Source organism: Streptomyces sp. NPDC048523, from assembly GCF_043199815.1.
GTDB lineage: Bacteria > Actinomycetota > Actinomycetes > Streptomycetales > Streptomycetaceae > Streptomyces.
In genome coordinates, this window is sequence record NZ_JBICWQ010000007.1 from 344464 (window position 1) to 402134 (window position 57671).

Annotated in this window: 48 protein-coding genes (2 of these 48 only partly in view); 19 read left to right on the forward strand and 29 right to left on the reverse strand. The window is 70.3% G+C overall.

Annotated elements, in window-relative coordinates:
- A protein-coding gene (locus tag ACGFWE_RS33645; protein WP_393603832.1) for a DUF4192 family protein crosses the window boundary here: on the reverse strand, positions 1 to 843 show its beginning. Its footprint begins 1005 nt before the window's first position; only the first 843 of its 1848 coding nucleotides appear in the window; the start codon lies at positions 841 to 843; its stop codon lies off the left edge, out of view.
- Between the two features lie 141 nt (positions 844 to 984).
- On the opposite strand from ACGFWE_RS33645, the gene ACGFWE_RS33650 reads away from it, so the two are divergent.
- Both ACGFWE_RS33650 and ACGFWE_RS33655 read left to right on the forward strand, forming a co-directional pair.
- On the forward strand, positions 985 to 3156 hold the full coding sequence (locus tag ACGFWE_RS33650) for a RecQ family ATP-dependent DNA helicase (RefSeq protein ID WP_352382338.1): 2172 nt from the start codon (positions 985 to 987) through the stop codon (positions 3154 to 3156).
- 295 nt (positions 3157 to 3451) lie between these two features.
- Positions 3452 to 4084, forward strand: a complete 633-nt coding sequence (locus tag ACGFWE_RS33655) for a hypothetical protein (RefSeq protein WP_330324930.1) — start codon at positions 3452 to 3454, stop codon at positions 4082 to 4084.
- Between the two features lie 221 nt (positions 4085 to 4305).
- On the opposite strand, the gene ACGFWE_RS33660 is transcribed toward ACGFWE_RS33655, so the two are convergent.
- The 3 genes from ACGFWE_RS33660 to ACGFWE_RS33670 form a co-directional block, all read right to left on the reverse strand.
- Positions 4306 to 4971 (reverse strand): hypothetical protein, encoded by a 666-nt coding sequence (locus ACGFWE_RS33660; RefSeq protein ID WP_352382341.1) that lies wholly within the window; start codon positions 4969 to 4971, stop codon positions 4306 to 4308.
- Positions 4972 to 5039: 68 nt separating this feature from the next.
- A complete protein-coding gene (locus ACGFWE_RS33665; protein ID WP_352382342.1) occupies positions 5040 to 5741 on the reverse strand; it encodes a ribonuclease HII in 702 nt (233 codons plus the stop codon).
- An 81-nt stretch (positions 5742 to 5822) separates the two neighbouring features.
- A complete protein-coding gene (locus tag ACGFWE_RS33670; protein ID WP_352382344.1) occupies positions 5823 to 6446 on the reverse strand; it encodes a TetR/AcrR family transcriptional regulator in 624 nt (207 codons plus the stop codon).
- A 187-nt stretch (positions 6447 to 6633) separates the two neighbouring features.
- Between ACGFWE_RS33670 and ACGFWE_RS33675 the strand changes: the two genes are divergently transcribed.
- Positions 6634 to 8181 (forward strand): MFS transporter, encoded by a 1548-nt coding sequence (locus ACGFWE_RS33675; RefSeq protein WP_393603835.1) that lies wholly within the window; start codon positions 6634 to 6636, stop codon positions 8179 to 8181.
- A 274-nt stretch (positions 8182 to 8455) separates the two neighbouring features.
- On the opposite strand, the gene ACGFWE_RS33680 is transcribed toward ACGFWE_RS33675, so the two are convergent.
- The 4 genes from ACGFWE_RS33680 to ACGFWE_RS33695 form a co-directional block, all read right to left on the reverse strand.
- On the reverse strand, positions 8456 to 9361 hold the full coding sequence (locus ACGFWE_RS33680) for an ADP-ribosylglycohydrolase family protein (protein WP_393603837.1): 906 nt from the start codon (positions 9359 to 9361) through the stop codon (positions 8456 to 8458).
- A gap of 12 nt (positions 9362 to 9373) precedes the next feature.
- Positions 9374 to 10033 (reverse strand): histidine phosphatase family protein, encoded by a 660-nt coding sequence (locus ACGFWE_RS33685; RefSeq protein WP_352382350.1) that lies wholly within the window; start codon positions 10031 to 10033, stop codon positions 9374 to 9376.
- Between the two features lie 124 nt (positions 10034 to 10157).
- Positions 10158 to 10547: a hypothetical protein gene (locus ACGFWE_RS33690; RefSeq protein ID WP_352382352.1), complete on the reverse strand. Its 390-nt coding sequence runs from the start codon at positions 10545 to 10547 to the stop codon at positions 10158 to 10160.
- A 40-nt stretch (positions 10548 to 10587) separates the two neighbouring features.
- The gene (locus tag ACGFWE_RS33695; protein ID WP_352382354.1) at positions 10588 to 11193 is read right to left on the reverse strand and encodes a YdbC family protein; all 606 of its coding nucleotides are present in this window, start codon (positions 11191 to 11193) and stop codon (positions 10588 to 10590) included.
- Between the two features lie 148 nt (positions 11194 to 11341).
- Between ACGFWE_RS33695 and ACGFWE_RS33700 the strand changes: the two genes are divergently transcribed.
- Positions 11342 to 11866: a TerD family protein gene (locus tag ACGFWE_RS33700; RefSeq protein WP_393603840.1), complete on the forward strand. Its 525-nt coding sequence runs from the start codon at positions 11342 to 11344 to the stop codon at positions 11864 to 11866.
- Positions 11867 to 11870: 4 nt separating this feature from the next.
- On the opposite strand, the gene ACGFWE_RS33705 is transcribed toward ACGFWE_RS33700, so the two are convergent.
- The 3 genes from ACGFWE_RS33705 to nrdR all read right to left on the reverse strand — a co-directional run bounded on the left by ACGFWE_RS33705 (position 11871) and on the right by nrdR (position 16357).
- Positions 11871 to 12578, reverse strand: a complete 708-nt coding sequence (locus ACGFWE_RS33705; RefSeq protein ID WP_393603842.1) for a DUF6215 domain-containing protein — start codon at positions 12576 to 12578, stop codon at positions 11871 to 11873.
- Between the two features lie 142 nt (positions 12579 to 12720).
- Positions 12721 to 15621, reverse strand: coding sequence for a vitamin B12-dependent ribonucleotide reductase (locus tag ACGFWE_RS33710; RefSeq protein ID WP_393603844.1), 2901 nt, complete (start codon positions 15619 to 15621; stop codon positions 12721 to 12723).
- Positions 15622 to 15778: 157 nt separating this feature from the next.
- Positions 15779 to 16357, reverse strand: a complete 579-nt coding sequence (gene nrdR, locus ACGFWE_RS33715; RefSeq protein ID WP_352382361.1) for a transcriptional regulator NrdR — start codon at positions 16355 to 16357, stop codon at positions 15779 to 15781.
- A 562-nt stretch (positions 16358 to 16919) separates the two neighbouring features.
- On the opposite strand from nrdR, the gene lexA reads away from it, so the two are divergent.
- On the forward strand, positions 16920 to 17699 hold the full coding sequence (gene lexA / locus ACGFWE_RS33720) for a transcriptional repressor LexA (RefSeq protein WP_352382363.1): 780 nt from the start codon (positions 16920 to 16922) through the stop codon (positions 17697 to 17699).
- 141 nt (positions 17700 to 17840) lie between these two features.
- Here lexA and ACGFWE_RS33725 read toward each other — a convergent pair whose 3' ends face one another.
- The 4 genes from ACGFWE_RS33725 to ACGFWE_RS33740 form a co-directional block, all read right to left on the reverse strand.
- Positions 17841 to 19859 (reverse strand): ATP-dependent DNA helicase, encoded by a 2019-nt coding sequence (locus tag ACGFWE_RS33725; protein WP_393603846.1) that lies wholly within the window; start codon positions 19857 to 19859, stop codon positions 17841 to 17843.
- 253 nt (positions 19860 to 20112) lie between these two features.
- Positions 20113 to 20922 carry a GNAT family N-acetyltransferase gene (locus tag ACGFWE_RS33730; protein WP_393603848.1) on the reverse strand — a complete coding sequence of 270 codons (810 nt, stop codon included), beginning with the start codon at positions 20920 to 20922 and terminating at the stop codon, positions 20113 to 20115.
- Positions 20923 to 20960: 38 nt separating this feature from the next.
- Positions 20961 to 23129 (reverse strand): IucA/IucC family protein, encoded by a 2169-nt coding sequence (locus ACGFWE_RS33735; protein ID WP_393603850.1) that lies wholly within the window; start codon positions 23127 to 23129, stop codon positions 20961 to 20963.
- A gap of 343 nt (positions 23130 to 23472) precedes the next feature.
- Positions 23473 to 25059 (reverse strand): diaminobutyrate--2-oxoglutarate transaminase family protein, encoded by a 1587-nt coding sequence (locus ACGFWE_RS33740; protein WP_393603852.1) that lies wholly within the window; start codon positions 25057 to 25059, stop codon positions 23473 to 23475.
- A 401-nt stretch (positions 25060 to 25460) separates the two neighbouring features.
- On the opposite strand from ACGFWE_RS33740, the gene ACGFWE_RS33745 reads away from it, so the two are divergent.
- Positions 25461 to 26690 carry a trypsin-like serine peptidase gene (locus ACGFWE_RS33745; RefSeq protein WP_393603854.1) on the forward strand — a complete coding sequence of 410 codons (1230 nt, stop codon included), beginning with the start codon at positions 25461 to 25463 and terminating at the stop codon, positions 26688 to 26690.
- A 135-nt stretch (positions 26691 to 26825) separates the two neighbouring features.
- On the opposite strand, the gene hflX is transcribed toward ACGFWE_RS33745, so the two are convergent.
- The 6 genes from hflX to miaA form a co-directional block, all read right to left on the reverse strand.
- Positions 26826 to 28322, reverse strand: coding sequence for a GTPase HflX (hflX, locus tag ACGFWE_RS33750; RefSeq protein ID WP_352382373.1), 1497 nt, complete (start codon positions 28320 to 28322; stop codon positions 26826 to 26828).
- Between the two features lie 139 nt (positions 28323 to 28461).
- The gene (locus tag ACGFWE_RS33755; protein WP_352382375.1) at positions 28462 to 29988 is read right to left on the reverse strand and encodes a M1 family metallopeptidase; all 1527 of its coding nucleotides are present in this window, start codon (positions 29986 to 29988) and stop codon (positions 28462 to 28464) included.
- A 588-nt stretch (positions 29989 to 30576) separates the two neighbouring features.
- Positions 30577 to 32817 (reverse strand): RelA/SpoT family protein, encoded by a 2241-nt coding sequence (locus ACGFWE_RS33760; protein ID WP_393603856.1) that lies wholly within the window; start codon positions 32815 to 32817, stop codon positions 30577 to 30579.
- 287 nt (positions 32818 to 33104) lie between these two features.
- Positions 33105 to 33974: a diaminopimelate epimerase gene (gene dapF, locus ACGFWE_RS33765; RefSeq protein WP_352382379.1), complete on the reverse strand. Its 870-nt coding sequence runs from the start codon at positions 33972 to 33974 to the stop codon at positions 33105 to 33107.
- Positions 33975 to 34048: 74 nt separating this feature from the next.
- Complete coding sequence (locus tag ACGFWE_RS33770; RefSeq protein ID WP_352382577.1) at positions 34049 to 34552, reverse strand: hypothetical protein; 504 nt, start codon at positions 34550 to 34552, stop codon at positions 34049 to 34051.
- 107 nt (positions 34553 to 34659) lie between these two features.
- Entirely contained in the window at positions 34660 to 35598 is a 939-nt protein-coding gene (gene miaA, locus ACGFWE_RS33775) for a tRNA (adenosine(37)-N6)-dimethylallyltransferase MiaA (RefSeq protein WP_352382381.1), read from the reverse strand.
- A gap of 184 nt (positions 35599 to 35782) precedes the next feature.
- Here miaA and ACGFWE_RS33780 point away from each other — a divergent pair, with 184 nt between their 5' ends.
- Entirely contained in the window at positions 35783 to 36130 is a 348-nt protein-coding gene (locus tag ACGFWE_RS33780; protein WP_352382383.1) for a hypothetical protein, read from the forward strand.
- 24 nt (positions 36131 to 36154) lie between these two features.
- A complete protein-coding gene (locus ACGFWE_RS33785; protein ID WP_352382385.1) occupies positions 36155 to 36424 on the forward strand; it encodes an antitoxin in 270 nt (89 codons plus the stop codon).
- 141 nt (positions 36425 to 36565) lie between these two features.
- On the opposite strand, the gene ACGFWE_RS33790 is transcribed toward ACGFWE_RS33785, so the two are convergent.
- From ACGFWE_RS33790 to miaB, 3 genes are all read right to left on the reverse strand, one after another.
- The gene (locus ACGFWE_RS33790) at positions 36566 to 37285 is read right to left on the reverse strand and encodes a class III extradiol dioxygenase subunit B-like domain-containing protein (RefSeq protein ID WP_393603859.1); all 720 of its coding nucleotides are present in this window, start codon (positions 37283 to 37285) and stop codon (positions 36566 to 36568) included.
- 16 nt (positions 37286 to 37301) lie between these two features.
- Positions 37302 to 37529: a hypothetical protein gene (locus ACGFWE_RS33795; RefSeq protein WP_352382388.1), complete on the reverse strand. Its 228-nt coding sequence runs from the start codon at positions 37527 to 37529 to the stop codon at positions 37302 to 37304.
- An 80-nt stretch (positions 37530 to 37609) separates the two neighbouring features.
- A complete protein-coding gene (miaB, locus tag ACGFWE_RS33800; protein WP_390000099.1) occupies positions 37610 to 39136 on the reverse strand; it encodes a tRNA (N6-isopentenyl adenosine(37)-C2)-methylthiotransferase MiaB in 1527 nt (508 codons plus the stop codon).
- Between the two features lie 145 nt (positions 39137 to 39281).
- On the opposite strand from miaB, the gene argG reads away from it, so the two are divergent.
- A complete protein-coding gene (argG, locus tag ACGFWE_RS33805) occupies positions 39282 to 40736 on the forward strand; it encodes an argininosuccinate synthase (protein ID WP_352382392.1) in 1455 nt (484 codons plus the stop codon).
- Between the two features lie 46 nt (positions 40737 to 40782).
- Here the strand turns inward: argG and rutA are convergent, their stop codons facing one another.
- The gene (gene rutA, locus ACGFWE_RS33810) at positions 40783 to 41856 is read right to left on the reverse strand and encodes a pyrimidine utilization protein A (RefSeq protein WP_352382394.1); all 1074 of its coding nucleotides are present in this window, start codon (positions 41854 to 41856) and stop codon (positions 40783 to 40785) included.
- 169 nt (positions 41857 to 42025) lie between these two features.
- Here rutA and ACGFWE_RS33815 point away from each other — a divergent pair, with 169 nt between their 5' ends.
- Together ACGFWE_RS33815 and ACGFWE_RS33820 are read left to right on the forward strand one after the other, a co-directional pair.
- Positions 42026 to 44914: a SpoIIE family protein phosphatase gene (locus ACGFWE_RS33815; protein ID WP_352382396.1), complete on the forward strand. Its 2889-nt coding sequence runs from the start codon at positions 42026 to 42028 to the stop codon at positions 44912 to 44914.
- A 99-nt stretch (positions 44915 to 45013) separates the two neighbouring features.
- Positions 45014 to 45433 (forward strand): hypothetical protein, encoded by a 420-nt coding sequence (locus ACGFWE_RS33820; protein WP_393603863.1) that lies wholly within the window; start codon positions 45014 to 45016, stop codon positions 45431 to 45433.
- Here the strand turns inward: ACGFWE_RS33820 and ACGFWE_RS33825 are convergent.
- Both ACGFWE_RS33825 and ACGFWE_RS33830 read right to left on the reverse strand, forming a co-directional pair.
- A complete protein-coding gene (locus ACGFWE_RS33825) occupies positions 45420 to 46073 on the reverse strand; it encodes a response regulator transcription factor (RefSeq protein ID WP_352382400.1) in 654 nt (217 codons plus the stop codon). The two genes, ACGFWE_RS33820 and ACGFWE_RS33825, sit on opposite strands and share 14 nt — an antisense overlap.
- Positions 46073 to 47020, reverse strand: coding sequence for a HAMP domain-containing sensor histidine kinase (locus tag ACGFWE_RS33830; protein WP_393603865.1), 948 nt, complete (start codon positions 47018 to 47020; stop codon positions 46073 to 46075). The genes ACGFWE_RS33825 and ACGFWE_RS33830 overlap by 1 nt, the downstream gene beginning before the upstream one ends.
- A 161-nt stretch (positions 47021 to 47181) precedes the next feature.
- On the opposite strand from ACGFWE_RS33830, the gene ACGFWE_RS33835 reads away from it, so the two are divergent.
- The 3 genes from ACGFWE_RS33835 (at position 47182) to ACGFWE_RS33845 (ending at position 50329) form a co-directional block, all read left to right on the forward strand.
- Positions 47182 to 47667 (forward strand): cation:proton antiporter regulatory subunit, encoded by a 486-nt coding sequence (locus ACGFWE_RS33835; RefSeq protein WP_280862222.1) that lies wholly within the window; start codon positions 47182 to 47184, stop codon positions 47665 to 47667.
- Between the two features lie 4 nt (positions 47668 to 47671).
- Positions 47672 to 48895: a cation:proton antiporter gene (locus ACGFWE_RS33840; RefSeq protein ID WP_352382404.1), complete on the forward strand. Its 1224-nt coding sequence runs from the start codon at positions 47672 to 47674 to the stop codon at positions 48893 to 48895.
- A gap of 438 nt (positions 48896 to 49333) precedes the next feature.
- Positions 49334 to 50329, forward strand: coding sequence for a TAXI family TRAP transporter solute-binding subunit (locus ACGFWE_RS33845; RefSeq protein WP_352382406.1), 996 nt, complete (start codon positions 49334 to 49336; stop codon positions 50327 to 50329).
- Here the strand turns inward: ACGFWE_RS33845 and ACGFWE_RS33850 are convergent.
- A complete protein-coding gene (locus ACGFWE_RS33850; protein WP_352382408.1) occupies positions 50319 to 51701 on the reverse strand; it encodes a HAMP domain-containing sensor histidine kinase in 1383 nt (460 codons plus the stop codon). The two genes, ACGFWE_RS33845 and ACGFWE_RS33850, sit on opposite strands and share 11 nt — an antisense overlap.
- Positions 51702 to 51961: 260 nt before the next feature.
- Positions 51962 to 52648, reverse strand: a complete 687-nt coding sequence (locus ACGFWE_RS33855; protein ID WP_352382410.1) for a response regulator transcription factor — start codon at positions 52646 to 52648, stop codon at positions 51962 to 51964.
- 301 nt (positions 52649 to 52949) lie between these two features.
- Here ACGFWE_RS33855 and ACGFWE_RS33860 point away from each other — a divergent pair, with 301 nt between their 5' ends.
- From ACGFWE_RS33860 to ACGFWE_RS33880, 5 genes are all read left to right on the forward strand, one after another.
- A complete protein-coding gene (locus tag ACGFWE_RS33860) occupies positions 52950 to 53726 on the forward strand; it encodes an amino acid ABC transporter ATP-binding protein (protein ID WP_352382412.1) in 777 nt (258 codons plus the stop codon).
- 110 nt (positions 53727 to 53836) lie between these two features.
- Complete coding sequence (locus ACGFWE_RS33865; protein ID WP_352382414.1) at positions 53837 to 54682, forward strand: glutamate ABC transporter substrate-binding protein; 846 nt, start codon at positions 53837 to 53839, stop codon at positions 54680 to 54682.
- Between the two features lie 108 nt (positions 54683 to 54790).
- The gene (locus tag ACGFWE_RS33870; protein WP_352382416.1) at positions 54791 to 55459 is read left to right on the forward strand and encodes an amino acid ABC transporter permease; all 669 of its coding nucleotides are present in this window, start codon (positions 54791 to 54793) and stop codon (positions 55457 to 55459) included.
- Complete coding sequence (locus ACGFWE_RS33875; protein WP_393603869.1) at positions 55456 to 56367, forward strand: amino acid ABC transporter permease; 912 nt, start codon at positions 55456 to 55458, stop codon at positions 56365 to 56367. Before ACGFWE_RS33870 ends, ACGFWE_RS33875 begins: the two co-directional genes overlap by 4 nt.
- Before the next feature lie 188 nt (positions 56368 to 56555).
- On the forward strand, positions 56556 to 57671 hold the 5' portion of the coding sequence (locus ACGFWE_RS33880; RefSeq protein ID WP_393603871.1) for an FAD-dependent monooxygenase. 489 nt of this gene lie beyond the right edge of the window; the window shows 1116 of its 1605 coding nt (coding positions 1-1116); it begins with the start codon at positions 56556 to 56558; the stop codon falls past the right edge of the window.

Genomic DNA, 57671 nt, shown 5'->3' on the forward strand with positions numbered 1-57671 from the left:
CAGCGTCTCCTCGGCCACGTCCGTCCGGCCCGCCTGGTCGAGCATCTTGGGGACCAGTGCCATGCCGGCGGTGTCCAGGGCGGCCTCCTGTTCCAGCGCGGCCGCGGTCTCCCAGGGCTGCAGCCTGGCCCGCAGCTCGCGCAGTGTGCCGCGCACCTGCAGTCCGGCGTACGTGGCCGCCGCGGCGAGCACCGATGTGCCGGGCAGCCCCATCGGGAGTCCTTCCGCAGGGCAGCATTCCTGGCTCGGACAGCAGTACGACCAGTAACGGCCGTCAGAGATGCACAACGCCTCGATCACGGGAACATCGAGCCGGCCGCACTCCGTGCGCAGCAGCCCGGCGAGCGGGGCGAGCCGCTCCGTGATCTGCCTTCCCGTCTCACCGGCCCCCGGTTCCTGGCAGAGGTAGGCGACCATCTGCTCCGGCCGGGCGCCCCTGCGCTCGCTGCCGGTGATCAGCCCGTGGGCCAGCTGTCGGGCTACCGCCGGCCAGTCGTCCTTGTTCGCGGGAATGCCGAGCCGGGCCCGCCCTCCGAAGCGGCCACGGCCACCCCGGTCGTGCAGGGCGACCAGAACAATGCTGTCCTCGGGCCGGTACCCGAGCAGGTAGGGCAGGGCATCGGCCAGTTCGCCCGGAGTGCGCAGGGTGACCTGGTGTTCGGCGCCATGTGCGTCGAATCCGACCCGGTCCCCGATGCCCGAGCCGTCGTGGTCCTGACCGTCGCCGTTTCGTCCGCCGCTGTGCCGTCCGCCGCTGCTCCATCCGCCGTTTCGTCCGTCGCCGTTCCGTCCGTGGTTGTTGCCGTTTGCGGCGGGTCCCGCCGTTTCGCTGTGATTCGTCATGAGCAGACGATCTCGCGGATCTCGATGTTCCGTTTGAGCCTGTGGATAAGTCCGATCAGGGCCACGACAAGCCCCGTCTCGTCGTCCACAGCCGGGCCGCCGCGATGTCCCGCTGTCGGAGGTGTCCTGTTGTATGGGGGCATGACGCACACGAGCAAGACGGAGTTCCGCGAGGCTGCCGACAAGATCCTCGTCCGGCTCGTCGGGGACAGCACCGGATCGGCGCGGCTGCGCGAGGACCAGTGGCGGGCGATCGAGGCGCTGGTCGCCGACAAACGCCGGGCCCTGGTCGTGCAGCGCACGGGATGGGGGAAGTCCGCGGTGTATTTCGTGGCGACCGCCCTGCTGCGCGAGCGCGGCGCCGGGCCGACCGTGATCGTCTCTCCGCTGCTCGCGCTCATGCGCAACCAGGTCGAGGCCGCCGCCCGAGCCGGCATCCACGCCCGGACCATCAACTCCTCGAACCCGGAGGAGTGGGAGACCATCCGCGCCGAGGTCGCCGCGGGGACCGTGGACGTACTGCTCGTGAGCCCGGAGCGGCTCAACAACCCCGACTTCCGCGACAACGTCCTGCCTGAGCTGTCCGCCGCCACCGGCCTCCTCGTCGTCGACGAGGCGCACTGCATCTCCGACTGGGGCCACGACTTCCGCCCCGACTACCGCCGGCTGCGCACCATGCTCACCGACCTCCCGCCCGGCGTGCCGGTACTGGCGACCACCGCCACCGCCAATGCGCGGGTCACAGCTGACGTGGCCGAGCAGCTGGGCACCGGTATGAGCTCGGACGCACTGGTCCTGCGCGGCCCGCTCGACCGCGAGAGCCTGAGCCTCGGCGTGCTCCAACTGCCCGACGCCGCCCACCGCCTGGCCTGGCTCGCCGATCACCTGGACGACCTGCCGGGCTCCGGCATCATCTACACGCTGACGGTCGCCGCCGCCGAGGAGATCACCGCCTTCCTACGACAGTGCGGGCACACCGTCGCCTCCTACACGGGCAAGACGGAGAACGCCGAACGCCAGCAGGCCGAGGAAGCCCTCCTCGCGAACAAGGTCAAGGCGCTGGTGGCCACCTCCGCGCTCGGCATGGGGTTCGACAAGCCCGACCTCGGCTTCGTCGTCCATGTCGGCTCGCCCTCCTCCCCCATCGCCTACTACCAGCAGGTCGGCCGCGCCGGACGAGGCGTCGAGCACGCCGAGGTGCTGCTCCTGCCAGGCCGCGAGGACGAGGCGATCTGGTCCTACTTCGCCTCCGTCGCATTCCCTCCCGAAGAAGCCGTACGCCGCACTCTGGACACCCTCGCCCAGGCGGACCGGCCCCTGTCGCTGCCCGCACTCGAACCGCTGGTGGAACTCAACCGCACCCGCTTGGAGATCATGCTCAAGGTGCTGGACGTGGACGGCGCGGTCCACCGGGTCAAGGGCGGCTGGATCGCCACCGGAGCGCCGTGGTCGTACGACAGCGAGCGCTACGCCTGGGTCGCCAAGCAGCGCGCCACCGAACAGCAGGCCATGCGCGACTACGTCACCACCTCGGGCTGCCGTATGGAGTTCCTGAGGCGGCAGTTGGACGACGAGCAGGCCGCTCCCTGCGGCCGCTGTGACAACTGCGCCGGCCCCCGTTTCACCGCCGACATCTCCCCCGCAGCCCTGGACACGGCCGGCGGCTCGCTCTCCCGTGCCGGTGTCGTGGTGGAGCCCCGCCGGATGTGGCCCACGGGCCTCCCCGCCATCGGCGTCGACCTGAAGGGCCGCATCCCGCCCGGCGAACAGGCTTTGCCCGGCCGGGCTCTCGGGCGGCTGTCGGACATCGGCTGGGGCAACCGTCTGCGGCCGCTGCTCGCACCCCAGACTCCGGACGCTCCCGTCCCCGACGACGTGGCGAACGCCGTCGTGACCGTGTTGGCCGACTGGGCCAAGTCGCCCGACGGCTGGGCGTCCGGCGCTCCGGACGCACCGGGCCGCCCTGTCGGGGTAGTCACCGTTCCCTCGCGCAGCCGGCCCCAGTTGGTGCACTCGCTGGGGAGTCGGATCTCCGCTGTCGGCCGCCTCCCGTTCCTGGGGTCCCTCGTGTACACGGACCACTCCGACGACCTCTCCCTCCCCCGCACCAACAGCGCCCAGCGTCTGCGGGCCCTGCACGGGGCACTCGTAGTGCCTCAGCCCCTGCGGGAGGCGCTGCAGGCAGCCGCAGGTCCGGTACTGCTCGTCGACGACATGACCGAGACGGGCTGGACCGTCGCTGTCGCCGCCCGACTGCTGTCGCGGTCGGGTGCTCAGGGGGTGTTGCCTCTGGTGCTGGCCGTACGTGGCTGAGCAAGCACCGAAGGCGACGGCGCCCCGCACGCGTGCACCGATGCGGGCCTGGAGTTGCCGGGTTCGGAGGCCCCAGGCGTCGCCCGGCAAAACACTGGGTAGGGATATAAGCCACGAACAGCCTGATTCGGGTCGGCGGGCCCAATTGCTCGTTGCCGCAACCAAGTTCGACAGGAAGAATTGAGGTCCGCTCCCCGCACGGCCTCGCCCGTTGACCGGTAGGGCTCTCCTGCGGTGCGCGCTCCCCCGAATCCGACCCCGCCCGCCGTATGGGCGCGTAGCCGAAGGGAGGACCGTGACCTTCGGATTCGCTCCGTCCTCCGCGGCGTCCACGTCGTCAACCGACCTGTCCGCCGCATCCGCCAACCCTCTGGCCCGTCTGCTCGAACCCGCCGAGTGGGCCGAGGCCGGCATCCCGCTGCTGCGCAATCCGCGCGAGGTCGTCAGCGGGCTGCACTCGCGGCACCGTCCCAAACCGGCGACCGCGATCGTGGCGGTCCTCGACCCGGACGAACGGCTGCGGGCGAGCGCCTCGTTCACGCGCCGCCCGGCTCCGGCCGACGGCTGGATGTTCCGGAACACGCTCCTGGCCCAGCTGCGCCGGGTGATCCCGCACGACCTGCGGCGCCGTACCCCCGTGCGCACCGCTGTGCTGCTCTACTGCCGTGAGGGCGACGCGCGTTGGACGGAGGAGGACGGCGCGTGGATGTGGGGCCTGCGTGACGCCTGCACCCTGCACGGGCTGCGCTGCGGGGCGTACATCACGCTGACGCGCGACGGATGGCAGGTGCTCGGCGAGGGACGCGGCGGACGCCGGCCGAACGCGGACTCCGCGCCGGAACCCTTCGCCACGTCCGAGTCACCGCCTCTGCTGCCGCGCACCGGCGGCGCCGCCTCGGAGGTCCTGCGCCGCGCGGCGGCTCGCTGAAGCCGAGTCCGCCCCGGTCACGGTTCTTCGGCCGTACGTCCATGACGTACGGCCCTTGACGTCGCGGCACCGAGCGCACGCGTCCTGGAACCGGCAGGGCCGCAAGCCCGAGCCCGCCGTCCACTCAGACGCGGGCGGACCGAAGGGCTCGCCGTGCAGGTGCCGCGCAGGCGGCACCCTTTGCTCACCCCCGGTGTCCTTCCGGACCCACCGAGACCGGCTCAGACGCCGGCGCCCAGTACCGAGTTGATCTGCTGCGGGTCGCCGCAGACGATCAGCAGGGCACCGGCTCGGGCGTGGGCCAGAGGCAGGCCCTCGGCGACAGCGGCGGCGGAACCACCGTTGACGGCGACCACGACCACCGGACGGGCCGCGGCCCGCGAGGCCGCGGTGGCGTCCGCGTAGAACACGTCGTCACCGGCGTCGTGCTGGGCCCAGTAGGCGGCTTCACCGAAGGACAGCTCATGGGTGGCCCACGGATGCTGTTCGCCGGTGGTGATCACCAGCACTTCACCGGGGGCGCGGCCCGAATCCAACAGGAGGTCTACGGCTTCCTCGGCAGCGTCGAGCGCACCAGCGGCCGAAGCCGGGATGAGCTGGACCTGCGGGGCCGCCGAAGCCACAACCGACGCCGGGACCGGAGTCGGGGCGGAGGTGGCAGGGGCAGAGGGGCCCGGCACTGCGGGCTTGGCCACGGCCACGTCGTGCGGCGTCCGCTGCACCGGCGGTGCGGGCCTCAGCGGGCCGGGACGACCGGGGCGCGGCGGAGCCACAGGGCGTGGACCGGGTACGGGGCGGGGGGTCGGCGCGGTGCGGCCACTGGCCGGAGTGGCGCGGGGACCCTGGGCACTCTCGTGAATCTGAGGCTCCTCGGGAATGAGAGGCATGGGCTGATATTTATCAAACGTTGGTGCGGCTCGCGCCAGCGGGTGGCACATCAGTGCGAGCGGAACCGTCAGAAATCGAAGCCGAGCTGGCCCTCGATCTTCGGAACGCTTCCGTCCGCCCAGCTGCGGGCCTTCTTGAGGTGCCGCCACTGAGGCAGCGCATCAAGATACGCCCACGACAACCGGTGGTACGGGGTGGGGCCCCGAACCTCCAGCGCGGCCTTGTGCACGGGCGAGGGATACCCGGCGTTGGCCGCGAAACCGAAGTCTGCATGTTCCATACCCAGTTCGGCCATCATTTTGTCGCGCTGAACCTTGGCGATCACCGAGGCCGCAGCGACCGCCACACACGACTGGTCGCCCTTGATCACGGTCCGGACCTTCCAGGGCGTTCCGAGATAGTCGTGCTTGCCGTCGAGGATCACCGCGTCCGGTCGGACCGGGAGTGCCTCCAGGGCGCGCACGGCGGCGATCCGCAGGGCGGCCGTCATTCCGAGGTCGTCGATCTCTTCGTGACTCGCGTGCCCCAGCGCGTACGACGTCACCCATGTCCGCAGTTCCTCTGCGAGTTCGGTACGGCGTTTGACGCTGAGCAGCTTGGAGTCCGTGAGGCCTTGGGGCGGTCGGCGCAGTCCGGTGACGGCGGCGCAGACGGTGACGGGGCCGGCCCAGGCACCTCGCCCCACCTCGTCGACACCGGCAATGATCTTCGCTCCGGTCGTTGCGCGGAGGGAGCGCTCGACGGTGTGAGTAGGCGGTTCGTACGGCATGGCGCCCTTAGCCTACGCCGACCGGATCACCCTGCGACACCCCGGTTCCCCGGGCGGCGTCGAGACGTCCACGGAGAGCACTCACGGTCGGCCCGACCGCAGCAGCGGCAGCACGAACTGGTCGATCATCTCTTCGACATCCTCGTCACTCCATTCGCTTCCGCGCATCTTGGAGCGGTACATCATCATGGCCGGAATGGCATCGAAGACATAGTCGTTGGCCGCGTCAGGACGCACCTCGCCCCGCTCTATCCCACGGATGATGATCTCGCGAAGGAGCCTGACGCTCGGCTCCACGACTCCGTTGAAGATCACGGCATGGAAGCGTTCCGCCTGGACCTGGTCGCATTCGTGAATGACTGCACGCAGGGCGAAGCCGGGGCGGGAGAACATCGCCTCGCGCGCCTGGCGGCACAGTTCGAGCAGGTCCTCGCGCACCCCGCCGAGGTCGGGGGTCTCCTCGAAACGCGGCAGTCCGGCTCGAAGGGCGTCTGCGACGAGATCCTCCTTGGAGGGCCAGCGGCGATAGACCGCGGCCTTGCCGGTCTGGGCTCCGGCGGCGACGCCTTCCATCGTGAGGCCGTTCCAGCCGACGGTGCTGAGCTGTTCCAGTGCGGCGTCGAGGATCGCACGCTCCAGCACGACGCCGCGCCGACGCAGGGAGGCCGTCCGAGCGGGGGCGGCCGTCCAGCGCGAGGTAACCATCTGAGTGTCTCCAGCGAACAGGGAAGCGGGGATTTCGGGGAGGGACGCAGCACCGCACGGCGACACAGGGGGACACGCCGCACGCCAACAAACTTAAGTGAACGCTTGCGTTCACTACTGGGGACTCACTACCGTTGACGCAACAGTGAACGCGACCGTTCACTAAAGCGCTTGTGGGGGACCCATAGTGACTACCTCTCAATTGATCAAGGATCAGAAACCAGGTGCGGCCCGCCGGGAGGGGCGACCCGGCATCGCGCTCGCCGTCATCGCTGCCTGCCAACTCATGGTGGTACTCGACGCGACGATTGTGAACATCGCGCTGCCGCACATTCAAGACGCTCTCAAGTTCAGCACCACCGACCTCACATGGGTCGTCAGCGCCTACACACTCACCTTCGGCGGCCTGCTCCTTCTGGGCGGCCGCGCGGGTGACATCCTCGGGCGCCGCCGGGTCTTCATGACCGGAATCCTGCTGTTCACCTTCGCCTCCCTGCTCGGCGGTCTCGCCCAGGAGCCCTGGCAGCTGCTGGCCGCCCGTGTCCTGCAGGGCGTGGGTGGCGCGATCGCGTCGCCGACCTCGCTGGCGCTGATCACCACCACTTTCCCCGAAGGACCCGAGCGGAACCGGGCCTTCGGCGTCTTCGCCGCCGTCTCCGCGGGTGGCGGTGCCATAGGCCTGCTGGCGGGAGGCATGCTCACCGAGTGGCTCGACTGGCGATGGGTGCTCTTCGTCAACGTGCCGATCGGCGTGCTGATCGCCGTACTCACTCCGCTCTACATCAGCGAGTCCGCGAAGCACAGCGGCCGCTTCGATGTCGCGGGCGCCCTGACCTCCACGGGTGGCATGGCCCTGCTGGTCTACGGCTTCATCCGCGCCGCCGACGAGGGTTGGCGGGACACCCTGACCATCGGGTCCTTCGGCATCGCCGTGGTACTCCTGCTCGCCTTCGCGTTCATCGAGTCGCGCGCCAAGGAACCGATCACCCCCCTGCGGATGTTCGCCGACCGCAACCGCTCGGGCACATACGTGATCATGCTGAGTCTCGCTGCCGCGATGTTCGGCATGTTCTTCTACATCGTGCTCTTCGTCCAGAACGTCCTGGACTACAGCCCGATCGAGGCCGGTCTCGCCTTCCTGCCCGTGACCGTCGTCATCGCACTGGGCGCGGGTCTGTCGCAGCGCTTCCTGCCGGTGCTCGGCCCCAAGCCGTTCATGCTCACGGGTTCCGCGCTCGCGTTGACCGGGCTCGCCTGGCAGGCCCTCATCAGCTCCGACAGCTCTTACGCCGGTGGAGTCCTCGGCCCCATGCTGATCTTCGGCTTCGGCATGGGCCTGAACTTCGTGACGCTGACGATCACCGCGGTCTCCGGTGTGGCCCAGCACGAGGCCGGTGCGGCCTCCGGTCTCCTCAACGCGACGCAGCAAGTGGGCGGTTCGCTGGGTCTGTCCATCCTGACGACGGTCTTCGGATCGGCCAGCAGGAACGAGGCGGAGAAGCAGTTGCCGCATTTCATGGCCGACGGTTCGGCGGAGCAGAAGGCGGAGTTCGCCAAGACGCACCAGCTGCCCGCCCCGTGGGGACACGAAGTACTCGCCCAAGGCATCTCGTCGGGGTTCGTGGCGGCCGCCTCGATGGCCGTACTCGCCCTGGTCAGCGCCTCGTTGGTGATAAAGGTCCGCAAGAGCGATCTGGATGCACTCGCCGGCACGGCGGGTCCGGGGCTCGGCTGATGGAGCCGGGCTCTCGATGAGCCGCGGATGGCCGGACCGGGTCCGGGGGATCGACGGCGAGGACGGCGGTCCGGCCATCCGCATCAGAAGAACCGCACACAGCAGGGCGAGCAGCGCCAACCACCCCATGACCACACCCGCCCCTCTCACATGCCTTGTGCGTGCATCGGCCCATCCGCCGCACGGCAACTGTCACGACAACGAGCATCCGGTTACGCAGAGTTCCGGACACGCACAGAGAGTTTCGACGGCGTTGTGCCGACCGGCAAGAGCGCTACGCCGGCACCTGCAACCACTCGGGAAACGCCTCGGTCCGGTGCACCCACTCGGCGGGCGGCGTGCCGGCCTCGCCCCCGGCGATCACACCGCCCACGATGGCGCAGGTCGTGTCCACGTCACCGCCGACCTGCGCGGTCGTCCAGAACGCCTCTTCGTAGGCGTCCAGGGACCGGGCGGCGGACCAGATCGCGAACGGCACCGTGTCGTGGGCCGTCGTACGGCGCCCACAGCCCAGCACGGCCGCCACGGTGGAGGCGTCGGCGTAGTCGAGCATGTCGCGGGCCCGCCGCAGCCCGGCGCCGACGGCGCTCTTCGGGACGAGCGCGATGACACCGTCCAGAAGCGCGTCAGGACTGGGCGGACCACTGGGAGCTGCGGCCAGCGCGGCGGCCGCGGCAACGGCCATGGCGCCGACGACGGCCTCGCGGTGCTGATGCGTGGGGTACGCAGAGATCTCCGCCTGGTGGGTCGCCTGTTCAGGATCGTCCGCGTAGAAGGCTCCGAGGGGCGGGATGCGCATCGCCGCGCCGTTGCCCCAGGAACCCTGGCCGTTGAAGAGGGCCGCGGCGAGTTCACGCCAGTCACCGCCCTCGCGGACCAGCCGCAGCAGTCGGTTGACGGCGGGGCCATAGCCCCGGTCGAAGTCGTGGTGTTCGGCGAAGGAGTGAGCCAGGGCGTCCTGGTCGACGCGATGGTGGGCGGCCAGGACGGCCACGACCGAGCAGGCCATCTCGGTGTCGTCCGTCCACTGCCAGTGGCCGGGCGGCAGCTCGCGGTTCTTCAGCAGGGGGTAGTTCACCGGTACGAAGAACTGCGAGCCCAGCGCGTCTCCCACGGCCAGGCCACGCAGGCTGGCCAGGGCGCGGTGCAGACGCACTTCGGGTGAGGAGTCAGGGGTCATCGGTCTGCCACTCTAATCGGTGATCCCGTACGGCTGCGGCTCGCGCCAGCGCCCGAAGGGCCGGTCCAGGGCGTACTTGCCGTCGTCCCCGAGAACGAGCATCCGCATCTCGGCGTTCCCCGGATTCGACAGCGACTCGAATTCGGCGACCGTCCAGTGGAACCAGCGCATGCAGAACAGCCGCATCGCCAGGCCGTGCGTCACGATCAGGACGTTCGGCGGGTGGTCGGGCGCCTCGAAGCTGCGGAACAGGCTCTCCAGGAAGCCGCCGACACGGTCGTACACGTCGGCCCCGGACTCGCCCTGGGCGAACCGGTAGAAGAAGTGCCCGTAGGCGTCGCGGTACGCCTTCTGGAGACGTACGTCGTCGCGGTCCTGCCAGTTTCCCCAGTCCTGCTCCCGCAGCCGGGGTTCCTCGCGCACCCGTATGAGCTCGGGATCCAGATGAAAGGCGCGAAGGGTCTCGTGCGTACGACGGTACGGAGAGACGTACACACTGACGCGTTCGCGGCCCAGCACCTCTCGCACGCGTTTTCCGGTCTCCTCCGCCTGCCGCCAGCCCCGTTCGGTCAGGGCCAGGGCGTGGTCGGGCTCGCGTTCATACACGGTGTCATCAACATTGCCCGTTGACTCCCCGTGCCGGACAAGGATGATTCGCCGCGGTCGTGCCATGCCAAGACCCTAGATCGGGTGAGGGCCTATCGAGGACTCGTACGGGCTCCATACGGCGTAGGTCACACATTTCCCGCACCATCGGCCGCCGCCTGGATGATCAAGACGCGGTGGCGGCGGGCGGTCAGGCGTCAGGGTCGACCTCGGGGTGTGTGAACCGCACGGGCTTGCCCAGCGACCGGGCGTAGGCGATTTCGGCTCGGGTGCTGTCTCCGATGTAGTCGCCGACCACGAGCACCTCGTCAGCAAGCCGGATCTTCGCCCGGTGCAGATCGTCGAGTCGCCCCTTCAGCGCCTCGGCCTCGACAGGATCGGACCAGAGTTCGTGCGGCGACTTCATGTCACAGCCCGGTTTGACGACGATCTTTCCGGCTTCGGTCTCCCGCAGATCGGCCTCGGTCATCTCGGTCATGAAGCGGGTGGAGCCGCAGATCGCGACGATACGCGGGAGGTTCAACAGCTTCTTCGCGTCGGCGAGCTTTTCCTCGGGGGTGAGCAGGCGCGGGTACGACACTGATTGCTCCTGGTGTGGTCCAAGGGGCGCCTGCGGAGTTTCACACCGTCCAGGCAGGTTCGAGGTCCAGGATGTCGCCCGTGAGCGCGGCGACATCGGTCTCGGTCTGCGCCCTCAGGGCGAGCCGTTCCACACGTTCGGTGCGGTACTTGCCGTGCTCGGCGGCCGAGCGCCACATCGAGAGCACGAGGAACTCGTGACCGGGGGCCTCGCCGAACAGGCCGCGGATCATCCCCGGGGAACCCGCCATCGCCGGATTCCAGACCTTCTCCTGCATGAGGGAGAAGTGCTCCGCGCGCTCCTCGTGGACGCGGCAGTGGGCGAACCGCACCAGATCGGCGTCGGTGAAGCGGGGCTCGAAGCCCGTCTTCACGTCGAAGCGATAGTCGAACAGCTTGACCTGGATGTCCTTGAACGTGCCTGACTGGGCTGCCGCGAGCCGGTCGTGGGAACGCGCCATGAAGGAGTCGTAGAAGGAACGGCTCTCCCAGAAGGAGAAGATGTGCGCCACACCCTGCCGCCCCCGGCTCCAGCCTCCACCCTGTCCCCGAAACCCCGGCTCTCCCAGAAGCCCCGCCCACTTTCGCTGCCCCCGCTCGAACCCGCGGCGGTCCACCACGGTGCAGCGAATCCACTTGACCAGCACCGCGCCATGGTAAGGCCACGGAGCGTGGCGCCGGTCACTCTCGGCGGCAGAGCAGGCCCCCAAGTGTCCGACCCACGTGGCAGGATGGACAACACGTCTTGCCCGACCGGCAGTTCGGGCCGTGGACACAGGGGGAAGGGGAAATCCGGTGAGCGGCATCAACAAGGGGATCCGCAAGGTCGAGGTCGCGCTCAAATGGGATCCGAGTCCGGCGGGGCAGCCGCCCACCGACCTGGACATCGTCGCGGCGACCTACGTGGAGGGTGACCCGTACGGCGATCCCGCCTATGTGGTGCACTTCGACAGCCGCTCCCCCGACGGCACCATCTATCTCAACCGGGACAGCAAGGACGGCAAGGGCTTCGGCTGGGACGAGGTCATGACCCTCGAACTCGACCGGCTGGACGCCCGGTACACGCGCGTGGTCGTCGGCGCCGTCATCCAGCAGCGCTCCGCGCACCGCACCTTCGTCGGCGTGCTCAACCCGGGTCTGCGTATACGTGAGGGCTACACGGTCCTGGCCGAGGACGACTTCGGCAGTGTCCTCGGCGCTACGGCCGCGAGAGTCGGGGAGTTCGTCCGTCAGGAATCCGGTACCTGGGACTTCCATCCCGGAATCAAGGGCTTCGAGGACGACCCCGCGACGTTCACCCGGAGCATGGGCCGGGCGTGACGCCTCAGCCGGCGGTCCAGCCCGGGACCGTCGGCAGCACCGTCTCGGCGACGCGGAACAACGCGAGGTCATCGGGTACGACGTCGTCCTGACGCCAGATGGAGACCTCGTAGTAGCCGCCGCCGTCCTTGGTGTCCTTGGCGACGAGCAGACTGCGGGCGATACCGCCGGGACCGGAGTCGACCTTGCCGCCACCGAGATCGAACTTGAGGGCGATGGTCCGGTCCGAGTAGAGGACCGCCGGATGTCCGCCTATCGTCCTGCTCTCCGCGGTACTTCCCAGGAAGGCCGCCATCTCGGACACCGGAATGTCGTCGTCGGACGTCGAGAGCTTCACGGAGTAACTGGACAGCTGCACCTCCGCCTCGGGTGTGACCGTCTTGGTGCCATCGGCCCAGCTGCTCATGCTCTCGTTGCCGCTGGCGGTCATCGCGTACTCCGTCGGCGTACCGAGCAGCGTAGGCAGGTCCGCACGGTTCAGGGCTCTGCACAACTGCTCCCCTGAGGCGGGCTTCGACGGCCGGGCACCGTCCGACGCATCACACACGGCCGGCTTGGGGTCGCCGGACTCCTGCTGAAAGGTCCCTGACAACAAAAGAGCGGCGAGCCCCCCGACCAACACCAGTGCCGCTATGCCCTGGCCCCACCCGTTCGAGCCCTTCTCGGGCTGCCTCACGCTCTCCGCGACAGCGGCAATCTGCTGCTCAGTCATGTTCCCCGTGCCCCCACCCTGCCGTCGCGCCGGTCGTGCGCTGGGGGAGCCTAACGTGTGATCGTCCCGTGGAGAAACGGAAAAAGCCGAAGGCGGTGCGGTCGATGTCCGACCGCACCGCCCTCTGGACGGCTGACTCAGATCAGCTGCAACCGCTGGTCGAGCCGCAGCCCTCGCAGATGTAGCAGGAACCGGCCCGCTGCATCTTCGTACCGCAGGAGAAGCACAGCGGGGCGTCCGCCTGGATGCCCAGCTGCATCTCCACCAGCTCGGCGCTGGTGTGCGCCTGCTGCGGGGCGGGCTTGACCGCCTCGACCTCGGCCTTCGGCGTGACGACCGCCTTCAGCTCCTGGGCACGCGGCGCCGACTGGGCAAGCCCCTCGACGTCGACCTCCTCCTCGGTCGGCTCATAGGAGCCGGTCTCGAGGTGGCGCTGACGCTCCTCGGCGGAGTGGATGCCGAGCGCGGAGCGGGTCTCGAAGGGCAGGAAGTCGAGCGCCAGGCGGCGGAAGATGTAGTCGACGATCGACTGCGCCATCCGCACGTCCGGGTCGTCCGTCATGCCGGCCGGCTCGAAGCGCATGTTGGTGAACTTCGAGACGTACGTCTCCAACGGCACGCCGTACTGGAGACCGACGGAGACCGCGATCGAGAAGGCGTCCATCATGCCCGCGAGAGTCGAGCCCTGCTTGGACATCTTCAGGAAGACCTCGCCGAGACCGTCGTCCGGGTAGGAGTTGGCGGTCATGTACCCCTCGGCGCCGCCGACCGTGAAGGACGTCGTGATGCCGGGACGGCCCTTGGGGAGACGCTTGCGGACCGGGCGGTACTCGATGACCTTCTCGACCGTCTCGCGGATGGTCGCCTCGGCCTTCTCCGTGACCTCGACCTTCTCCTTCTCCTTGGTCTTCGCGGAGAGGGGCTGGCCGACCTTGCAGTTGTCGCGGTAGATGGCGAGCGCCTTGACGCCCATCTTCCAGGCCTCGAAGTAGACCTCTTCGACGTCCTCGACGGTCGCCGTCTCCGGCAGGTTGACCGTCTTGGAGAGCGCGCCGGAGATCCAGGGCTGGATCGCGGCCATCATGCGGACGTGGCCCATCGCGGAGATGGAACGCTCGCCCATGGCGCAGTCGAAGACCTCGTAGTGCTCGTGCTTGAGACCGGGGGCGTCGATCACATTGCCGTTCTCGGCGATGTGGGCGACGATCGCCTCGATCTGCTCCTCCTGGTAGCCCATGCGGCGCAGGGCCTGCGGGACGGTGCCGTTGACGATCTGCATCGAGCCGCCGCCGACCAACTTCTTGAACTTGACCAGCGCGAGGTCGGGCTCAAGACCGGTGGTGTCGCAGGACATCGCGAGACCGATGGTGCCGGTCGGAGCGATGACGGACGCCTGGGCGTTACGGAAACCGTTCTTCTCACCGAGACGCAGCACGTCCTGCCAGGCCTCCGTGGCGGCGGCCCAGATCGGCGTGTCCAGGTCGTCCATGCGGACGGCCTTGGTGTTCTCGTCGGAGTGCTGCTTCATGACCCGCAGGTGCGGCTGCGCGTTGCGGGCGTAGCCGTCGTACGGGCCGACGACCGCGGCGAGTTCGGCGGACCGCCGGTACGACGTGCCGGTCATCAGGGAGGTGATGGACCCGGCAAGAGCGCGGCCGCCGTCGGAGTCGTACGCGTGGCCGGTCGCCATCAGCAGGGCGCCGAGGTTGGCGTAGCCGATGCCGAGCTGGCGGAACGCGCGCGTGTTCTCACCGATCTTCTGCGTCGGGAAGTCCGCGAAGCAGATGGAGATGTCCATCGCGGTGATGACGAGTTCGACGACCTTGGCGAAGCGCTCGACCTCGAAGGACTGGTTGCCCTTGCTGTCGTCCTTGAGGAACTTCATGAGGTTCAGCGAGGCGAGGTTGCAGGACGTGTTGTCCAGGTGCATGTACTCGCTGCAGGGGTTCGAGCCGTTGATACGGCCGGACTCCGGGCAGGTGTGCCAGCGGTTGATGGTGTCGTCGTACTGGATGCCCGGGTCGGCGCAGGCCCAGGCGGCCTCGGCCATCTTGCGGAACAGCGCCTTGGCCTCGACCTCCTCGATGACCTCGCCGGTCATGCGGGACGTCAGGCCGAACTTGCCGCCCTGCTCGACGGCCTTCATGAACGTGTCGTTCACGCGGACCGAGTTGTTGGCGTTCTGGTACTGGACGGACGTGATGTCGTCGCCGCCCAGATCCATGTCGAAGCCCGCGTCGCGCAGGGCGCGGATCTTCTCCTCCTCCTTCACCTTGGTCTCGATGAAGTCCTCGATGTCGGGGTGGTCGACGTCGAGGATGACCATCTTGGCGGCGCGGCGCGTGGCGCCACCCGACTTGATCGTTCCTGCGGAGGCGTCGGCACCGCGCATGAAGGAGACGGGACCCGAGGCGTTGCCGCCCGAGGACAGCAGTTCCTTGGAGGAGCGGATGCGGGAGAGGTTCAGGCCGGCTCCGGAGCCGCCCTTGAAGATCATGCCCTCTTCCTTGTACCAGTCGAGGATCGACTCCATGGAGTCGTCGACGGACAGGATGAAGCAGGCGGAGACCTGCTGCGGCTGGGGCGTGCCGACGTTGAACCAGACAGGGCTGTTGAAGCTGAAGATCTGGTGCAGGAGGGCGTACGCGAGCTCGTGCTCGAAGATCTCCGCGTCGGCGGGCGAGGCGAAGTACTTGTAGTCCTCGCCGGCCTTCCGGTACGTCTTAACGATGCGGTCGATGAGCTGCTTGAGGCTCACCTCGCGCTGGGGGGTGCCGACGGCACCGCGGAAGTACTTGCTGGTGACGATGTTGACCGCATTCACCGACCAGAAGTCGGGGAACTCGACGCCACGCTGCTCGAAGTTGACCGAGCCGTCGCGCCAGTTGGTCATGACGACGTCACGATGCGCCCATTCCACCTCGTCGTACGGGTGCACGCCGGGGGTGGTGTGGATGCGCTCGATTCGCAGGCCCTTGTTAGCAGCCGCCTTGGTGCCCTTGGCGCGGGAACTCCGTGCCGGACCGCTCGCCGTCTCTGTCATGCCGCCTCCCTGTACGGGCGAAAACGCCCTGAAGTGCCCCGTTGTTCCCGTGGCACGGTGTTCTGTCTGGTATTGCGGGCACCCACTCGCTACCGCCCGCAACAGGTCTTGGTTCGCCGCCGTCCGGCCGGTCCGGGGTCCCGGCCCGGCCCGCCGATCAGTCGGCGGCGCGGGCGGGCTCCGGGACTTGAGCAGTCCCTCCGGGCCCGCGATCGTCTTCCCGGCTCTCCACAACGGCCTCGTCGCCGTCCACAGCCTCACCGCGGTCCTCGTCGTCCGCGGCGGGGGGTCCCGTGTCTTCCCTCAGTTCCGCGATCGCGGCCTCGAAGTCATCGAGCGAGTCGAAAGCCCGGTAGACGGAGGCGAATCGCAGATACGCGACGAGATCGAGCTCCTGCAACGGGCCGAGTATGGCCAGCCCCACGTCGTGGGTGGTCAGCTCGGCGCTTCCGGTGGCCCGCACCGCCTCCTCGACCCGTTGGCCGAGTTGGGCGAGCGCGTCCTCGGTGACAGGCCGCCCCTGGCATGCCTTGCGCACACCGTTGATGACCTTGGTACGGCTGAAAGGCTCGGTGACCCCCGACCGCTTGACCACCATCAGCGAGCAGGTCTCCACGGTCGTGAAACGACGGGAGCAGTCCGGACACTGGCGGCGCCTGCGGATCGACGTGCCGTCGTCGGTCGTACGACTGTCGACGACACGGCTGTCGGGGTGCCTGCAGAAGGGGCAGTGCATGAACTCCCAACCTCCCTCACAGCAGACTCAATAGCCTCGCTGAGCCCCATGGGCCCCTCGAAGCAGCCCCCAGCATAGGCGATCGCAGCGGGCGCGGAGACCCGGGGGACCACAACTTCTGGGCTGCTGTAGCAATCCAAGCACTACATGTAGGGATTGGCACGGCATACACGCCGCACACGTGTGTCGCGCCGGTATTGGCATGTGCCATACGACCGTCCCGGCGCTCAGGCCCACACGACGCACGGCCGTATCGCTGCGGCGCATGCGGAGATACCGTGGGCACCGCAAGGAGGGGACGTGGGATTCCCGCACAGATGGGAGCCGCTACCCGGCCCACAGCGCACCAGGTGGCAGACTGGGGCAACAACCCGCGAGGTCGCCATCCGGCGGTGAAGAGTACAGCAATGGGCCCTTTTGTTCGGCGGCGGCGCGTTGGCCATACACCCAGACACATCATCGCGAAAGGCGATTCGCGATTTTTCACTCGAACGTGTGTTTGGCGCAACCTTTCGAAAGCAACTACCGTTGTCCAGCAGGGAGACCATCGAGAGGGGCCGACGTGACCACGACCGCAGACAGTGCCACCATCACTGCCCAGGACCGTTCCCAGGGCCGACTCGAGCCGGTGCATGCGATGAACGAAGCCGTGAATCCCGAGGGGCACAAGCGCTCCCTGCCGGGCCGACCTCCGGGCATCCGTGCGGACAGCTCGGGGCTCACCGACCGGCAGCGCCGGGTGATCGAGGTCATCAGGGACTCCGTGCAGCGGCGCGGCTACCCGCCGTCCATGCGGGAGATCGGCCAGGCGGTGGGGCTGTCCAGCACCTCGTCCGTCGCCCATCAGTTGATGGCACTGGAGCGCAAGGGCTTCCTGCGCCGCGACCCGCACCGCCCGCGCGCCTACGAGGTGCGCGGCTCGGACCAGGGCGCCTCGGTGCAGCCCACGGACACCGCGGGCAAGCCGGCCGCGTCATACGTCCCGCTGGTGGGCCGGATCGCCGCCGGTGGGCCGATCCTCGCCGAGGAATCCGTCGAGGACGTGTTCCCCCTTCCCCGCCAGCTCGTCGGTGACGGTGAGCTGTTCGTGCTGAAGGTCGTCGGTGACTCGATGATCGAGGCCGCGATCTGCGACGGCGACTGGGTCACCGTCCGCCGCCAGCCCGTCGCCGAGAACGGCGACATCGTGGCCGCGATGCTCGACGGCGAGGCCACCGTCAAGCGCTTCAAGCGCGAGGACGGCCATGTCTGGCTCCTCCCCCACAACTCCGCGTACGAGCCGATCCCAGGCGACGACGCGACCATCCTCGGCAAGGTAGTAGCGGTTCTGCGGCGCGTCTGAGCCCCGCGGCACACCTCGCCGACCCGACCGGGCCCCGGAACCCCTGCGCCGGTTCCGGGGCCCTGCGCTGTCCTGCCCCGGTGACGGATCGCCGCGCACCCCTGTTGGCCTGACCCGGCGCCGGGTCAGGCCAACAGTCGTTCAGCCGAGCTCCGCCTGGGCTTTCTCGGCATCGGCGGCGAGCTCCGCCGCTTCCATGGCCTTCGCCGCCGCGTCGATCGCCGCCAGCGACTTCCGCACCTGATTACGGTCCGTGGTGTACCAGAAGTCGGGCAGTGACGCCTTCAGATAGCTGCCGTACCGCGCCGTGGCCAGCCGCTGATCCAGTACGGCGACCACACCACGGTCCCCCGAGGCCCGTACGAGGCGGCCGGCGCCCTGGGCCATGAGCAGGGCGGCGTGCGTGGCGGCGACCGCCATGAAGCCGTTGCCACCCGCTTCCTCCACGGCCTTCTGGCGGGCGCTCATCAGCGGGTCGTCGGGGCGCGGAAACGGGATCTTGTCCATGACGACCAGCTGGCAGCTGGGGCCGGGGACATCGACGCCCTGCCAGAGCGACAGCGTGCCGAAGAGACAGGTCTTCGGGTCGGCCGCGAAGTTCTTGATCAGTTCGCCGAGGGTCTCCTCGCCCTGGAGGAGGATGGGGAACTCCGGGACACGGGAGCGCAGTTCCTCGGCGGCCAGCTGGGCGGCCCTCATGGAGGAGAAGAGCCCCAGGGTGCGGCCGCCGGCCGACTGGATGAGCTCGGTCAGTTCATCGAGCATGTCCCCGCGGTCGCCGTCGCGGGCGGGTCGCGAGAGGTGCTTGGCGACGTAGAGGATGCCCTGCCTCGGGTAGTCGAAGGGCGAACCGACGTCGAGGCCCTTCCACTGCGGCAGGTCGTCGCCCTCGGTCCCTTCCGGAGCGAGCCCCAGGGACGCTCCGACGCCGTTGAAGTCTCCGCCCAGCTTCAGGGTCGCCGAGGTCAGGACCACGGAGCGGTCAGCGAACAGCTTCTCTCTCAGCAGGCCCGACACCGACATGGGGGCCACACGCAGGGAGGCGCCGAAGCGGTCGTGACGCTCGTACCAGACGACGTCCCACTCCGAACCGTTGGTGATCCGCTCCGCCACGTCGTGCACCGCCTCCACGGAGGCCAGCGCCTGTTTGCGGACCGCGTCCTCGTCCTGGACAGACTTGTCGCGCGTCGCTCCGATCCCGGAGATGACCGTACGGGCGGCGTCGCGCAGAGCCATGAGCGCGTAGCCGAGGTCCTCCGGGATCTCTTCCAGTCGTCCGGGCAGGGCGAGCTCCATCAGCCGCTCGAAGCCCTCGGCCGCGGTCTGGAGCTGGTCGGCCGCCTTTTCGTTGACGAGTTTCGCGGCGCGGCGCACCGCGCGGTTGACCTGGCCGGGGGTGAGCTCGCCGGTGGCGACGCCGGTGACCCGGGAGACCAGCTCGTGCGCCTCGTCGACGATCAGTACTTCGTGCTGGGGAAGGACGGGGGCGCCGTCGATGGCATCGATCGCGAGCAGCGCGTGGTTGGTGACGACGACCTCGGCGAGCTTGGCCCGCTCACGGGCCATCTCGGCGAAGCACTCGGCGCCGTAGGCGCACTTCGTCGCTCCCAGGCATTCGCGGGAGGACACGGAGATCTGCGCCCAGGCACGGTCGGACACACCGGGCGTGAGGTCGTCGCGGTCTCCGGTCTCGGTGTCCTGCGACCAGTCCCGCAGCCGCAGCAGATCCTGGCCCAGTCTGCTGGTGGGCGCGGCGGCCTCGAACTGGTCGAAGAGGCCTTCTTCCTCGTCCTGCGGGACGCCTTCGTGGAGGCGGTGCAGACACAGATAGTTCGACCGGCCCTTGAGCATCGCGAACTCCGGGCGGCGGCGCAGCAGCGGGTGCAGCGCCTCGACCGTGCGCGGCAGGTCGCGTTCGACGAGCTGTCTCTGCAGGGCCAGGGTGGCCGTCGCGACGACGACCCGCTCCCCGTGGGCGAGCGCGGGCACGAGATAGCCCAGCGACTTTCCGGTACCGGTGCCGGCCTGTACCAGCAGGTGGGAACCGTCGTCGATCGCGTCCGCGACGGATTCGGCCATGGTCACCTGGCCGGGGCGCTCCGTACCGCCGACGGCAGTGACGGCAGCATGCAGGAGTTCGGGGAGTGAGGGCTTCGTCATAGCGCGACCACCCTACGACTCGGCACTGACAAAGGGGTGATCAAGTCGGCGACGAGGGGTGGGATCAAGACCGGTTCCTTGGAGAGGTAGCGGGGATGGGGGTCGGATGGGGGGTCGGATCGGTTCGCCCCCGGTCGGCTTCGGCCGGGTCCGGTTGGGTCGGGACCGAGTCCGATCCGACGGTGTCCGGAATTTGGTGGGAACCGACTCGGCGTGAGCGGTGTACCAAAAGTGATTGCGTGATGACGCGTCGCTACAGCAGACCGCGCAGGGACCGATCTCGGACCATGAGGGCCGCCCGCTTGTCGGGCAGGTCCACCTCGGCGGAGAAGCGGAATCCTGCGCGCAGGAAGGCGGTGACGGACGGGATGTTGCGAAGGTCGGGTTCCGCGATGACGCGGGCGCAAGAGGGCCGCCTGTCGAGTACGAGATCGGCGACGGCTCTGAGAAGGGTGCTGCCGAGACCGCGCCCCCGATCGGTGACGGCGCCGATGAGGAGATGGATGCCGGTGTCGTGCGGTCTGGCCGGATAGTGGCGGGCCAGCGGATCGAGGTCGGCCCGGTAGATCTCCCAGTAGCTCATCGGGGTGCCCCCCAACACCCCGAGGCAGGGAACGCTGCGTCCGTCGCCGGCCAACTGGGACCGCAAGTAGTCCTCCGTTACGTTCTGGGGCCCGGCCAGCTCCCAGAACGCGGTCACGGCGGGGTCGTTCATCCAACGGCAGACGAGGGGAAGGTCCCGCTCGACGCGTACGGGCACGAGGTGGAACACGCCTGCCGGGGTCGCGATCGGACCCCACTCGGCGACGCCGTCGAGCAGGTCGTAGCCAGGCGGGGTGAGTGAGTCGGGCCGGGTGAGTGAGTCGGGCGAGGCGGTGCTGTCGCCCGGGCTCTGTTGCCCGCCCTCCGCTCCGACATCGGTGTCGCCTGCGCCGGACCGTCCCGTCTCGAAGAGGGCGAGCAGTTCGTCCGGCAGACGGAGGTCCAGTGTGTCTTCGTGGTCGCTGCCGACGTCCGGCGAGGGGGCGGAAACGGCGTCGGCACTCGCGTCGGTGGGAGACACGGGGCGCTCCTCTCAGGCGGCGGGGCGGGTCATGTTCCTCAGGAGTGAAGGGGGTTGGCGATGGTGACGTAGACGGACTGGGTGTCGACCGGGCCGACGAGTTCGTCCAGGCCGTGCACTCGGGTCAGCAGATTGGCCTTGCAGCGCAGGACGGGTGAGTCGAGCAGGCGGCCGGGAAGCGTGGTGCGCAGTCGGGTGGGTCCGGAGGCCACAGCGGCGAGGAAGCGGCGGAAGGCGGCGAGCAGCAGCCGTTCGTCGGCCAGGCGCTGGGAGCCGAACGCACCGATGAGGCCGAGGACGTTGTTGATGGCGAGGTAGTAGGCGAAACGCTCGTCGGTGACCTCGTCGGAGACAAAGGTGTCGCTGTGTGCGCCGATGCCGGGCAGCCGGGCGTCGAGTTCCGGCCTCCGGGACTCGCGGAAGTAGTAGCCCTGGTTGTCGCGGTAACGACCACCGACGGGCCAGCCGACGCCGTCCAGCAGGACCAAGGTGTTCTGCTGGTGTGCCTCCAGCGCGATCCCTGCCTCTCCGTCGAGCCACAGCACCGGGCGGACGACGTGTTCCAGGTAGCGCAGGAACCACTCGGCGGCGACGGCTCCTCGGGGGCGGCCGGTGCGGGCGGCGAGGCCGGTGACGACCTCGGCCAGCCGGGACCGCCAGAGCGGCCCGTCCGTGTCCGGGCGGTCCCCGGTGACGCCGGCTCGGGCGTGGGGACGTGGTGAGACGAGTCCGGCGATGCAGGAGACATCGTGCGAAGGGCTGAAGGGGTTGTGCCGGATCACCACGTCGATGCCGGGGACGGGACTGCCGTCGAGTCCGTCGACGGCGAGCCAGGCCGGGTCGCGGACGATGTCGAACGCCGGGTGGGTCGCCTGCCACTCCCTGGACAGGCCGCTGCGCAGGAGCCGGTGCACCTCGACACCGCGGTGGAGTTCCTTGCGGAGGTTCTCGCGGCGGGAGTTGGTGATGCGCAGGCCCAGCGAGAGCTTGAGCATGGCGGGGGCGCCGGAGCGATGGACCGTACGTACGGAGGAGGTGGGGTACCAAGGGGAACCGTGGGTGCCCAGGTCCTGGAGCAGCCCGGTATCGAAGAGAGGGGCGGTCTCGGGGCGGTGCCGGACCTCGCGGAGTTGCCAGGGGTGCAGCGGAAGGGCTGTACGCCCGTCCGGCAGCGCCAGGTCGGGGCCGGCCAAGCGCTGGGTGAGGTGGGCGGCGGTGACGGGGCGGCCGCGTTCGGTCCAGGCCGAGTCGGTGGCGAGGAGGGAGGGGTCGACAGCGAGCCAGTGCAGGCGGAAGGAGCCGCGCGATTCGGGTGAGTACAAGGCTGCTTCGGCTTCGGAGAGACCTTCGCGGCTCTTCGGGGCCGGGTGCAGAGGGTGGCCGAGGACGAGCGACTGTTCGGCGGCGAGGAAGAGGTCGGGGCCGTCGTCGGGGTCTTTGCGGCGCTCTTCGACGAAGGTGGCGGTGCGGCGGACGGAGTCGGCCACGCGAGCCACGAGTTCGGCACCGCCTGCGGAGGCGGAGGTCTCTGTCAGCGACTCACGGGTCAGCAGTGCAGCGACGGTGACTGCGTCGGCCGGCGGGGCTTGTTCGGGGGCGTCGGCGAGACGGGGGCGGCCGAAGCGGTGCCAGCCCGTCGGGGACCAGTAGTGCACGGGGACGAGGAGAGCTGTGCCGCTGGCGGGGAGGGGGATACGAAGGGGGCCGCTCGCGGGGGCGGTCAGGCCGGTCTCGCGGACCCAGCAGCGCAGCAGGTTCTCCACGGTCGCGGCTTCGGCCACGGTGTGCGGGTCGGGTTGGTTCAGGGGGTCGGGCCGGTTCAGGGGATCCGGAGTGGCGCCGCGCAGGCTTTCCCGTTCGGGTGGCCCGCCCTGGGACGGCGTGTGGGCAGCGCGGGGGCGGCGCTGTGGGGAGGGGGCCGCGTCGGAGTAGCTGCGCGGGGGCGTGGGGGTGTTCAAGTTCGGTGTTCCTCGGGGCGGTTCTGGCTGGGAGGGGCTGCTGTCCGGTGGGACGTGAGTCGGTTGTTGTGCTGGGGCCGGGGCCGGGCCAAAGGTGAGGCTGCGGCCAGGGCGGCTCGCTGGGGGTTGGTGAGGGATGAGCGGTCGAGTCGGATGGAGGTGAGCGGTGTTCGGGAGGGAATCGGTGAGCAGTCGGCGTGATGGGAGCGGCCGTTGCGGGGTGCCGCTGAGTGGTGTGCGGCCCGGCATGTGGTGCGGGGGGTGGTGGCTGCTGCGGGGCTGGGCCGGAGTCCGGCTTCTGGCCTCGCCGGGAGTCCGACCCCGGCATCAATTCCAGCTCCGACCCCAGCCGGCCGCCGACCCCGAGCCCGGCCCGCGAGTCCCGCTCCGGCCCCAGCGCCGGCACTGGCACCACCCACAGCCACAGCCCCAGCCCCAGCCCCAGCCCCAGCCCCAGGTGACGCTGTCACACCGGCTCCAGGAGGAGCAGTCAGTCCGATTGCGGACCTGGCTGCGCCCCCAGCTGCCTGGGCCGCTCCCGCCACCACGCCACCTTCCCCCGCTCCTCCGGCCCACGTCGCCACCCCGGCAACTACCTGCTCCCCTCGCCCTGGCTGCACCGTCGATGCTGCCGTTGTCCATCACCGCCGAGCCCGTGACCGCGGGCCACCGCTGCCACGGCGTCGGCGAGGCGGTCGAGGACGGCGGTCGCCTGTTCGTCGGTGATCGTGAGGGGCGGAAGCAGGCGGACGACGCTCGCGTGACGACCACCGAGCTCGATGATCAGGCCCCGCCGGAGGCACTCCCGCTGGACGGCGGCGGCAAGCTCCGGAGAGGCAGGGCGAGGAGACGGAATGACACCGGGCATCACCACGGCGTCCGCGTCACCGGTGCCACCCCGCCCAACCGGGTCCAACAGCTCGACGGACCCACCAACCACGGACCCACCAACCTCACCGAGTCCCCCGGCCCCACCGGCCCCCCACCCGTCGCCCTCACGCTCACTCTCACCATCCGCCTCCACCATCTCGATCCCGATCATCAACCCCCGCCCCCGCACATCACCGATCACAGGAAACTCCCGCGCCAGCGACCGGAGTTGATCCAGCATCCGCGCCCCCAGCGTTGCCGCGCGCGCTGTGAGGTCGTTCTCGCGGACGTAGGCCATCGTGGCGGTGCCCGCGGCCATGGCGAGTTGGTTGCCGCGGAAGGTGCCCGCGTGGGCGCCGGGTTCCCAGACGTCGAGGTCGTCGCGGTAGACGACGACGGCGAGAGGCAGGCTGCCGCCGATGGCCTTGGAGAGGACCATCACGTCCGGGGTGATGCCGCTGTGCTCCACGGCCCAGAAGGCGCCGGTGCGGCCCACTCCCGTCTGGACCTCGTCGGCGATGAGGGGGATCGAGCGGTCGGCCGTGATCCGGCGCATGCGCCGCATCCACTCGTCCGGGGCCGGAAGGACCCCGCCCTCGCCCTGGACGGGTTCGAGGATCATCCCGGCGGGCAGCGGCACCCCCGATTTGGGGTCGTCGAGGACGGACTGCGTCCAGCGCGCGGCGAGTTCGGCACCGAGCGGACCACCGACCCCGAAGGGGCAGCGGTAGTCCTGCGGATACGGCAGCCGGGCGACCCGTACGTCGAGGGCGTCGCCGGACGCTTCGAGCGCGCCGGAGGTCATGCCGTGGTAGGCGCCGGCGAAGGCGAGCAGGCCGGTGCGGCCGGTCGCGGCGCGTACGAGCTTGAAGGCGGCCTCCACCGCGTCGGTGCCGGCCGGGCCACAGAACTGCACGCGCGCGTGGCCGGCGAGCCCGGCAGGGAGGGTGCGGAACAGTTCGGTGATGAAGGCGTCCTTGACGGGGGTCGCGAGGTCGAGGACATGGAGGGGCGCGCCGGAGTCGAGGACCTTGCGGATGGCTTCCAGGACGACGGGGTGGTTGTGTCCGAGGGCCAGGGTGCCGGCGCCCGAGAGGCAGTCGAGGTAGCGGCTGCCGTCGGCGCCCTCGATGGTCAGGCCGCGTGCGCGGACGGGGACGATCGGGAGGGCGCGGGCGTAGGTGCGCGCCGCCGACTCGCGGGCCGACTGGCGCCGCAGGATCTGCTCGTGCGCGGAGCGGTCCTGCGACGCTCTCGCGGCGGCGGGTCCCGCCGCGGCCTCGCCGGGTGCGGTGTCGGTCACGGCCATGGTTCTCCCGTCGTCGCGCTGTGCAGGGGCAAGCGGTTCCCTCACGGACTCACCCGCCCCGACATACGGAGCCCCGGGACCGTTTGCTCGACGTCTCGGCACATCGATGCCCCGACTGTCGGGAAGGCTTCGGGGATTGGGGCGTGGGGGACCGAACCGTCCGCTGGCAGCAAGCCCCCACCGCTACCAACCCCGGACCGATCACCGGGTTACGGGTGGTCTGAAGATCTTTGGCGTGACGGGACTGTTGCGGTTCCGTCAAAACCCGCCCATAGCGGGCGCATAGTGTGTGATGCCGTTCCAAGGCGCGGTACCGGAGGGCGAATTCGCGGGGCGGGGGGCGTCTGCGGGAAGTCCTCGGTTACGGCGCCGGGTTCGTCCACACCAGGGGGAGGCCGAGCATGCGATCCGAACCGCAGTCGTTGACGGCTCGCGGCGAACGTGTAAGGGGCGCGCGCCGCAGAACCTCCCCCGTGCTGGCCGCCATGGCCCTCGCCTCGGTGCTGACACTGACCGCCACCGGCTGCGGCTCCGGCGGTCCTGACGCGAACGCGCAGGCCTCCGCCTCCGCCACGTCCGAGGGAGACGGCAAGATCACGATCCCGGACGACATCAGGGACAGGCTCAAGGAGCACGGGATCGATGTGGACAAGTGGAAGAACGGCGCCTGGAAGGACTGGGACAGGGACGACTGGCTGCGTGAGGCCCAGGACTACGTCAACCCGATTATCGAGGGCCTGTGGGACCCGGAGCGGATGCGGGAGGCCGAGGATCCCGGCCGCGGTGTCCAGGAGAGCGACCTCTCGGGTGACCGGGGTGTGACCGACCCGGAGCCGGCGCCGGTGGACGCGAAGGCCGTCTCGCCTACGTACCACGACAACGTTCCCGAGGCGGGCAAGGTGTTCTTCGACTCCCCCGAAGGCACGATGGTCTGCTCGGCGACGGTCGTGGTGGACCCGGCCCACCCGGGCAAGTCCAACCTGGTGTGGACGGCGGGGCATTGTGTGCACGCGGGCAGGAGTGGCGGCTGGTACCGCAACATCGCGTTCGTGCCCTCGTACAACGACCGGGCCCTGTCGGCAGAGGAGTTGGCCGACGCGACCGAGGGCGAGCTCGCTCCCTACGGCGTCTGGTGGGCCGACTGGGCGGGGACCTCGGACCAGTGGATCGCACAGGGCGGTCCGACCGGCGGGGAGGGCGCCCCGTACGACTTCGCCGTCATCCATGTGACGCCGGAGGAGGGTGGCAGCGGGAAGTCGTTGGAGGAGACGGTCGGTTCGGCCCTGCCGGTGAACTTCGCCGCACCGGCGGTGCCGCGGGTGGAGAGCATCACGGTGGACGGGTATCCCGCGGCGGCGCCGTTCGACGGGGAGACGCTGTATCAGTGCCAGGACAGGCCGGGACGGCTGTCGATCAACGCCTCGGATCCGACGATGTACCGGATCGGCTGCACCATGACCGGTGGTTCGTCCGGCGGCGGCTGGGTCTCGACCGGCGCGGACGGGGAGCCGGCGCTGGTGTCCAACACCTCCATCGGCCCGGTGAACGCGGGCTGGCTGGCCGGGCCCCGGCTGGGTGAGGCGGCCGAGGGGGTGTACGACACGGTCAGTCGGAAGTTCGCGGGGCGGTGAGGGCCCCCGGCGACTTCCGGCACCCCGACGACCACGACCTCCGGCACCCTGACGACCAGGACCGGCGGTGACCCGAACACGCTGAGAGGCCCGCCCCTTCTCGAAGGGGCGGGCCTCTCAGGAGAGCAACAACACTCAGGCCACAACCGGCACCGGCACGTACGGCGCCAGATCCGCGGCCAGTTCCTCGTGGACCCGCACCTTGAGCAGGGTGCCCTCCGCGGTGTGCTCCTCGGAGATCACCTCGCCCTCGTCATGGGCGCGGGCGACCAGCCTGCCGTGGGTGTACGGCACGAGCGCCTCGATCTCGACGGACGGCCTGGGCAGTTCGTTGTCGATCAGGGCCAGCAGCTCGGTGATGCCCTGGCCGGTACGGGCCGAGACCGCGATGGAGCGCTTCTCGATCCGCATCAGCCGCTGGAGCGTGAGCGGGTCGGCCGCGTCGGCCTTGTTGATCACGACGATCTCCGGCACGCCGGTGGCGCCGACATCCCTGATCACCTCGCGTACGGCGGCCAGCTGCTCCTCCGGGTCCGGGTGCGAGCCGTCCACCACGTGCAGGATCAGGTCGGACTCGCCGACCTCCTCCATGGTGGAGCGGAACGCCTCGACCAGGTGGTGCGGCAGGTGCCGTACAAACCCGACCGTGTCGGCCAGCGTGTACAGACGGCCGCTCGGGGTCTCCGCCCGGCGGACGGTGGGGTCCAGGGTCGCGAACAGGGCGTTCTCGACCAGGACTCCCGCGCCCGTGAGGCGGTTGAGCAGGGAGGACTTGCCGGCGTTGGTGTAGCCCGCGATGGCGACCGAGGGCACCTTGTGGCGCTTGCGTTCCTGGCGCTTGATCTCGCGGCCGGTCTTCATGTCCGCGATCTCCCGGCGCATCTTCGCCATCTTCTCGCGGATCCGACGCCGGTCCGTCTCGATCTTGGTCTCACCGGGACCACGGGTGGCGAGGCCGCCGCCCTTGCCGCCGCCCATCTGACGGGACAGCGACTGGCCCCAGCCGCGCAGCCTCGGCAGCATGTACTGCATCTGCGCGAGCGCGACCTGCGCCTTGCCCTCTCGGGACTTGGCGTGCTGGGCGAAGATGTCGAGGATCAGGGCCGTACGGTCGATGACCTTGACCTTGACGACGTCTTCGAGGGCGATGAGCTGGCCGGGGCTGAGCTCGCCGTCGCAGATGACGGTGTCCGCGCCGGACTCGACGACGATGTCGCGCAGCTCCAGGGCCTTGCCGGAACCGATGAAGGTGGCCGCGTCGGGCTTGTCGCGGCGCTGGATCACACCGTCGAGCACGAGCGCGCCCGCGGTCTCCGCGAGGGCGGCGAGCTCCGCGAGGGAGTTGTCGGCGTCCTGCGCGGTCCCCGTGGTCCAGACGCCGACGAGCACGACCCGCTCCAGACGGAGCTGGCGGTACTCGACCTCGGTGACGTCCTCGAGTTCGGTGGAGAGGCCGGCGACGCGGCGCAGGGCCGCGCGCTCGGAGCGGTCGAGCTGCTCGCCGTCCCGCTCTCCGTCGATCTCGTGGCTCCAGGCGACGTCCTCTTCCATCAGGGCATCGGCCCGAAGACCTTCGGCGTAGGTGTGCGCGAGGAACTGCGTGTCCTGGGAAGAGGATGAAGAGGAGGTCATTTGATCCTTACGTCGATGAGGATGCCGATTCGGCGGTCAAGTCATACAACGCACGAGTACCCCGGGAGATTCCCGCGTCCCGTGCCGCGCCGACCTGAAGATGGTCGCACGGCACGGGGCGTCTCGTCACCGGCTTATTTCACCGGTGCGCGGCGGGTGCCACGGCCTTCCAGTCCGGGTGGCCGGGCATCGGCGGGGTCTTCTCGCCGTAGAGCCAGTCGTGGAGGAAGCCGCCGAGGTCGCGTCCGGAGATCTCGGAGGCGAGGTGCACGAAGTCGGCGGTCGACGCCGTGCCGTCCCGGTGTTCCTGCACCCAGGCCCGTTCCAGCCTCTCGAAGGACTCGCGGCCGATCTCCTGGCGCAGGGCGTACAGGACCAGGGCGGCGCCGTCGTAGACGTTCGGCCGGAAGATGCTGATCTTCTGGCCGGGGTTGGGCGGCTTGGGCGCGGCGGGTGGTCCGCCGGCGGCACGCCAGCGGTCGGAGGCGCCGTACGCGGCCTTCATACGGGCATCAAGGGTGCGGCCCGCCTTGGCCTCCGCGTACAGGGCTTCGTACCAGGTGGCGTGTCCTTCGTTGAGCCACAGGTCGGACCAGGTGCGGGGGCTGACGCTGTCGCCGAACCACTGGTGGGAGAGCTCGTGGACCATGATCGACTCGACGTACCACTTGGGGTAGGCGGGCTCGGTGAAGAGATCCTTCTCGAAGAGGGAGAGGGTTTGGGTTTCCAACTCGAAGCCGGTGTCCGCTGCGGCCATGAGGAGGCCGTACGTCTCGAAGGGGTACGGCCCGACCTTGTCCTCCATCCAGGCGAGCTGGCCCGGAGTCTTCTTGAGCCAGGGTTCGAGCGCGGCGCGGTCCTTTGCGGGCACGACGTCCCGGACGGGCAGTCCGTGCGGTCCGTCGCGGTGCAGCACGGTGGAGCGGCCGATGGACACCTGCGCGAGCTCGGTGGCCATGGGGTGCCGGGTGCGGTACGTCCAGGTGGTGGCCCGGCCGACGCGGTCCACGTCCGTCGGCAGCCCGTTCGCGACGGCCGTGTAACCGTCGGGCGCGGTGACCCGGATGGTGAACATCGCCTTGTCGGAGGGGTGGTCGTTGCAGGGGAACACCAGGTGGGCGACGTCGGCCTGGTTGGCCATGGCGAGGCCGTCCGTCGTGCGTACCCAGCCGCCGTCCCGGTCCGCGGCGGAGACGGGGTCGCTCGTGTGCCGGACGGTGATCCGCATCCAGCTGCCGCCGGGCAGCGGCTCCTCGGGGGTGACGACGAGGTCCTCGCCCGCGCCGGTGAAGGCCGCGGGCCGTCCGTCGACCACGACCGACCGGACCTCGCCGTGCGCGAAGTCGAGGTTGATGCGGTCGAGCTCGGTCGTCGTCCAGGCGTCGATCGTGGTGACGGCCGTGAGCGGCTTGCTGTTGCTGCCGGAATAGGTGAAGGACAGGTCGTACGACGCCACGTCGTAGCCGGGGTTGCCGAGGTGCGGGAAGAGGCGGTCACCGACGCCGAGCGGCTCTGCCGGGGCGCTCGCGGCGAGCAGACAGACGGAGACGGCGGAGGCGAGCAGCGCGGCCGCCTTGCGCCGTCGGGCGTTTCCGGTACGGCGACGGAGGGCGTCGGGAGCGGGTCGGCCGGCGTGGGTGGGGTGCACGTGGGGGGTGAGCGGCATGGACCACCGCTACCAGCACGCGCGTGCGCCACGGCGGCGACGCGCGACCGGCCCACTCGAACGGGGTCCCCAGGCTCCATTGAGGAGACGCCTGCGGCCCTGTGGCCCGCCACGCGCGCGTGAAGGCGCGTCGAGCGATCCTCACGCGCGCGAAGGCCTGCGGACCGGACCGACCGGTCCCGCACGCGCGCGATGAGGGCCACGGGCGTCACCCGAGCTGGGCGCGATGGCGGGATGGCCCGGCTCGTCGGCGCAGGCGAAGGGTGACCAGAGGCCGGTGACGCGCAAGAGCCCTTCGGAGTGCGCGCAGGGCCTCGGCGACCAGCTCGGCCCGGCCGGGCATGCCCCCGGAGGCACCGACACCGTCCCGGAAGCGCCGTCCAAGGCATCGGCGCCGTCCTGCCGAGCGAGCTCGTGAGGCGTCGATCCCGGCGAACGAGCCACCCTGAGCGTCGGCCCTGGCCCGACGCGGCCCTCCAAGGCGTGGCCCTGATCCGACGCGCCCCCAAGACGGCACCACCGTCCCGGACGAAGGCAGGCCCACCCCAGAACGCCAACACATCCCAGGCGCAGCCCCCGCGCCGTGCCTCACACCCCCGGCGTCTGTGCCCTGCTCACGTCATAGACGCCCGCCACGTTCCGCATCGCTCTCATCAGGGCGGGCAGCTGGGCCGCGTCCGGGAGCTGGACCGTGTACGTGTGGCGAACACGCTGCTGGCTGGGAGGTTCGACGGTCGCGGAGACGATCTCGGCGCCCTCGCCGGCCATGGCCTCGGTGAGGTCGGCGAGGAGGTGCGGGCGGCCGAAGGACTCCGCGAACAGCGTGACCCGGCACTCGGCGGTGTCGCCCCAGCGAACGCCGACCTCCTTGCGCCCCGCATCCTTCATCCGGGTCACCGCGTCACACTCGACGCGGTGCACGGTGACCACTCCCCCGCGCACGGCAAACCCGGTGATCTCGTCGGGCGGTACGGGCGTGCAGCAGCCCGCCAGCCGTACGGTCGCGCCGGGCTGGTCGACGACGGCCACGGCGGCCTGGTCGTCGGGGCTCTGCGGCTCGCCGATGTTCCCGCCCACGCTGTCGGGCGTGTCCGCGGCCGACGGCTCCGCCGCGGAGGGCCGGAAGGAGTTGGCATCCCCCCGCGCGGCCTGCGCGGCCGGCGCGCCCTGTGCTTCCTCAGCCGTGACGCCGGTCGTTCCGCTCCGCTCCCCGGCCTCCTCCGACGCCTCGTGCGAGGGGTGTGTGGCGATCCACCGCTGGATGGCGATCCGGGCGGCGGGCGTGTGCGCGTGCTCCAGCCACTCCTTGGAGGGCTCGGCGGCCGGGTCCTGCCCCATGAGGAGCTGGACGGTGTCGCCGTCCCTCAGGACGGTACTCAGGGTCGCCAGACGGCCGTTGACGCGAGCGCCCAGGCACGCGTGCGCGTCCTCGCCGTACTGCGCGTACGCGGCGTCCACACAGGTCGCGCCCTCGGGCAGGCCCAGGGTGCCGCCGTCGGGCCGGAAGACGGTGATCTCGCGGTCCTGGGCGAGGTCCTCGCGCAGAGTGGACCAGAAGGTGTCGGCGTCGGGCGCGGCCGCCTGCCAGTCGAGGAGCCGGGAGAGCCAGCCGGGCCGGGTGGGGTCCACCCGCTCCTCGTCGGCGTTCGCGCTCTGCTCCTCCGAGGGGTCCGAGGGGGACGCGTACGGATTGCCGAGCGCGACCACGCCGGCCTCGGCGACCTTGTGCATCTGGTGGGTGCGGATGAGGACCTCGACGACCTGGCCGTCGCCGCGGGCCACAGCGGTGTGCAGCGACTGGTACAGGTTGAACTTCGGTACGGCGATGAAGTCCTTGAACTCCGAGACGACCGGCGTCATACAGGTGTGCAGTTCGCCCAGGACGGCGTAGCAGTCCGCGTCCTCGCCGACCAGGACCAGCAGACGGCCGAAGTCCGCGCCGCGCAGTCTGCCGCGCTTGCGGGCCGTGCGGTGCACGGAGACGAAGTGGCGTGGCCGGATGACGACTTCGGCCGGGATCCCGGCCTCGCGCAGCACACCCCGCACCTCGTCGGCGATCTCGGCGAGCGGGTCGTCCGCGCGGGACGCGTTGTCGACGATCAGCTCGCGCGTGTGCTCGTACTCCTCGGGGTGGAGGATCGCGAAGACCAGGTCCTCCAGCTCAGTCTTGAGGGCCTGGACGCCGAGGCGTTCGGCGAGCGGGATGAGGACGTCACGGGTGACCTTGGCGATGCGGGCCTGTTTCTCGGGGCGCATCACGCCGAGGGTGCGCATGTTGTGCAGCCGGTCGGCGAGTTTGATCGACATCACGCGGACGTCGTTGCCGGTGGCGACGAGCATCTTGCGGAAGGTCTCGGGCTCGGCGGCGGCGCCGTAGTCGACCTTCTCCAGTTTGGTGACGCCGTCGACGAGGAAGCGGACCTCGGCGCCGAACTCCTCGCCGACCTGGTCGAGCGTGACCTCGGTGTCCTCGACGGTGTCGTGGAGGAGGGAGGCCGTCAAGGTGGTCGTCTCGGCGCCGAGTTCGGCGAGGATCAGGGTCACGGCGAGCGGGTGTGTGATGTACGGCTCACCGCTCTTGCGCATCTGGCCGCGGTGCGAGGACTCGGCCAGGACCCAGGCGCGGCGCAGGGGCTCGAGGTCGGCGTCGGGGTAGTGGGCGCGGTGGGCCTCGGCGACGTGGCCGATGGCGTCGGGCAGCCGGTCGCGGGCGGCAGGGCCGAGCAGCGCGGCGCGGCCCAGGCGGCGCAGGTCGATCCGCGCCCGCCAACGGGCGGCCGGGCCTGCTACCGGACCTGGGGTCGCGGGGTTCGTCGCCTCCGCACTCATGGGCACCTCCGGCTGCGTGGACCGGCGGACGGGGTGCCCCATGGCGGACACGGCTCAGGGGATGGCATCTGTCCCCCGTCCGGGCCGGTGCTTGATGCTACCGAGCCCATCACGCCCACCTGACCGCCTCTCGGCGAGCGTGAAACGGATCACCCATTCGAGCGACGGTTTGCAGGTTTACGATTCCGCGCCACCTGACCTGCGACTGACCGTGAATCTGCATCGCACAAGGGGTCGAGGGCTGGGGATCCATGCCTCCGGCACTCTGATCTTTACGATTCATATGGTCAACGAACCGCGTTTTCAAGCCAGTCGGCGTCGATCTCGCCCTCGGCGACGATCACCGCGGGGCCAGTCATCTCGATCTCGCCGTCGGCCCGCTCGGTGATCACCAGGGTGCCGCCGGGCACGTCGACGGTGTACGTCGCCGGGCTGCCGGTGGCCGTCGGGTCGACGCCGTCCCTGCGGGCCGTGGCCACGGCGACGGCACACGCGCCCGTGCCGCAGGACCGGGTCTCGCCCGATCCGCGCTCGTGCACGCGCATGGCGACGTGGCGGGGGCCGCGGTCGACCACGAACTCGACGTTGACCCCGCTCGGGTAGGCGGTGGCCGGGCTGAAGGGCGGCGGGGAGTACAGGTCGCCGGCGTGCGCGAGATCGTCCACGAAGGCCACGGCGTGCGGGTTGCCCATGTTCACGTTCCGTGCGGGCCAGCTGCGGTCACCGACGCTCACCGTGACGTCCCCGGCGGGGAGCAGCGCCTTGCCCATGCCGACGGTGACGTCGCCGTTCTTCGCGATGTGCACGCTCTTCACGCCCCCGCGCGTGGCCACCGCGAGGTCGCCCTCGGTGACGTGACCGGCGCGCTGGAGGTAGCGGGCGAAGACGCGTACGCCGTTGCCGCACATCTCCGCGACGGAGCCGTCGCCGTTGCGGTAGTCCATGAACCACTCGGCCTCCCCGGCCAGGTGCGCGGCCTCGGGGTGCTCGGCGGACCGTACGACATGGAGCAGGCCGTCACCGCCGATGCCGGCCCGGCGGTCGCACAGGGCGGCGACGGCGGCGGGGGGCAGGGCGAGGGCGTTCTCGGGGTCCGGGACGATCACGAAGTCGTTCTCGGTGCCGTGGCCCTTGAGGAAGGCGATCCGGGTGCTCATGTCTCGATCGTACGGCGCGGGCCGGTGAGGGCTCGTCGCGCGATTCTCCACGCCCTCAGGAGCGACAAGCGCCTCTAGCGCAGCCTCGCCACTCGCCATACCGCCAGCACGATCACCAGTGCCACCAGCAGGGCGTATGCCGTCACGACCCGCCAGTCGGCCCTGCGGTCCTCGCCGCGCCGCGGCAGGCCCGGCCACGTGTAACCAACGCGGCGCGCGGCCATCATGCCCCAGCCGGCCGCGCAGGAGCAGATCAGCAGGCCCAGCATCGCGATCACCGCTCCGCTGTCACCGAAGTCGAAGGCCAGCGGGAAGGCGAACATCAGCGAGCCGACCGCGGCCAGCGAGATGATGGGGGCGAGCTGCCAGATCCGCAGACGGCGCTGTGGGCGCAGCTCGACCTCGACCTCTTCCCCGCCCGGGAACATCTCCTCGGGCTCGGGGCCGTCGGCGGTCACACCGCCCAGGGTGTCGTCGGGCCCGTCGGGGCTCAGACGCTCCGCGTCCTGCTCCGGTTCACCGCTCTCGACGGTGAGGGGCTCGGTGCCTTGTGCGGTGTCGCGAGGGCCGGCCTCCATCGCCACGCGCCCTCCCAACTCGGACTCACTTGGTCGATCGAAGCTCGATGATGGCACGCCGCCGGAGGCCGGGATGGCGGCCGGAGCGTCCCGATGCCAGGACGTGATCAGGCTGTAACCGGTCGTTCGAGCAATGCCAGTGCGAGCTGCGGAAGTTCTGTGAGGTGCGCCGCAGCCCCACTCAACCAGTGCACCCGTGGATCGCGCCTGAACCATGAATCCTGACGGCGCGCGAAGCGTTTCGTGGCACGGACGGTCTCGACCCGCGCGTCCTCCATCGTGCACTCCCCCGAGAGCGCCGCGAGCACCTGTTGGTACCCGAGCGCGCGCGAGGCCGTGCGCCCCTCGCGCAGCCCTCGCGCCTCCAGCTCCCGCACCTCGTCCACGAGGCCCGCCTCCCACATCCGGTCCACCCGGCGCGCGATGCGCTCGTCGAGCTCGGGCCGGGCGACGTCGACGCCGATCTGGACGGTGTCATAGACGGAGTCGTGACCGGGGAGGTTGGCGGTGAAGGGTTTGCCGGTGATCTCGATCACTTCGAGAGCCCGGACGATACGGCGGCCGTTGCTGGGCAGGATCGCCCGCCCGGCCTCGGGGTCGGCGGCGGAGAGGCGGGCGTGCAGCGCGCCGGAGCCGCGCAGGACGAGCTCCTCCTCCAGCCGGGCCCTGACGTCGGGGTCGGTGCCGGGGAACTCCAGGTTGTCGACGGCCCCGCGGACATACAGGCCGGAACCGCCGACGAGGATCGGCCAGCGGCCCTCGGCGAGCAGTGCGTCGATCCTCGCGCGGGCCAGCCGCTGGTACTCGGCGACGGACGCGGTGACCGTGACGTCCCAGATGTCCAGGAGGTGGTGCGGGACGCCGTCGCGTTCCGGGGGCGTCAGCTTGGCGGTGCCGATGTCCATCCCTCGGTAGAGCTGCATGGAGTCTGCGTTGACGACCTCGCCTCCCAGTCGTTGGGCGAGGAAAACGCCCAGATCGGACTTTCCGGCCGCGGTGGGTCCGACGACGGCGATGACACGGGGGGCGGGGGGTGTGCTGCTCACCGCCCCAGTCTCGCAAACCTCGGGCTGCCACCTCGAACGAGTTACGTGACGGCCCGGGCCCGGGGTCGTTGCCAGTTGCGTGGTTTCCGCCGCCCTGTTCAAAGGAGGCGGCGATCCGGATGGCGCAAACGGGCGCACCGGACGACGCGGGATTTCCCCCGCACGCGTAACGTATGGAGTGGATATGGGCGTTTTCGCACGACTTCTCCGCAGGTCGAAGGCTACGGAGGAGGCGTCAACCGCCGAGACGCAGGCCGACACCCCGACGGCCGAGCCCGCGGCGGAGGAGGCGGCAGAAGCGAAGGGATCGACCGACGCCACGGCCGTGGCCGGCACTCGGACCGAGGCCGAGGGCGAGACGCAGGTCGAGCCGCAGGCCGAGGTCGGCGAGACCGTCGCGGCAAAGGACACGGACGGATCGACGGCGGCGGAGGCCGTCGAGGACGCCGGCGCCGAGAGCGTCGAGATCCCCAAGCAGCAGTCCGCCGACGAGGCGGCCGATCATGAGGCCGGCGAAGGCGCCCGCACGTAACTGTCCCGCGTGGGAAGGCAAGCGATGGGTCTCCTGGACAACTTCAAGGCCAAGCTCGGCCCGGCCAAGGGCAAGGTCTCCGGCCTCGCGCAGCAGCACGGGGGCAAGATCCAGCACGGTCTCGACAAGGCCGCAAAGGCCGTGGACGAGAAGACCAAGGGCAAGTACAGCGACAGGATCCAGACCGGCACGGGCAAGGCCAAGGACGCCATGGACCGACTCGCGCGCAGCGACGGAACAGAGGGACCGGGGGGCGGCAGCGCGCCCCCGACCTCACCGCCGCCGGCTTCCTGAACGGCAGCACGGCACACCGACGGACGGCCGCGGGGCAGGACGCCCCGGGCCGTCCGCCGTTTGCCGGGCCCCGCCCAGGACTTGCGTACAGGCCCGTACGGGCGCTGCGTGCCTCGTGGTCTCGCGGCTCTGCGACGGCCGTCAGGACCAGGTCGCGACCACGTACCCCACGCCGTACGGAGCGTCCTCGTACAGCAGCGAGCCGCCGAGGCCCGCGCCCTCCGCCGCACCCGCGAGGACCTGCCAGCAGGCCCGGCCGGAGGCCTTCAGTTCGTACGCCAGCTCGGCGTCCAGCGCTCGCAGGGCCGCCACGTCGGCCGTACCCAGAGCGCGCGCGACCTCTGCGTCGAAGGGAGCCGCGCGCTCGTCGAGGTAGCCGGGTGCCTTGAGCGTGCGGCAGGCGCTGGCGTCGCCCATCACCAGCAGCGCCACCCGCTCGGCCCGGGCGGCGATGTCCCTTCCGGTCCTGATACACCGCTCGGGCTCCAGAGGTTCCCCCACTCCGAGTCCCTCGATCGGGGCGTCGGACCAGCCGGTGCGCTCCAGCAGCCAGGCGGCGACGGCGAGGGAGGCCGGGAGCTCACGCTCGGACTCCGTGTCCCTCTCCGCGTCCCTGCCGAGCCGCACGTCGAGATCCACGCCGAAGCCACGGAAAGAGCCGCGGCTGCCCTCGGGGAACACCCCGCGCCCGCTCTGCTCCGCGGGTCCGACGACCACGAGCAGTGAGGGCCGAGAGGCGGCGAGCACGCCCAGCGCGTCCGTGCAGGCGGCTCGCGCGGCGTCCAGCTCGGGCGCGGCGCCCGCGGCGACCTCGGGGACGAGAAGAGGCGGGCAGGGGCAGACTGCGGCGGCGACAAGCATGATCAGGAGCCTATCGTCAGGGCTGCTTCGGGCCGGGTTCCGTGCTCCACACCAGCTCGGCCAGCTGGTAGGTCACGCCGAAGGTGGACACCATGCCCTTGATGTACGCGTAGTAGGCATCCCCGTCCCCGATCCGGTAGACCTCCCGGCGCTTCTGGCGCAGCCCGGAGCGCGGGCGATGCGTGCAGGCGATCTCGTAGAGACGGGCGCGGGCCTGCTCCCGGGTGCCCTCGAAGCGGGCCACCTCTTCGGAGCCGTCGTCGACCCCGCCCTCGGTACCGGCCTGTACGACGACGACCCAGCGCGCAGTGGCCCGGTCCCCGCTCAGTGCGCCACGCAGCCGCTCGTGGCCGCCGGCAGCGGCTCGGGAACCCCGATCTTCGGCAGGCCCAGCAGGACACCCGCGGGCTTGGCGGCCTCGGCCGCGTTCCGCTTCTCCCACGCGTCTCCCGCGCGCGTGCGGCGCACGTCGAGGACGGCGCCCTCGGCGAGGAGATGGTGGGGGGCGGCGTAGGTGATCTCGACCGTGACCACGTCGCCGGGGCGGACCTCCTGGTCGGGCTTGGTGAAGTGGACCAGGCGGTTGTCGGGGGCGCGGCCGGAGAGGCGGTGGGTGGCGCCGTCCTTGCGGCCCTCGCCCTCGGCGACCATGAGCTCCAGGGTGCGGCCGACCTGCTTCTTGTTCTCCTCCCAGGAGATCTCCTCCTGGAGGGCGACGAGACGCTCGTAGCGCGCCTGGACGACCTCCTTGGGGATCTGGTTCTCCATGGTGGCCGCCGGTGTCCCGGGACGCTTGGAGTACTGGAAGGTGAAGGCCTGTGTGAAGCGGGCCTCGCGGACGACGTGCATGGTCTGCTCGAAGTCCTCCTCGGTCTCGCCGGGGAAGCCCACGATGATGTCGGTGGTGATCGCCGCGTGCGGGATGGCGGCGCGCACCTTCTCGATGATCCCCAGGTAGCGCTCCTGGCGGTACGAGCGGCGCATCGCCTTCAGGACCGTGTCGGAGCCGGACTGCAGGGGCATGTGCAGCTGCGGCATGACGTTCGGCGTCTCGGCCATCGCCGCGATCACGTCGTCCGTGAAGTCGCGCGGGTGCGGGGAGGTGAAGCGGACGCGCTCCAGGCCCTCGATCGCGCCACACGCGCGCAGCAGCTTGCTGAAGGCCTCGCGGTCGCCGATGTCGGAGCCGTAGGCGTTGACGTTCTGGCCGAGCAGCGTGATCTCGGAGACGCCCTCGCCGACCAGCGCCTCGATCTCGGCGAGGATGTCACCGGTACGGCGGTCCTTCTCCTTGCCGCGCAGCGCCGGGACGATGCAGAAGGTGCAGGTGTTGTTGCAGCCGACGGAGATCGACACCCAGGCCGCGTAGGCGCTCTCGCGCCGGGTCGGCAGCGTGGACGGGAACGCTTCGAGGGACTCGGCGATCTCGACCTGCGCCTCCTCCTGCACGCGCGCGCGTTCCAGCAGGACGGGCAGCTTGCCGATGTTGTGGGTGCCGAAGACGACGTCCACCCAGGGCGCCTTCTTCACGATGGTGTCCCGGTCCTTCTGCGCGAGGCAGCCGCCGACCGCGATCTGCATGCCGGGCCGCGAGGCCTTGCGCGGCGCGAGCCGGCCGAGGTTGCCGTAAAGCCGGTTGTCGGCGTTCTCCCGCACCGCGCAGGTGTTGAAGACGACGACGTCCGCGTCCCCGTCGGAACCCTCGGGGGCGGGCACGTACCCCGCCTCCTCCAGCAGACCGGACAATCGCTCGGAGTCGTGGACGTTCATCTGGCACCCGTACGTGCGCACTTCATACGTTTTCGGAGATGAAACGTCCACTGCCGGGCTCCGGTCGCTGCTGATGGTCATGGGTCAAGGGTAGGCGCTTGCCGGAGCGGCACGGCCCGACCGCCCACGGCCGGCGCTGAGCGGTACGCCCCACGATGACGTGGATCACGTACGGGGCGACCAGGGGGGCTTTGCATGACCATACATGGTGATGCATAATCTTCCTATGTCCAAGGTCCTCACGTCCCTCCCCGCCGGCGAACGCGTCGGCATCGCCTTCTCCGGCGGTCTCGACACCTCCGTCGCGGTCGCGTGGATGCGCGACAAGGGCGCCATCCCCTGCACCTACACCGCGCACATCGGGCAGTACGACGAGCCCGACATCGACTCGGTGCCCGGCCGCGCGCAGGCCTACGGTGCCGAGATCGCGCGCCTCGTCGACTGCCGGGCCGCGCTGGTCGAGGAGGGCCTTGCCGCGCTCACCTGCGGCGCGTTCCACATCCGCTCGGGCGGGCGGGCGTACTTCAACACCACGCCCCTGGGCCGTGCCGTCACCGGCACGCTGCTGGTGCGGGCCATGATGGAGGACAACGTCCAGATCTGGGGCGACGGTTCGACCTTCAAGGGCAACGACATCGAGCGGTTCTACCGCTACGGCCTGCTCGCCAACCCGAACCTGCGGATCTACAAGCCCTGGCTGGACGCGGACTTCGTGACCGAGCTCGGCGGCCGCAAGGAGATGTCCGAGTGGCTGGTCGCGCACCAGCTGCCGTACCGGGACTCGACGGAGAAGGCGTACTCCACCGACGCCAACATCTGGGGCGCCACGCACGAGGCCAAGACCCTGGAGCACCTCAACACCGGCATCGAGACCGTCGAGCCGATCATGGGCGTCAAGTTCTGGGACCCGTCGGTCGAGATCGCGCCCGAGGACGTGACGATCGGCTTCGACCAGGGCCGTCCGGTGACCATCAACGGCAAGGAGTTCGGCTCCGCCGTCGACCTGGTCATGGAGGCCAACGCGATCGGCGGCCGGCACGGCCTGGGCATGTCCGACCAGATCGAGAACCGGATCATCGAGGCGAAGAGCCGCGGCATCTACGAGGCCCCCGGCATGGCCCTGCTCCACGCGGCCTACGAGCGCCTCGTCAACGCGATCCACAACGAGGACACCGTCGCCCAGTACCACAACGAGGGCCGGCGCCTGGGCCGTCTCATGTACGAGGGCCGCTGGCTGGACCCGCAGGCCCTGATGATCCGCGAGTCGCTCCAGCGCTGGGTCGGCGCGGCGATCACCGGCGAGGTCACCCTGCGTCTGCGGCGCGGCGAGGACTACTCGATCCTCGACACCACGGGCCCGGCGTTCTCGTACCACCCGGACAAGCTGTCGATGGAGCGCACCGAGGACTCGGCCTTCGGCCCGGTGGACCGGATCGGCCAGCTGACCATGCGCAACCTCGACATCGCCGACTCCCGCGCCAAGCTGGAGCAGTACGCGGGTCTCGGCCTCATCGGCACCGGCAGCCCCACGATCGGCGCCTCCCAGGCCGCCGCGACGGGCCTGATCGGCACCATGCCGGAACTGCCCGAGGGCGGCGCCGAGGCGATCGCCTCCCGCGGCGAGGTCTCGGAGGACGAGGCCCTGCTGGACCGGGCCGCCATGGAGTTCGGTACGGACTGAGTGACCTGTGCGGAAGGGGCCGGTGCGAGACAGCGCCGGCCTCTTCTCATGCCCGCCCCTCCCGCGACCGCATCAACGGCTGGATCCGCGTGCCGAACTTCTCGATCCCGTCGAGGAAGTCGTCGAAGACGAGCATGATCCCCTTGGTCCCCTCGACCCCGGCGATCTCGTCGAGCATGCGCGCGACACTCTCGTACGACCCGACGAGCGTCCCCATGTTGAAGTTCACGGCGCCCTCGGGCAGCACGATGGTGCGGGCCGTGGAGGAGTCGTCGGCGGTGGTGTCCGTGGCCGACTCCCCCGCCATGTAGGCCAGCGCCGCGCGGTCGGCGCCGTCGTGGTAGTCCTGCCACTTCGCGCGGGCGGCTTCGTCGCTCTCGTCGGCGACGACCATGAACAGGGACAGCGCGCCGACGTCCCGGCCGGTCTCCCGCGCCGCCTCCACGAGCGTGGCCGCGCTGTCCGCGAAGGCGAGCGGGGTGTTCACACCGCTGCCCAGGATGAAGTTGTAGTCGGCGTGCCCGGCGGCGAACCGCATGCCCGTGCCGCTCTGTCCGGCGGCCACGATGTCGATGTGCCCGTTCGCCGGCCGCGGTGAGAGCACGCAGTCGTCCATCTCGTAGAACTCGCCCTTGAAGTTGCTGACGCCCTCGCTCCACAGCTCCTTCATCACCGTCACGTACTCCTCGGCGCGCGCGTACCGGTTGCCGAAGTGCTCGTCGCCGGGCCAGACGCCCATCTGCGTGTACTCGCCGGGCGCCCAGCCGGTGACGATGTTGACGCCGAACCGCCCGGGGGCGATGGAGTCGACGGTGACCGCCATGCGGGCGACGATGGCCGGCGGGAGGGCCAGGATGGGCGTGGAGGCGTACAGCCTGATCCGCTCGGTGACCGCGGCCAGGCCCGCCATCAGCGTGAACGACTCCAGGCAGTGGTCCCAGAACTCGGTCTCGCCGCCGAAGCCCTTGAGCTTGATCATCGAGAGGGCGAAGTCGAGCCCGTGCTCCTCGGCCTTCTGCACGACCGCCTTGTTGAGCTCGAAGGTCGGCATGTACTGCGGGGAACTCTTCGAGATGAGCCAGCCGTTGTTGCCGATGGGGATGAAGACACCGATGTCCATGCCGCTCCTCATGATCGGAGACTGCCCGGTGCGACGGCACGGTACACGGCTGATATTTCGGCAACTTCCTGTGAAGTATGGGGAGTTGGGGTGAGAGAGTGCCGGGAAACAGCTTGTCGGAAACTGTGAAGCAGGTTTCGGACGGAAACGGGAACGATAAGTTCCCTCCATGAACGCGCGGCTCGCTCTCCTCGGCACGGTCACCCCTGGTGCGACCGAGAGCGAGGTCTTCCGGCTGGCGCTCGGGCACGCGGTCGGCGAGCTGAGCGCGCTCGGCGGGACCGTGCACCTGCGCGGCCCGATGTCCGCGCTGCGCCTGGTGTCGTCCGTCGGCCTGCCACCCGCCCTCACCCGCTCCTGGGAGATCGTCGACCAGGAGGGCCCCCTGGCCCCGGCCCGCGCACTTCAGCAGGGCGAGGGCGTCTGGGTACCGCTGTCCGAGGACGCGCATCAGGAGGCTCCCTGGCCCGGTACCGGCCTCGCCGCCCTGCCGGTCTTCAGCGGCCGGCGCAGCATCGGCGCGCTGACGGTCCTGGCCGGCGAGCGGGGCGAACCCACTGCGGAGCACTGGGACTTCCTGCGGGACGTCGTCGCCTGGGCCGAGGACCGCATGGCCCAGGCCCCGCCGCCGTCCGGCCCCTCCCAGGCGGAACTGGGCGGGGAACGGCTCCGGCAGGCCCTGAAGGAGGTTCAGGTCGGCTCCTGGGACTGGGACATCCGCAACGGTGACCTGATCTGGGACGAGGCCGCTCTGGCGCTGTACGGCACCCGCCCGGCCGACTTCACCGGCCGGATCGACAACTGGATGCGGATCGTCCATCCCGACGACCTGGCGCCCACGCTGGCAGCGGCGCAACGGGCCATCCTCGACCACAGCGTCTACGAGGCCGAGTACCGCGTACGGCGCCTGGACGGCACCTGGGGCTGGACGCAGGCCCGCGGCCGGGCCACCTACGACGAGCGGGGCGAGCCCCTCCGGATGATCGGGGTGGGCTGGGAGAGCAACGAGTCGCCCACCGCGCGCGGCGCCCTCAGCAGAGCTCTGAGACACATGAGCGACGGCTTCCTCGCGGTGGACGACGAGTGGCGGATCACCTTCGCCAACCTGGAGGCGGAACGCTTCCTCGGCTTCTCCGAGGAGGAGCTGTTCGGGCGCCTGCTGTGGGACCTGCCGGCCACCCGGCAGGTCCCGGGGCTGAAGGAGGGCTGTCTGCAGGCCGCGGCCGACGAGAGGTCCGCCGGGTTCGACGTGTACATCGCGGAGTGCCGGCGGCGACTGCACGTACGGCTGGTGCCGGGACCCGACGGCCGCACCCTCTACTTCCAGGACGTCACGGAGAAGCGCCGGCTGGCGCAGGAACGGCAGGCGGCGGAGCGGGCCGCGGCCGAGCGGGCGGTGCGGATCGCCGAGCTGACCACGGAGCTCGCCAAGGCGACGACCTCCCGGGACGTGGTCGACGCGGTCGCCCGCCGGGTGCTGCCGCCGTTCGCCGCCTCCGGGCTGATGGTCCAGGTCAGCGAGGGCGACCGGCTCCACCACGTCGGGGCGGTCGGCTACCCGCGGGACTTCGTGGCCCTCCTCGACAGCCGCCGCCGCTCGACGACCGGCGACCCGGCCTGGGACACCATCGCGTCCGGCCTCCCGCTGTTCATCTCCTCGGCGCGCGAGTACGCCACCCTCTATCCCGAACTCGCCGACTTCCCCACCCGCGGCGACAAGAAGTCCTGGGCGTTCCTGCCGCTGACGGCGTCCGGGCACACCTTCGGCGTCTGCGTGGTCTCCTTCGACCGCCACCGGGTCCTCGACGACGAGGAACGCGCGCTGCTCACCACGATCACCGCCCTGGTCGCCCAGTCCCTGGAGCGGGCCCGCCTCTACGACGCCGAGCACACCCGGTCCCGGGAACTCCAGCGCAGTCTGCTCCCCCAGGCCCTGCCCGACCTGCCCGCGTGCACGGCGGCCGCGCGCTATCTGCCGGCCGGGCAGGGCGCGGACGTGGGCGGCGACTGGTACGACATCATCCCGCTGTCCGGCGGACGGGTCGCGCTGGTCGTCGGTGACGTGATGGGCCACGGCCTGCCCGAGGCGGCCACCATGGGCCGGCTGCGCACCGCGGTGCACACCCTGGCCGACCTGGAGCTGCCGCCCGACGAGATCCTCGGCCACCTCAACGACATCGTCGGCGGCATGAGCGAGGCGTCGTACGCCACCTGTCTGTACGCGCTCTACGACCCGACGACCCGGGTCTGCTCCATCGCCCGGGCCGGCCATCCGCCGCCCGCTCTGGTACGGCCCGACGGAACCGTGCACTTCCCCGAGCCGGACGCCGATCCCCCGCTGGGCGCGGCCAAACCGCCGTTCGAGACAGCCGAGTTGGAGGTGCCCGAGGAGAGTCTGCTCGTGCTGTACACCGACGGTCTGGTGGAGTCGGCGAAGCGGGAGATCGACGAGGGAATGGCCGAGCTGGCGCGGCTGCTCGGCGCCGCCCACGCCGACGGGACCGCCGTAGACCTTGAACGGCTGTGCGACAGGCTGACGGCCGGTCTGCTGCCGGCGGACCAGCCGGCGGCCGACGACGCGGCGTTCCTGGTGGCCCGGCTGCACGCGCTGCCGGCCGACCGGATGGCCGCCTGGTCCCTGCCCGAGGACCCGAAGGCGGCGAGCCAGGCCCGCGGCCACGTCCGCGAACAGCTCGCGGCCTGGGACCTGGACGACCTGTCCGCCACCACGGAACTGCTGGTCAGCGAACTGGTGGGCAATGTCGTCCGGCACGCCCGCGGCCCGGTCCGGCTGCGCCTGCTGCACACCACCGAGCTGATCTGCGAGGTCTACGACGGCAGCCAGACCATGCCCCGGATCCGCCATGCCGCGGAGACCGACGAGGGCGGGCGGGGCCTCCAGCTCATCTCGGCGCTCTCCACCCGCTGGGGCGCCCGCTACACCCCCACGGGCAAGTGCATCTGGACGGAACAGTCCCTGCGGGGCCCGGCCGAGCCGGCGGACGTGCTCTTCCTCAACCCCGCGGACTTCGACGAGGACTGGGACGCGCTCCTGTGACGACGCGCGCCCGTTCGGCCCAGCTCGACGGGCCGGATGCCGGGCGCGTCCCTAGCGTCGTGGTGACGGCTGTTCCGGCCCCACCGAAAGGCACGACCCATGGGAATACGCATCACGCTCACCGGCGCCGCGCTGGCCGTCCTGGCCACCGCCGGACCGCTGACCGGCGTCGCACACGCACAAGGCGACCTGGACTGCGCCGACTTCCGCTTCCAGGAGGACGCGCAGGAGCAGTTCGACCTCGACCGCTCCGACCCCAACCGGCTCGACGAGGACCAGGGCCGGGACGACGGCATCGCCTGTGAGGTGCTGCCGCACAGGGGCGACACCGACGTGAGTGTGGCCACGGCGCTTCCGACCCTCGGTGTCCAGGGCGGTTCCGGAGGCAGTGTGGGCCCGGCCGGTTTCGAACGGGCGATCGGCGTGGCGCTGGCACTCGGCGGGGTCGGCCTCGCGGGCGCGTATGTGGTGCGCCGACGCCGGGCCACCCAGCCGCAGGCCCGACTCAAGGATCGATGAGCCCAGCCCGTATCGCGTACCGGGTCAGCTCCAGGCGGTCCCGCATCCCCAGCTTGTGCAGCAGGTTCGCGCGGTGCCGCTCGACCGTCTTCGCACTGATGAACAGCAGCTCGCCGATCTCCTTCGTGGTGTGCCCCTCGGCGACCAGCTTGAGGATCTCCTCCTCGCGTTCGGTGACGGCCCGCCTGGGCAGGTCGTCACCGCGGTGCAGCCGGTCCAGGTAGGAGCGGACGAGAGCCCGTTCGGCACCGGGGTAGACGAAGGACTCGTCGCGTACGGCGGCCCGGCACGCCTCGACGAGATCGCGGTCGGCGACGGACTTGAGCACATATCCGCTGGCCCCGGCCTTGAGCGCCTCGAAGAAGTACTGCTCGTTGTCGTACATCGTCAGGATCAGGATCCGCAGGTCCGGCAGCCGCCGGGACAGCTCGCGAGCCGCCTGGAGCCCGGTCATCCGCGGCATGGCGATGTCCAGTACGGCGAGATCGACCTCACGCGCGCGTGCCAGCTCCACCGCCTCCGCGCCGTCCCCCGCCTCGGCCACGACCGTGAGGTCCGGCTCCCCCTCCAGGATCAGCCGGACCCCTCGTCGTACGAGAGTGTGATCGTCGGCGAGCAGCACACGCGTCGGCTCCCGCATCAGCGCGCCCCCGCGGCGACCGGTATCCGCAACCGCACGTCCGTCCCCTGCCCGGGATCGGTCCGCACCGAGAACACCGCCCCGACCAGCAGCGCCCGCTCCCGCATCCCCTGGATCCCGGCCCCTTCGGGCGCTCCGCCCAGCCCCTTGCCGTTGTCGCGCACGAGGAGTTCCACTCCCCCCGAAACCGGCTGGAGCCGCACCTCGGCACGGTCGGCGGCGGAGTGCCGCGCGGTATTCGTGAGCCCCTCCTGGGCCACCCGGTAGACGACCAGCTCCGACTCCTCGGTCAGCCGGGGCAGCTCGCCGCCGACGTGGTGGCGCACGGTCAGCCCGTGCGTGGTGAACTCGGCCGCGAGCGACCGCAAGGCGCTCGGCAGCCCGAGTTCCTCCAGCACCCCGGGCCGCAGCCGCCGCGCGATCCGGCGGATCTCCTCCAGGCCGGCCCGGGTCGCCTCCTGCGCCTGCCCCACTTCCTCCCGCAGCTCCGCCGGCGCCCGGTCGGCGACCCGCTTCAGCTGGAGCAGAACGGCGGTCAGCGTCTGCCCCACCTCGTCGTGGAGTTCGCGCGCGATGCGATGGCGCTCCCGCTCCTGCGCGGAGAGCGCGTGGGCCGCGCCGGTCGCGCGCTCGGCCTCCAGCCGGTCGAGCATGGTGTTGTACGTCGTGATCAGCGCGGCCGTCTCGGAAGGACCGGAGACGGGGGCACGCACCCCGGGGCGCAGCAGATCGGCCGCTGCCATGGCCCGCCCCAGCCGCCGCAGCGGGACGAGCCCGACCCGCAGCACGAGGGCGTTGGCGACCAGCAGCAGGGCGAGCCCTCCGAGGACGATCACGGCCTCCTCCCGCCGGACGGGCGTCGACACGGTGACCGGCCCCAGCAGCAGCGCGGTGGCGACGACGAGGCCCGCGGCGTTGAGCGAGAAGATCCGCCAGAACAGCGACACGGCCCTGCCCTCACTCCTCCCGTCCGACGCCCGAGGCCCCAGCCTCGCCGGTCCCGGCCGCTCGCGTATATCCGTCACGTCACCCATATCGCCACCGTACGGGGGCCTGGCAGCATGCGAACCCGGCACCCGTGATCACACGAACTGCAAGGGGAAGAAACGTGTCTGCTCCACGCCTGAGGGCGACGCCGCTGCCGGGAATCGGGGTCCAGTACGACCTCATGACCCGCGAGGACCGCCATCTCTCCGTGGTGGCGCACCGCGACGGTGCCCGCACGGTGAGCGTGTACCGGGCCGACGACCCCGACTCCTGCGCCCAGTCACTGCGCCTGACGGGTTCCGAGGCGGGCGCCCTGATCGACGCACTCAAGCCCTCCCACCACAGCGCGAGCCTCCTCTACACCTCCGACCTCGGCCTGGTGGCCGAGCGCGTCGAGGTGGCGGCCGGCTCCCGCTGGAACGGCCGGGTCCTGGGCGACACGAAGATGCGCACGGACACCGGCGCGTCCGTCGTGGCGGCCCTGCGCCGGGCCGAGGCGATCCCGTCGCCCGCACCGGACTTCCGCCTGGCGGGCGGCGACATCCTCATCGTCGTGGGCACCCGCGAGGGCGTGGACGCCGCCGCGGCGATCCTCGGGCGGGAGTGAACGCGTGCACTCCGCGGTCCTCCTGATCGAGTTCGGCTCGATCATCCTCGGCCTGGGTCTCCTCGGCCGTTTCGCCGCCCGTTTCCGCCTCTCCCCCATCCCCCTCTACCTCCTGGCCGGCCTGGCCTTCGGCGAGGGCGGCCTGCTCCCCCTGGGCGCGAGCGAGGAATTCGTCTCCATAGGCGCCGAGATAGGCGTCATCCTCCTGCTCCTGATGCTCGGCCTCGAATACACCGCGGGCGACCTGGTCACCAACCTCAAGGCCCACTACCCCTCGGGCCTGGTCGACGGCGCCCTGAACGCCCTCCCGGGAGCGGCGGCCGCACTGCTCCTCGGCTGGGGTCCGGTGGCGGCGGTGGTCCTGGCGGGCGTCACCTGGATCTCCTCCTCGGGCGTCATAGCCAAGGTCCTGGGCGACCTCGGCCGAGTCGGCAACAGGGAAACCCCGGTGATCCTCAGCGTCCTGGTCCTGGAGGACCTGGCGATGGCGGTCTACCTGCCCATCGTCACCGCCCTCGTGGCCGGAGCGGGCCTGCTGGCCGGGAGCCTGACCCTGGCGATCGCCCTCGGGGCGGCCGGCCTGGTCCTGTTCGTGGCGGTCCGCTACGGCCGCCTGATCTCCCGCTTCGTCTCGAGCGACGACCCGGAGAAGCTCCTCCTGGTGGTCCTGGGCCTGACGATCCTGGTGGCAGGCGTGGCCCAGCAACTCCAGGTGTCCGCAGCGGTGGGCGCGTTCCTCGTCGGCATAGCCCTCTCGGGCGAGGTGGCGGAGGGCGCCCACACTCTCCTGAGCCCCCTGCGCGACCTCTTCGCCGCGGTCTTCTTCGTCTTCTTCGGCCTCCACACGGACCCGGCGAGCATCCCCCCGGTCCTCCTCCCCGCCCTTGCCCTGGCCCTGGTCACGGCAGTCACAAAGATCGCTACCGGTTACTGGGCGGCCCGCCGAGCCGGAATCTCCCCCAAGGGCCGCTGGCGCACGGGCGGCGCGCTGGTGGCCCGCGGCGAGTTCTCGATCGTCATAGCGGGCCTGGCGGTCTCGGCCGGCATAGAACCCAACCTCGGCCCCCTGGCCACGGCCTACGTCCTCATCCTGGTCATCCTCGGCCCCCTCACGGCCCGCTACACAGAGCCCCTGGCGACGCGACTGACGGCCCACCGCGAGTCTCCGACGGCAGCGGAGAGCGGTTCGCGGGTGGCGGAGGCGTCGGTGGGGCGGGACGGGGCCTGAAGGGTTGGGCTGGTCGCGCAGTTCCCCGCGGTGCCGCTGCGCTGGGCTTTAGCGGGGCGCCTATGGGGGTGCCGGGTCAGGTCGTCGGGCGAGTGCGGGCCCGTGGGGGCTGGTCGCGCAGTTCCCCGCGCCCCTGGGTGGGACTCGTGCACCCGCGTACGGCGGGAAGGGGACGGGGTGGGGGGTGTCCGCCCGCAGCGGCCGGCGTCCGGCACCGAGCCCTGCCCAAAGGGACCGAGCCGCCGGACCGAGGACGGGCACCCCCCACCCCGGCACCGACCCACAACACACCGCACGCGCTACACCCGCCCCCACCGGACCGGAACAGGCCGCCGCAGGCATCCAGGGGCGCGGGGAACTGCGCATAACGCCCGCCCCCACCGAACCCGCACCCGAACCCGCTGGCCACCCCCCACCGCCCCTGGCAGGATCACCGCCATGCCCAAGCCGTTCCCCCGCCCCACCCGCCGCCAGGCGCTCCAGACCGCGGCCGCCACCCTCGTGGCCCTCGGCCTGCTCCTGTGGTGGCTGCTCCCGCTGGGCGAGACCCCCCCGACCGGCACGATCACCTTCAGCACGGGCACGAAGGCGGGCGTCTACCAGAAGTACGGCCGGCTCCTCCGCGACGAGATCCACAAGGACATGCCCGACCTGAAAGTGGAACTGGAGACCAGCGCGGGTTCCCAGGAGAACGTCAGACTCGTGGCGACCGGAAAGTCCGACTTCGCCATCGCCGCGGCCGACGCGGTGGAGACGTACCAGCACAACGGCGGCCCCGGCGCCGACCAGCTCCGCGGCGTGGCCCGCCTCTACGACGACTACGTACAGCTCGTCGTCCCCGCCGACTCGGACATCCGCACCCTGGCCGACCTGAAGGGCAAACGCGTCTCCATCGGCGCCCCCAACTCCGGCGTACGACTGATAGCGGACCGCGTGCTCAACGCCGCCGGCCTCGACCCGGACAAGGACATCCGGCCCAGCGCCCAGGGGATCGACACCGGCCCCAAGCTCCTCGGCCACGGTCTGGACGCGTTCTTCTGGTCCGGCGGCGTGCCCACTGACGGCCTCAAGCTGCTGGCCGAACGCTCCGCGTTCCGCTTCGTCCCGATCGAGCCCTCCCTCGTGGCGAAGCTGCACGCCGAGGGAGAGCCCACCCGCTACTACCGCGCCACCAACATGCCGGCGTCGGCGTACCCGTCCGTCCAGAACAACAGGACCGTCCCGACGATGGCCGTCTCCAACCTGCTGATCACCCGCAAGGACATGGACCCCGAGCTCACCCAGTGGCTGACCCGGACCGTGATCAAGAGCAGGGACGGCATCGGCCACGACGTCCACTCCGCCCAGCTGGTGGACGTACGGACGGCGATCTACACCGACCCGGTCCCCCTCCACGACGGCGCCCGCCGCTACTACCGCTCGGTCAAGCCGTAGGACGGCTGCGGGGCACGGAGACCGTCACCACCAGCCCGTGCGGCTCCTGGCGGCCGTACGAGATCGCCCCGCCCCCCGCGGCCAGCAGTGCCCGCGAGATGGACAGTCCGAGGCCGGACCCCTTGATGTTCTGGTGCCGCCCGCTGCGCCAGAACCGGTCGCCGACCCGCGCGAGTTCCTCATCGGTGAGCCCGGGTCCGCGGTCGGCGACGACGACCGTCGAGGTGTCCCCGTCAGCGGCGACCGCGACCTCGACGGTCTCACCCTCCGGAGTGAACTTGAGCGCGTTGTCGATGACCGCGTCGAGGGCGCTGGAGAGGGTGACGGGGTCGGCCCAGGCGGTGGTGGGCGGACAACTGCCCACGAGCCGTACTCCCTTGGCCTCCGCGGTGGGTGTCCAGGCGGCGACGCGTTCGGCGGTGAGTTCGCCGATGTCGGTGACTCTCAGGTCCGCCTCGGTGTGCTCGGCGAGAGCGAGGTCCAGGAGGTCGTCGAGGACCTGGGCCAGGCGTTTGCCCTCCGCCTGCACGGAGGCGATCTCGGCGTTCCCCTCGGGGAGTTCGAAGGCGAGCAGCTCGATACGGAGCAGCAGGGCGGCGAGCGGATTCCTCAGCTGATGGGACGCGTCGGCGACAAAGGCCCGCTGCTGTTCCAGGACGTCCTCGACGTTGTCCGCCATCTCGTTGAACGACCGTGCCAGGCGGCGGAGTTCGGGCGGCCCGCCGGCGACCGCGACCCGGGACTTCAGGGCCCCGCTCGCGATCGAGTGCGTGGTGGCGTCGAGGACCCGTACGGGCCTGAGCACCCAGCCGGTCAGCCGCAGCGCGGCGCCCACGGCCAGCAGCATGGCGGCGAGTTCGCCCGCGAAGATGACGAGCCAGTCGTGCAGGATCCGTGAACGCATGGGCCCGGTGGGCGAGTCGGTGACCACGACCGCGATGACGTCACCGTCCCGGATCACCGGCGAGGCGACGACCAGCCGGCCCCGCTGCCAGGGCCACACCTGCTTGGGGTCCTGGCTGCGGCGGCTGAGCAGGGCCTCGCCGAACGCGTCGCGCACCTCGCCCGTGTGGGGGAGGAACCAGCCGCGGGGCGCCGTGGCCATGGGTACGTCACCGTCGTAGAAGACACCGACGCGGATGCCGTAGACCTTGTAGTAGCTGGCGAGTTCGCTCTCCAGGGTCTCCAGGCGCTCGTCGGAGGCGTCGGTGACGAACTGGGCGAGCGCGGCGAAGTGCGCGGTGTCGTCGATCCGGTCGACGACGACCTTCTGCTGCTGCGCGGAGGCCACACCGATGGCGAGCGGCACACCCAGGGCCAGCAGTACGGCAGCCATGAGGACGATGAGCAGCGGAAGCAGACGTGTACGCACGACCCCGCCTACGCCCCGGACCGCGGCCGCGAGCCCCGGCACACACGGGCGGCACGTCGAGGTGCGGGCGGTACCGCACCCCGGCACGGCCGAACCCCGGCACCCGCACCGCCCTGTCCCCGACCCCGGCCACCCCCGCGGGCACCCTCACCGCCCGGCTCACCCGCGCCCACAGCCACCGTCCCTCACCCGACCCGTTTTCCTCCCCCGAGCCTCGCACAGCTCCGGGCCCCGAGGCGGCGCCCCCGCCCCCCACTGCCTCACACCCCCGGCGCCACCAACCGGTACCCGACCCCCCGCACCGTCTCGATCAGCGCCGGCATCCGCAGCTTCGCGCGCAGGGACGCCACATGTACCTCCAGCGTCCGCCCGGTCCCCTCCCAGCTCGTGCGCCAGACCTCGCTGATGATCTGCTCGCGCCGGAAGACCACACCGGGCCGCTGGGCGAGCAGCGCGAGGAGGTCGAACTCCTTGCGGGTGAGCTGGACGACCGTGCCGTCCACGGTGACCTGACGGGTCGGCAGTTCGATGCGTACGGCTCCGAGGACCAGCGCCGTGTCCGCGCCGCCGGGCGTGTCCTCGTGGACGGTGCGCCGGCTGACGGCATGGATGCGGGCGAGGAGCTCCCCCGTGTCGTACGGCTTGACCACATAGTCGTCGGCGCCGAGGTTGAGCCCGTGGATGCGGGAGCGGACGTCGGAGCGGGCGGTGACCATGATCACCGGGGTACTGGTGCGCTTGCGGATCTTTCCGCACACCTCGTAGCCGTCCTGGTCGGGCAGACCGAGGTCGAGCAGCACGACGCCGAAGCCGTCGCCCTCGGGGACGAGCGCCTGGAGTGCCTCCTCGCCGCTGCGGGCGTGCGTGACGTCGAAACCGTGCCGGGCGAGCACCGCGGAGAGCGCGGCGGCCACATGGTTGTCGTCCTCGACGAGGAGAAGTCTCACCCCGGCCCCCTTTTATCCATCGGACGTACTATCTGAATAGGCAGTGAACAGGTAGAAATATGCTTCCGCACGCGCGCGTGCGCACCGTGCAGTCATGCTGATGGATGAAGACGGCGTCAAGAGGATTCCGGTTGCGCCGGGGTTCCGTTACCCGGCCGATATGGCTACTGGTCGCAAGTGCTACGACACGTGTCCGATTGCTATCGGATCGTGATGCTCAGATTCCCCTCAAGACTAATGACGCTGGTCGCATGGGGTCACTACTGTCCTCCGAAACCGAGGAGGACGGAGCCAGTAAGCGATGACCGAAGTATCGGTGGCCAAGGAAGACGCGGCCGCGACCGGCGAACTGGTCGTCCTGAAGAGCGTCAACAAGCACTTCGGCGCGTTGCACGTACTCCAGGACATCGACCTGACGATCGCCCGCGGCGAGGTCGTCGTGGTCATCGGACCCTCCGGGTCCGGGAAGTCCACCCTGTGCCGCACCATCAACCGCCTGGAGACGATCGACACGGGTTCGATCGCCATCGACGGCAAGCCGCTGCCCCAGGAGGGCAAGGAACTGGCCCGGCTGCGCGCCGACGTCGGCATGGTCTTCCAGTCCTTCAACCTCTTCGCGCACAAGACCGTGCTCGAGAACGTGATGCTGGGCCAGATCAAGGTCCGCAAGGCCGACAAGAAGAAGGCCGAGGAGAAGGCGCGCGCCCTGCTCGACCGGGTCGGCGTCGCCACCCAGGCGGACAAGTACCCCGCCCAGCTGTCCGGCGGTCAGCAGCAGCGTGTCGCCATCGCCCGGGCCCTGGCGATGGACCCCAAGGTCATGCTCTTCGACGAGCCCACGTCGGCGCTCGACCCCGAGATGATCAACGAGGTGCTGGAGGTCATGCAGCAGCTCGCCCGCGACGGCATGACAATGATCGTCGTCACGCACGAGATGGGTTTCGCACGATCGGCGGCAAACCGCGTGGTGTTCATGGCGGACGGACGGATCGTCGAGGAGGCTGCGCCCGACCAGTTCTTCAGCAATCCGCGCAGCGACCGTGCCAAGGACTTCCTGTCGAAGATCCTGCACCACTGACGTGTCACACCGTTGAGGTGTCACATCGTTGACGTAGCGCACAGCTGACGTGCCACCCGGATCGACCACCGACGGCTCGACTCTCTTCACCACCCAAAAGGATGTTCATCATGAAGCTCCGCAAGGTCACCGCCGCCTCGGCCGCCGTTCTCGCCCTCGCCCTGTCCGCGACCGCCTGCGGCGGCGACAGCAAGGACGAGGGCTCCGGTTCGGGTTCCGGCGGTGGCGACACGATCAAGATCGGCATCAAGTACGACCAGCCCGGCCTCGGCCTCAAGAAGCCCGACGGCTCCTTCTCCGGCTTCGACGTGGACGTGGCGACGTACGTGGCCAAGCAGCTGGGCTACAAGCCCGACCAGATCGAGTTCGTCGAGACCAAGAGCGCCGACCGCGAGAACGCGCTCGCCCGTAACGACGTGAAGCTCATCGCGGCCACCTACTCCATCACCGACGAGCGCAAGCAGAAGGTCTCCTTCGCCGGCCCGTACCTGCTGGCCCACCAGGACCTGCTGGTCAAGAAGGACTCCAAGATCAGCGAGGCCACGGACCTCAACGGCGAGAAGCTGTGTTCCGTGACCGGCTCCACCTCGGCGCAGAACGTCCACGACGACTTCGCCCCGAAGGCCCAGCTGAAGCAGTACGGCGGCTACTCCGAGTGCATCGCCGGCCTGCAGAGCGGCGCCGTGGACGCGGTGACCACGGACGACTCGATCCTCGCGGGCTTCGCTGCGCAGGACAAATACCAGGGCCAGTTCAAGCTCGCCGGCCTCAAGCTGAGCAACGAGAACTACGGCATCGGTGTGAAGAAGGGCGACACCGCGACCCTGAACAAGGTCAACGCCGCCCTGCAGAAGATGGTCAGCGACGGCTCCTGGCAGAAGGCGGTCGACAAGAACTTCGGCCCGGCCGGCTACAAGAACGAGCCCGCCCCGAAGGTCGGCGTCATCGTCAAGTAACGCAGGGACCCACCGGCGCGCCGCCGCCCGCCGCGATCAGGGCGGCGGCGCGCCGCGCCTGTCCATGTACGCCACACACACGCCACACACCCGGAAGCGCGGGAGATCGTGTTCGACTTTCTTGAAGGTTACGACGTCCTCGAGGCGTTCTGGATGACGGTGAAACTCACCGCCCTGTCCGCCGTCGGCTCCCTGATCTGGGGCACCCTGCTGGCCGCGATGCGGGTCAGTCCGGTCCCGTTGATGCGCGGCTTCGGCACCGCCTACGTCAACATCGTCCGGAACATCCCCCTCACGGTCATCATCGTCTTCTCCTCGCTCGGCCTCGCCGACATCTTCGGCATGACGCTGGGCGCGGCGGACAACTTCGACACCCTGAGCTTCCGGTTGGCGGTGCTCGGCTTCACCGCGTACACCGCGGCCTTCGTCTGCGAGGCGATCCGCTCCGGCATCAACACGGTGCCGCTCGGCCAGGCCGAGGCGGCTCGCGCGATCGGGCTGAACTTCAGCCAGACCCTGCGCCTCGTGGTGCTGCCGCAGGCCTTCCGCTCGGTCATCGGCCCGCTGGCCAACGTGCTCATCGCGCTCACCAAGAACACCACCGTGGCGGCCGCGATCGGCGTCGCCGAAGCCGCCCTCCTGATGAAGGAAATGATCGAGAACGAGGCCCAGACGCTCGCCATCGGCGCGGTCTTCGCGCTCGGCTTCGTAGTACTGACCCTGCCGACCGGCCTCCTCCTCGGCTGGCTCGCCAAGCGACTGGCGGTGAAGCGATGAGCTCGGTCCTCTACGACACTCCGGGCCCCCGCGCCAAACGGCGCAACGTGGTCCTGTCCATCGTCTTCGCCCTCCTGCTCGTCCTCCTCCTGTGGTGGCTGTGGCAGAAGATGGACGACAAGAAGCAGCTGGAGTGGAACCTCTGGGAGCCCTTCACCACCGGTGAGGCCTGGACGACCTACTTGCTGCCGGGCCTGGGCAACACCCTCAAGGCCGCGGCGATCTCCATGGTGATCGCCCTGCCGCTGGGCGCGGTCTTCGGCATCGCCCGGCTGTCCGACCACGCCTGGGTGCGGGGCGTGGCCGGCACGGTGGTCGAGTTCTTCCGGTCGATCCCGGTCCTGCTGCTCATGCTGTTCGCCAACCAGTTCTACGTCCAGTACACCGACGTCAGCAGTGAGCAGCGGCCCCTGTACGCCGTTGTCGCCGGCCTCGTGCTCTACAACGCCTCGGTGCTCGCCGAGATCGTCCGGGCCGGCATCCTCTCGCTGCCCAAGGGGCAGACGGAGGCGGCCTTCGCGGTCGGTCTGCGCAAGGGCCAGACGATGTCCAGCATCCTGCTCCCGCAGGCCGTCACCGCGATGCTCCCGGCCATCGTCAGCCAGCTGGTCGTCATCGTGAAGGACACCGCGCTGGGCGGCGTCATGCTGGGCTTCACCGAACTGCTCAACTCCCGCAGCACGTTGGCCGCCAACTACGCCAACGTCATCCCCAGCTTCATCGTCGTGGGGCTGATCTTCATCGCGCTGAACTTCACCCTGACCAGCTTCGCCGGCTGGCTGGAGCGCCGGCTGCGGCGCAGCAAGAAGAGCACGGGGGCGGTGCTCGGCGAGGACACGGTGGAGGTCAACCCGGCGGCGGTGCGCGGTGCCTACGGAACCGGCGAGAACACCGGCGGCGGATTCTGACAGTCAGTCAAGTGGGTTGAACGGTCCACCCGGACGACACGGAGGCAGTGGCATGATCGCCACTGCCTCCGTCACTTGACGCAAGCACCGGCAATAGGTTGCATACGTTCTGTGATCGTGCACCCTGCTCCAACCTCCTGTTCACATACATCTCCCGGCATTCCGCTGCGGGCAGGGGGCGCCGCGCCGTGGACCCGGTGATCATCGTCGGAGCGGGGCCCGTCGGGCTCACGCTCGCCCTGGCGCTGGCCCGCCAGGAGGTCCCTTCCGTGGTCCTCGACGAGGGCCCCGGGAAGGACGAACCCCGCCTGGCGCGCACCGCCGTCCTGCACGAGGACACCGCCGCCCTCATGTCACGGCTGACCGGGGTGCCGGTCACCGAGCTGGGTGTGCACTGGTCCGGATGGCGGTCGATGCGTCGCAAGCAGGTGATGCGCGAGGTCGACTTCGACGAGACCGGGGACGCCCCCCTGCACCTCGCCCAGCACGTCCTCACCGGCGCCCTGCGCACCGCCCTCGCCGAGGAGCGGCTGGTCAAGCTCATCCCGGACAGCCGTCTCGACACCATCGAGCAGGAGCCCTCGGGCGTCACCGCCCACACCCGCGGCCCCAAGGGCACGTGGTGGCGCGGGAGTTACCTGGTCGGCTGCGACGGCACGCGCTCCACCGTGCGCAAGCTCGAGGACATCCGCTTCCCGGGCCGTACGGCCGTGGAACGCCACGCGGTCGCCGCCCTGCGCGTGGAACTCCCCTGGGAGGACCGGGCGTTGCTCCACCGGATGCCGCCGTGGCGGACCTCCGGACCGTCGGCCGGCGAGATCAGCGCCCGCCCGCTCCCCGAGGGTGTGTGGCGCCTGGACTGGCTGCTGCCGCCGGGCAAGGACCTGGTCACACCCGAGCTCCTGGTCGCCCGCGTCCGGGAGACCCTGGCCGGCTGGACGGGCGGTTCGACACCGCCGTACGAACTCCTCGACACCGGAGTCCACACCGTGCACCACCGGCTGGCCCGCCGTTGGCGCGCCGGGCGGGTCTTCCTCGCCGGGGACGCGGCGCACTGCCTCGGGGCGCTCGGCACACAGGGGCTCGACGAGAGTCTCCGGGATGCCGACAACCTCGCCTGGAAACTGGCCCTGGCCTGGCATCACGGCCCTCACGAGGCCCTTCTCGACAGCTACCAGGCCGAGCGGCGCGCGGTCGTCGCCGGTCGGCTGCGCACCGCCGACCAGGCGCTGCCACTGCTGCGCGGCGGCGGAGGCCTGCGCTCGGTGGTCCCCGGCTCGGCCCGCGGCCACGACGCGTTGCTC

Bases quoted from the DNA above. Each gene is read 5' to 3' on its own strand.
- ACGFWE_RS33735 (WP_393603850.1), bottom strand. From the start codon at position 23,129: ATGCCGGGCCGCACACCACTCAGCGGCACCCCGCAACGGCCGCTCCCA.
- ACGFWE_RS33685 (WP_352382350.1), bottom strand. From the start codon at position 10,033: ATGGCACGACCGCGGCGAATCATCCTTGTCCGGCACGGGGAGTCAACG.
- ACGFWE_RS33755 (WP_352382375.1), bottom strand. From the start codon at position 29,988: ATGCCGCTCACCCCCCACGTGCACCCCACCCACGCCGGCCGACCCGCT.
- ACGFWE_RS33790 (WP_393603859.1), bottom strand. From the start codon at position 37,285: ATGCTTGTCGCCGCCGCAGTCTGCCCCTGCCCGCCTCTTCTCGTCCCC.
- nrdR (WP_352382361.1), bottom strand. From the start codon at position 16,357: ATGCACTGCCCCTTCTGCAGGCACCCCGACAGCCGTGTCGTCGACAGT.
- ACGFWE_RS33770 (WP_352382577.1), bottom strand. From the start codon at position 34,552: ATGGAGGCCGGCCCTCGCGACACCGCACAAGGCACCGAGCCCCTCACC.
- ACGFWE_RS33875 (WP_393603869.1), top strand. From the start codon at position 55,456: ATGAGCTCGGTCCTCTACGACACTCCGGGCCCCCGCGCCAAACGGCGC.
- hflX (WP_352382373.1), bottom strand. From the start codon at position 28,322: ATGACCTCCTCTTCATCCTCTTCCCAGGACACGCAGTTCCTCGCGCAC.
- ACGFWE_RS33745 (WP_393603854.1), top strand. From the start codon at position 25,461: ATGCGATCCGAACCGCAGTCGTTGACGGCTCGCGGCGAACGTGTAAGG.
- ACGFWE_RS33650 (WP_352382338.1), top strand. From the start codon at position 985: ATGACGCACACGAGCAAGACGGAGTTCCGCGAGGCTGCCGACAAGATC.
- ACGFWE_RS33815 (WP_352382396.1), top strand. From the start codon at position 42,026: ATGAACGCGCGGCTCGCTCTCCTCGGCACGGTCACCCCTGGTGCGACC.
- ACGFWE_RS33680 (WP_393603837.1), bottom strand. From the start codon at position 9,361: ATGACCCCTGACTCCTCACCCGAAGTGCGTCTGCACCGCGCCCTGGCC.
- ACGFWE_RS33725 (WP_393603846.1), bottom strand. From the start codon at position 19,859: ATGACGAAGCCCTCACTCCCCGAACTCCTGCATGCTGCCGTCACTGCC.
- ACGFWE_RS33760 (WP_393603856.1), bottom strand. From the start codon at position 32,817: ATGAGTGCGGAGGCGACGAACCCCGCGACCCCAGGTCCGGTAGCAGGC.
- miaB (WP_390000099.1), bottom strand. From the start codon at position 39,136: ATGACCATCAGCAGCGACCGGAGCCCGGCAGTGGACGTTTCATCTCCG.
- ACGFWE_RS33660 (WP_352382341.1), bottom strand. From the start codon at position 4,971: ATGCCTCTCATTCCCGAGGAGCCTCAGATTCACGAGAGTGCCCAGGGT.
- ACGFWE_RS33860 (WP_352382412.1), top strand. From the start codon at position 52,950: ATGACCGAAGTATCGGTGGCCAAGGAAGACGCGGCCGCGACCGGCGAA.
- ACGFWE_RS33670 (WP_352382344.1), bottom strand. From the start codon at position 6,446: ATGGTTACCTCGCGCTGGACGGCCGCCCCCGCTCGGACGGCCTCCCTG.
- ACGFWE_RS33825 (WP_352382400.1), bottom strand. From the start codon at position 46,073: ATGCGGGAGCCGACGCGTGTGCTGCTCGCCGACGATCACACTCTCGTA.
- argG (WP_352382392.1), top strand. From the start codon at position 39,282: ATGTCCAAGGTCCTCACGTCCCTCCCCGCCGGCGAACGCGTCGGCATC.
- ACGFWE_RS33740 (WP_393603852.1), bottom strand. From the start codon at position 25,059: ATGGCCGTGACCGACACCGCACCCGGCGAGGCCGCGGCGGGACCCGCC.
- ACGFWE_RS33785 (WP_352382385.1), top strand. From the start codon at position 36,155: ATGGGTCTCCTGGACAACTTCAAGGCCAAGCTCGGCCCGGCCAAGGGC.
- ACGFWE_RS33665 (WP_352382342.1), bottom strand. From the start codon at position 5,741: ATGCCGTACGAACCGCCTACTCACACCGTCGAGCGCTCCCTCCGCGCA.
- ACGFWE_RS33845 (WP_352382406.1), top strand. From the start codon at position 49,334: ATGCCCAAGCCGTTCCCCCGCCCCACCCGCCGCCAGGCGCTCCAGACC.
- ACGFWE_RS33710 (WP_393603844.1), bottom strand. From the start codon at position 15,621: ATGACAGAGACGGCGAGCGGTCCGGCACGGAGTTCCCGCGCCAAGGGC.
- ACGFWE_RS33780 (WP_352382383.1), top strand. From the start codon at position 35,783: ATGGGCGTTTTCGCACGACTTCTCCGCAGGTCGAAGGCTACGGAGGAG.
- ACGFWE_RS33705 (WP_393603842.1), bottom strand. From the start codon at position 12,578: ATGACTGAGCAGCAGATTGCCGCTGTCGCGGAGAGCGTGAGGCAGCCC.
- ACGFWE_RS33820 (WP_393603863.1), top strand. From the start codon at position 45,014: ATGGGAATACGCATCACGCTCACCGGCGCCGCGCTGGCCGTCCTGGCC.
- dapF (WP_352382379.1), bottom strand. From the start codon at position 33,974: ATGAGCACCCGGATCGCCTTCCTCAAGGGCCACGGCACCGAGAACGAC.
- ACGFWE_RS33865 (WP_352382414.1), top strand. From the start codon at position 53,837: ATGAAGCTCCGCAAGGTCACCGCCGCCTCGGCCGCCGTTCTCGCCCTC.
- rutA (WP_352382394.1), bottom strand. From the start codon at position 41,856: ATGGACATCGGTGTCTTCATCCCCATCGGCAACAACGGCTGGCTCATC.